At 59.4% G+C, this 57,671-nt stretch carries 51 protein-coding genes and 2 pseudogenes (2 of these 53 only partly in view); 22 read left to right on the plus strand and 31 right to left on the minus strand.

Features of this window, described 5'->3' with window-relative positions:
• The 14 genes from lpxB to rpsB form a co-directional block, all read right to left on the minus strand.
• Positions 1–761, minus strand: partial view of a lipid-A-disaccharide synthase gene (gene lpxB / locus FXO12_RS11350; RefSeq protein WP_034126836.1) — the 5' portion only. It extends 379 nt beyond the left edge of the window; the window shows 761 of its 1,140 coding nt (coding positions 1–761); its start codon is at positions 759–761; its stop codon lies off the left edge, out of view.
• Positions 762–763: 2 nt separating this feature from the next.
• Complete coding sequence (lpxA, locus tag FXO12_RS11355) at positions 764–1,540, minus strand: acyl-ACP--UDP-N-acetylglucosamine O-acyltransferase (RefSeq protein WP_032893181.1); 777 nt, start codon at positions 1,538–1,540, stop codon at positions 764–766.
• Positions 1,537–1,977, minus strand: a complete 441-nt coding sequence (fabZ, locus tag FXO12_RS11360) for a 3-hydroxyacyl-ACP dehydratase FabZ (protein ID WP_003172281.1) — start codon at positions 1,975–1,977, stop codon at positions 1,537–1,539. The genes lpxA and fabZ overlap by 4 nt, the downstream gene beginning before the upstream one ends.
• A gap of 111 nt (positions 1,978–2,088) precedes the next feature.
• Positions 2,089–3,144 carry a UDP-3-O-(3-hydroxymyristoyl)glucosamine N-acyltransferase gene (lpxD, locus tag FXO12_RS11365; protein WP_034126835.1) on the minus strand — a complete coding sequence of 352 codons (1,056 nt, stop codon included), beginning with the start codon at positions 3,142–3,144 and terminating at the stop codon, positions 2,089–2,091.
• 3 nt (positions 3,145–3,147) lie between these two features.
• A complete protein-coding gene (locus tag FXO12_RS11370) occupies positions 3,148–3,651 on the minus strand; it encodes an OmpH family outer membrane protein (RefSeq protein WP_003189173.1) in 504 nt (167 codons plus the stop codon).
• Positions 3,652–3,696: 45 nt separating this feature from the next.
• The gene (gene bamA / locus FXO12_RS11375) at positions 3,697–6,084 is read right to left on the minus strand and encodes an outer membrane protein assembly factor BamA (RefSeq protein ID WP_057975605.1); all 2,388 of its coding nucleotides are present in this window, start codon (positions 6,082–6,084) and stop codon (positions 3,697–3,699) included.
• A gap of 74 nt (positions 6,085–6,158) precedes the next feature.
• On the minus strand, positions 6,159–7,511 hold the full coding sequence (gene rseP, locus FXO12_RS11380) for a sigma E protease regulator RseP (RefSeq protein ID WP_054899099.1): 1,353 nt from the start codon (positions 7,509–7,511) through the stop codon (positions 6,159–6,161).
• Positions 7,512–7,564: 53 nt separating this feature from the next.
• Complete coding sequence (ispC, locus tag FXO12_RS11385) at positions 7,565–8,755, minus strand: 1-deoxy-D-xylulose-5-phosphate reductoisomerase (protein WP_057975604.1); 1,191 nt, start codon at positions 8,753–8,755, stop codon at positions 7,565–7,567.
• On the minus strand, positions 8,752–9,558 hold the full coding sequence (locus tag FXO12_RS11390) for a phosphatidate cytidylyltransferase (RefSeq protein WP_034126832.1): 807 nt from the start codon (positions 9,556–9,558) through the stop codon (positions 8,752–8,754). Before FXO12_RS11390 ends, ispC begins: the two co-directional genes overlap by 4 nt.
• Positions 9,559–10,314, minus strand: a complete 756-nt coding sequence (gene uppS, locus FXO12_RS11395; RefSeq protein ID WP_054899097.1) for a polyprenyl diphosphate synthase — start codon at positions 10,312–10,314, stop codon at positions 9,559–9,561. It abuts the gene before it with no gap.
• A gap of 17 nt (positions 10,315–10,331) precedes the next feature.
• Entirely contained in the window at positions 10,332–10,889 is a 558-nt protein-coding gene (gene frr, locus FXO12_RS11400) for a ribosome recycling factor (protein ID WP_003189163.1), read from the minus strand.
• Positions 10,886–11,629 (minus strand): UMP kinase, encoded by a 744-nt coding sequence (gene pyrH / locus FXO12_RS11405; RefSeq protein ID WP_003189161.1) that lies wholly within the window; start codon positions 11,627–11,629, stop codon positions 10,886–10,888. Before pyrH ends, frr begins: the two co-directional genes overlap by 4 nt.
• A 210-nt stretch (positions 11,630–11,839) precedes the next feature.
• Positions 11,840–12,703 (minus strand): translation elongation factor Ts, encoded by an 864-nt coding sequence (tsf, locus tag FXO12_RS11410; RefSeq protein WP_005785711.1) that lies wholly within the window; start codon positions 12,701–12,703, stop codon positions 11,840–11,842.
• A 191-nt stretch (positions 12,704–12,894) separates the two neighbouring features.
• On the minus strand, positions 12,895–13,632 hold the full coding sequence (gene rpsB / locus FXO12_RS11415; RefSeq protein ID WP_003189158.1) for a 30S ribosomal protein S2: 738 nt from the start codon (positions 13,630–13,632) through the stop codon (positions 12,895–12,897).
• 388 nt (positions 13,633–14,020) lie between these two features.
• Here rpsB and map point away from each other — a divergent pair, with 388 nt between their 5' ends.
• The 3 genes from map to dapC all read left to right on the plus strand — a co-directional run bounded on the left by map (position 14,021) and on the right by dapC (position 18,905).
• A complete protein-coding gene (gene map, locus FXO12_RS11420; protein WP_054917857.1) occupies positions 14,021–14,803 on the plus strand; it encodes a type I methionyl aminopeptidase in 783 nt (260 codons plus the stop codon).
• A 64-nt stretch (positions 14,804–14,867) separates the two neighbouring features.
• Entirely contained in the window at positions 14,868–17,570 is a 2,703-nt protein-coding gene (locus tag FXO12_RS11425; RefSeq protein ID WP_160049675.1) for a [protein-PII] uridylyltransferase, read from the plus strand.
• A gap of 135 nt (positions 17,571–17,705) precedes the next feature.
• Positions 17,706–18,905, plus strand: a complete 1,200-nt coding sequence (gene dapC / locus FXO12_RS11430) for a succinyldiaminopimelate transaminase (protein ID WP_034126829.1) — start codon at positions 17,706–17,708, stop codon at positions 18,903–18,905.
• Positions 18,906–18,916: 11 nt separating this feature from the next.
• Here dapC and FXO12_RS11435 read toward each other — a convergent pair whose 3' ends face one another.
• The gene (locus FXO12_RS11435) at positions 18,917–20,560 is read right to left on the minus strand and encodes a Na+/H+ antiporter (protein WP_057975603.1); all 1,644 of its coding nucleotides are present in this window, start codon (positions 20,558–20,560) and stop codon (positions 18,917–18,919) included.
• 279 nt (positions 20,561–20,839) lie between these two features.
• Here FXO12_RS11435 and FXO12_RS11440 point away from each other — a divergent pair, with 279 nt between their 5' ends.
• From FXO12_RS11440 to FXO12_RS11455, 4 genes are all read left to right on the plus strand, one after another.
• Positions 20,840–21,148 (plus strand): arsenate reductase, encoded by a 309-nt coding sequence (locus FXO12_RS11440; RefSeq protein WP_229999207.1) that lies wholly within the window; start codon positions 20,840–20,842, stop codon positions 21,146–21,148.
• 31 nt (positions 21,149–21,179) lie between these two features.
• Complete coding sequence (dapD, locus tag FXO12_RS11445) at positions 21,180–22,214, plus strand: 2,3,4,5-tetrahydropyridine-2,6-dicarboxylate N-succinyltransferase (RefSeq protein WP_034126827.1); 1,035 nt, start codon at positions 21,180–21,182, stop codon at positions 22,212–22,214.
• A gap of 68 nt (positions 22,215–22,282) precedes the next feature.
• Complete coding sequence (locus FXO12_RS11450; RefSeq protein ID WP_057975993.1) at positions 22,283–23,488, plus strand: aminotransferase class V-fold PLP-dependent enzyme; 1,206 nt, start codon at positions 22,283–22,285, stop codon at positions 23,486–23,488.
• Entirely contained in the window at positions 23,485–23,898 is a 414-nt protein-coding gene (locus FXO12_RS11455) for a SufE family protein (RefSeq protein WP_057975995.1), read from the plus strand. Before FXO12_RS11450 ends, FXO12_RS11455 begins: the two co-directional genes overlap by 4 nt.
• Before the next feature lie 630 nt (positions 23,899–24,528).
• Here FXO12_RS11455 and tcdA read toward each other — a convergent pair.
• On the minus strand, positions 24,529–25,338 hold the full coding sequence (tcdA, locus tag FXO12_RS11460; protein WP_371262607.1) for a tRNA cyclic N6-threonylcarbamoyladenosine(37) synthase TcdA: 810 nt from the start codon (positions 25,336–25,338) through the stop codon (positions 24,529–24,531).
• 217 nt (positions 25,339–25,555) lie between these two features.
• Here tcdA and FXO12_RS11465 point away from each other — a divergent pair, with 217 nt between their 5' ends.
• The 4 genes from FXO12_RS11465 (at position 25,556) to FXO12_RS11480 (ending at position 30,764) form a co-directional block, all read left to right on the plus strand.
• Entirely contained in the window at positions 25,556–28,147 is a 2,592-nt protein-coding gene (locus tag FXO12_RS11465) for a glycosyltransferase (protein WP_034126823.1), read from the plus strand.
• Between the two features lie 224 nt (positions 28,148–28,371).
• The gene (gene dapE / locus FXO12_RS11470) at positions 28,372–29,523 is read left to right on the plus strand and encodes a succinyl-diaminopimelate desuccinylase (RefSeq protein WP_057975997.1); all 1,152 of its coding nucleotides are present in this window, start codon (positions 28,372–28,374) and stop codon (positions 29,521–29,523) included.
• Complete coding sequence (locus FXO12_RS11475) at positions 29,523–30,332, plus strand: putative RNA methyltransferase (RefSeq protein WP_057975999.1); 810 nt, start codon at positions 29,523–29,525, stop codon at positions 30,330–30,332. The genes dapE and FXO12_RS11475 overlap by 1 nt, the downstream gene beginning before the upstream one ends.
• Before the next feature lie 54 nt (positions 30,333–30,386).
• Complete coding sequence (locus FXO12_RS11480; RefSeq protein WP_034126820.1) at positions 30,387–30,764, plus strand: hypothetical protein; 378 nt, start codon at positions 30,387–30,389, stop codon at positions 30,762–30,764.
• A 119-nt stretch (positions 30,765–30,883) separates the two neighbouring features.
• Here the strand turns inward: FXO12_RS11480 and FXO12_RS11485 are convergent, their stop codons facing one another.
• On the minus strand, positions 30,884–31,093 hold the full coding sequence (locus FXO12_RS11485; RefSeq protein WP_034126819.1) for a cold-shock protein: 210 nt from the start codon (positions 31,091–31,093) through the stop codon (positions 30,884–30,886).
• Positions 31,094–31,273: 180 nt separating this feature from the next.
• Here FXO12_RS11485 and plsB point away from each other — a divergent pair, with 180 nt between their 5' ends.
• The 3 genes from plsB to FXO12_RS11500 are packed head-to-tail and all read left to right on the plus strand — an operon-like array spanning position 31,274 to position 34,963.
• Positions 31,274–33,793 (plus strand): glycerol-3-phosphate 1-O-acyltransferase PlsB, encoded by a 2,520-nt coding sequence (gene plsB, locus FXO12_RS11490; protein WP_057976001.1) that lies wholly within the window; start codon positions 31,274–31,276, stop codon positions 33,791–33,793.
• Between the two features lie 51 nt (positions 33,794–33,844).
• Positions 33,845–34,246: a YbaY family lipoprotein gene (locus FXO12_RS11495; protein WP_054897125.1), complete on the plus strand. Its 402-nt coding sequence runs from the start codon at positions 33,845–33,847 to the stop codon at positions 34,244–34,246.
• 27 nt (positions 34,247–34,273) lie between these two features.
• Positions 34,274–34,963: a DUF4197 domain-containing protein gene (locus FXO12_RS11500; RefSeq protein WP_160049676.1), complete on the plus strand. Its 690-nt coding sequence runs from the start codon at positions 34,274–34,276 to the stop codon at positions 34,961–34,963.
• 615 nt (positions 34,964–35,578) lie between these two features.
• On the opposite strand, the gene FXO12_RS11510 is transcribed toward FXO12_RS11500, so the two are convergent.
• Positions 35,579–38,644, minus strand: a complete 3,066-nt coding sequence (locus FXO12_RS11510; RefSeq protein WP_054897123.1) for an efflux RND transporter permease subunit — start codon at positions 38,642–38,644, stop codon at positions 35,579–35,581.
• A gap of 5 nt (positions 38,645–38,649) precedes the next feature.
• On the minus strand, positions 38,650–39,750 hold the full coding sequence (locus FXO12_RS11515; RefSeq protein ID WP_057976003.1) for an efflux RND transporter periplasmic adaptor subunit: 1,101 nt from the start codon (positions 39,748–39,750) through the stop codon (positions 38,650–38,652).
• A 93-nt stretch (positions 39,751–39,843) separates the two neighbouring features.
• On the opposite strand from FXO12_RS11515, the gene FXO12_RS11520 reads away from it, so the two are divergent.
• From FXO12_RS11520 to FXO12_RS11530, 3 genes are all read left to right on the plus strand, one after another.
• Entirely contained in the window at positions 39,844–40,500 is a 657-nt protein-coding gene (locus FXO12_RS11520; protein WP_034126815.1) for a TetR/AcrR family transcriptional regulator, read from the plus strand.
• A gap of 1,058 nt (positions 40,501–41,558) precedes the next feature.
• Entirely contained in the window at positions 41,559–43,223 is a 1,665-nt protein-coding gene (locus FXO12_RS11525) for an S-type pyocin domain-containing protein (RefSeq protein ID WP_087715932.1), read from the plus strand.
• Position 43,224: 1 nt separating this feature from the next.
• A complete protein-coding gene (locus FXO12_RS11530; protein ID WP_034126525.1) occupies positions 43,225–43,494 on the plus strand; it encodes a hypothetical protein in 270 nt (89 codons plus the stop codon).
• Between the two features lie 76 nt (positions 43,495–43,570).
• Here FXO12_RS11530 and FXO12_RS11535 read toward each other — a convergent pair.
• Positions 43,571–44,278 (minus strand): annotated as a pseudogene (locus FXO12_RS11535) (IS66 family transposase); the annotation flags it as partial.
• 45 nt (positions 44,279–44,323) lie between these two features.
• On the opposite strand from FXO12_RS11535, the pseudogene FXO12_RS11540 reads away from it, so the two are divergent.
• Positions 44,324–44,893 (plus strand): annotated as a pseudogene (locus FXO12_RS11540) (transposase); the annotation flags it as partial.
• A gap of 56 nt (positions 44,894–44,949) precedes the next feature.
• Here FXO12_RS11540 and FXO12_RS11545 read toward each other — a convergent pair.
• Entirely contained in the window at positions 44,950–45,732 is a 783-nt protein-coding gene (locus FXO12_RS11545; protein ID WP_014717213.1) for a class I SAM-dependent methyltransferase, read from the minus strand.
• A 96-nt stretch (positions 45,733–45,828) separates the two neighbouring features.
• Between FXO12_RS11545 and FXO12_RS11550 the strand changes: the two genes are divergently transcribed.
• On the plus strand, positions 45,829–46,449 hold the full coding sequence (locus tag FXO12_RS11550; RefSeq protein ID WP_054897119.1) for a hypothetical protein: 621 nt from the start codon (positions 45,829–45,831) through the stop codon (positions 46,447–46,449).
• 3 nt (positions 46,450–46,452) lie between these two features.
• Here the strand turns inward: FXO12_RS11550 and FXO12_RS11555 are convergent, their stop codons facing one another.
• The 6 genes from FXO12_RS11555 to ppc form a co-directional block, all read right to left on the minus strand.
• Positions 46,453–47,151 carry an extensin family protein gene (locus FXO12_RS11555; RefSeq protein ID WP_057976010.1) on the minus strand — a complete coding sequence of 233 codons (699 nt, stop codon included), beginning with the start codon at positions 47,149–47,151 and terminating at the stop codon, positions 46,453–46,455.
• 10 nt (positions 47,152–47,161) lie between these two features.
• Positions 47,162–48,022 (minus strand): DUF72 domain-containing protein, encoded by an 861-nt coding sequence (locus FXO12_RS11560; protein ID WP_057976012.1) that lies wholly within the window; start codon positions 48,020–48,022, stop codon positions 47,162–47,164.
• Entirely contained in the window at positions 48,022–48,324 is a 303-nt protein-coding gene (locus tag FXO12_RS11565) for a hypothetical protein (RefSeq protein WP_034126521.1), read from the minus strand. Before FXO12_RS11565 ends, FXO12_RS11560 begins: the two co-directional genes overlap by 1 nt.
• A 160-nt stretch (positions 48,325–48,484) precedes the next feature.
• Positions 48,485–49,171: a tRNA (adenosine(37)-N6)-threonylcarbamoyltransferase complex dimerization subunit type 1 TsaB gene (gene tsaB / locus FXO12_RS11570; RefSeq protein ID WP_034126520.1), complete on the minus strand. Its 687-nt coding sequence runs from the start codon at positions 49,169–49,171 to the stop codon at positions 48,485–48,487.
• A 90-nt stretch (positions 49,172–49,261) separates the two neighbouring features.
• Complete coding sequence (adk, locus tag FXO12_RS11575) at positions 49,262–49,909, minus strand: adenylate kinase (protein WP_003189104.1); 648 nt, start codon at positions 49,907–49,909, stop codon at positions 49,262–49,264.
• Between the two features lie 280 nt (positions 49,910–50,189).
• The gene (gene ppc, locus FXO12_RS11580) at positions 50,190–52,835 is read right to left on the minus strand and encodes a phosphoenolpyruvate carboxylase (RefSeq protein ID WP_057976015.1); all 2,646 of its coding nucleotides are present in this window, start codon (positions 52,833–52,835) and stop codon (positions 50,190–50,192) included.
• Positions 52,836–53,032: 197 nt separating this feature from the next.
• Here ppc and FXO12_RS11585 point away from each other — a divergent pair, with 197 nt between their 5' ends.
• The 3 genes from FXO12_RS11585 (at position 53,033) to FXO12_RS11595 (ending at position 54,928) form a co-directional block, all read left to right on the plus strand.
• Positions 53,033–53,377: a hypothetical protein gene (locus tag FXO12_RS11585; RefSeq protein ID WP_034126518.1), complete on the plus strand. Its 345-nt coding sequence runs from the start codon at positions 53,033–53,035 to the stop codon at positions 53,375–53,377.
• Between the two features lie 283 nt (positions 53,378–53,660).
• A complete protein-coding gene (locus FXO12_RS11590) occupies positions 53,661–54,086 on the plus strand; it encodes a DUF4398 domain-containing protein (RefSeq protein WP_034126517.1) in 426 nt (141 codons plus the stop codon).
• Between the two features lie 56 nt (positions 54,087–54,142).
• A complete protein-coding gene (locus FXO12_RS11595; RefSeq protein ID WP_034126516.1) occupies positions 54,143–54,928 on the plus strand; it encodes an OmpA family protein in 786 nt (261 codons plus the stop codon).
• 292 nt (positions 54,929–55,220) lie between these two features.
• Here the strand turns inward: FXO12_RS11595 and FXO12_RS11600 are convergent, their stop codons facing one another.
• The 4 genes from FXO12_RS11600 to FXO12_RS11615 form a co-directional block, all read right to left on the minus strand.
• The gene (locus tag FXO12_RS11600; RefSeq protein WP_057976017.1) at positions 55,221–55,541 is read right to left on the minus strand and encodes a hypothetical protein; all 321 of its coding nucleotides are present in this window, start codon (positions 55,539–55,541) and stop codon (positions 55,221–55,223) included.
• Between the two features lie 109 nt (positions 55,542–55,650).
• Positions 55,651–55,977 (minus strand): hypothetical protein, encoded by a 327-nt coding sequence (locus tag FXO12_RS11605; protein ID WP_054917825.1) that lies wholly within the window; start codon positions 55,975–55,977, stop codon positions 55,651–55,653.
• On the minus strand, positions 55,974–56,879 hold the full coding sequence (locus tag FXO12_RS11610; RefSeq protein ID WP_034126512.1) for an alpha/beta hydrolase: 906 nt from the start codon (positions 56,877–56,879) through the stop codon (positions 55,974–55,976). Before FXO12_RS11610 ends, FXO12_RS11605 begins: the two co-directional genes overlap by 4 nt.
• A gap of 154 nt (positions 56,880–57,033) precedes the next feature.
• Positions 57,034–57,671, minus strand: the final stretch of a protein-coding gene (locus FXO12_RS11615) for a flavohemoglobin expression-modulating QEGLA motif protein (RefSeq protein WP_014717201.1). The gene runs 640 nt beyond the window's last position; the window shows 638 of its 1,278 coding nt (coding positions 641–1,278); the start codon falls outside the window, past its right edge; its stop codon occupies positions 57,034–57,036.

Here is a 57,671-nt window from a genome sequence, read left to right on the forward strand (position 1 = left end):
TGGCCATCGAGCAGGGTCAACGGCAGGTTGCGGCCTTCCAGCAGGGTTTCGATCTGTGCACGACGTTGTGGACTGGCGCAAGGCAGCACAAAGCGGATTCCCGGCTTTTGCGCCTGAAGACGTTCGGCAGCATCAAAAAACAACGCCCCCAAACGCCCCACCTCACCGCCACGACTGCCTGGCATCAACGCTACCAACGGGCCATCGGGCAAGCCCAGCTCGGCGCGCGCAGCCGCACGATCAGCCTGCAAGGGAATGGCGTCAGCCAGGGTGTGGCCGACAAACCGCACCGGCACGCCCTTCTCCTCGTAGAACCGGGCTTCGAATGGAAGCAAGGTCAACATCAGGTCGCAGCCTTCGCGGATTTTCAACACACGCTTCTGGCGCCACGCCCACACGGATGGGCTGACGTAGTGCACGGTCTTGATCCCGGCCTGGCGCAACTTGAGTTCGATATTGAGCGTGAAGTCCGGCGCATCGATGCCGATAAAGACGTCAGGTTTTTCTTCGATCAGCGTCTTGATCAGCAGCTTGCGACGAGCCAGCAGCTCACGCAGGCGCCCCAAGACTTCCACCAGTCCCATGACCGACAGGCGCTCCATGGGGAAATAGGAGGTCAGGCCTTCGGCCTGCATCAACGGGCCGCCGACCCCGATAAATTCCACCGCCGGATGCTGGGCCTTGAGCGCGCGCATCAAGCCAGCACCCAGGATATCGCCGGAAGCTTCACCGGCCACGAGCGCAATACGCAGAGTGGCCATGATCAGCGGGTGATGCCGCGAGTCGAGGTCTGGATAGAATCACGGAATACAGCGACTTCCGGGAACTGCGTGGCAGGCTCGGCCAACTCGGCCAGGGCCTGCTCCACGGTCAACCCTTGGCGGTAAACCGTCTTGTAGGCACGGCGCAGGGCGTGGATGGCTTCTTCGCTGAAACCACGACGACGCATGCCTTCAAAATTCATGCTGCGGGCTTCGGCAGGATTGCCGAACACCGTCACGAATGCCGGGACATCCTTGCCGATGGCGGTGCCCATACCGGAAAAGCTGTGGGCGCCGATATGGCAGTATTGATGTACCAGGGTGAAGCCGGAAAGGATCGCCCAGTCATCAACGTGCACATGGCCTGCCAACGCAGTGTTGTTGACCAGGATGCAATGATTGCCGATCACGCTGTCATGGCCGATGTGCGCATAGGCCATGACCAGGTTGTGATCACCCAAGGTGGTTTCGGCGCGATCCTGCACGGTGCCACGGTGAATGGTGACGCCTTCACGGATAATATTGTGGTCACCGATTACCAGGCGTGTTTCTTCACCCTTGTACTTCATGTCCGGGGTGTCTTCGCCTACCGAGGAAAACTGGTAGATGCGATTGTGTTTGCCAATGCGGGTCGGACCCTTGAGGATCACGTGCGGCCCGATGACAGTCCCCTCGCCGATTTCCACACCTGCGCCGACGATCGACCAAGGGCCGACCTCAACGTCGGCGGCCAGTACGGCCGACGGATCGATGATTGCGCGAGGGTCAATCAAACTCATAGTTTGCGTTCCGCACAGATGATCTCGGCAGAGCACACCGGCTTGCCATCTACCGAGGCCTGGCATTCGAACTTCCAGATCTGGCGTTTGCAACTGATGAACTTGGCTTCCAGGATCAACTGGTCACCCGGGGTGACCGGGTTGCGAAAACGCAGCTTGTCCGAACCCACGAAATAGTAAAGCGTGCCGTCAGCAGGCTTGAGGTCGAGCATTTTGAAACCAAGGATACCGGCAGCCTGGGCCATGGCTTCGATGATCAACACACCTGGCATGATTGGATGCGCAGGAAAGTGACCATTGAAGAATGGTTCGTTGATGCTGACATTCTTGTAGGCACGAATGCGCTTTTCCTCGACATTGAGGTCCACTACGCGGTCCACCAGCAGGAACGGGTAACGGTGAGGCAGGTATTCGCGAATCTCGTTGATGTCCATCATTTCGGGGGGAAGCCTGTAATAAAGATTGGGGGCGGGCGCACCAGGCGCACGCCCCGCTAGCAAATCAAGGAGGCCGTCTAGCGGCTGCGCACACTTGATATGGAAATGGTATCAGCCTTCTGATGAAGCATTACCGCCAGGGGTCACGTCCCCGACACGCTTTTCAAGCTGTTTGATACGTCGTGCCATGTCGTCGATCTTCCTCAAACGCGCGGCACTCTTGCGCCATTCGGCCGCAGGTTGCATCGCGGTACCGGACGAGTAGGCCCCTGGCTCTGTGATCGAGTGGGTCACCATAGTCATGCCGGTGATGAAGACGTTGTCGCAAATATCGATATGTCCCACCAGCCCAACGCCACCGGCGAGCATGCAATGCTTGCCGATCTTGGTGCTGCCGGAAATACCCACGCAGGCCGCCATGGCGGTGTGATCGCCAATCTGCACGTTGTGGGCGATCTGGATCTGGTTATCGAGCTTCACACCGTTGCCGATCACGGTATCAGCCAAGGCCCCGCGATCCACGGCGGTGTTCACGCCGATCTCCACATCATCGCCGATCAATACGCCACCGACCTGGGCGATCTTGTGCCAGACACCTTTGGAGTTGGCAAAGCCAAAGCCTTCGCCGCCGATAACAGCACCGGACTGAATGACCACACGCTGACCAATACGCACATCGTGGTAGAGGGTCACGCGGGGGGCCAGCCAACCATCGGCACCAATTTCACAGCGTGCACCGATAAAGCAGTGGGCACCCACGGTGACACCAGCACCAATACGCGCCCCGCTTTCGATCACGGCGAATGCACCGATGCTGGCGGCAGGATCAACCTGGGCATCATCGGCGATCACGGCAGACGGGTGAATACCGCCGGCCGCCTTCGGCTTGGGATCGAACAGGTGCGACGCCTTGGCGTACGACAGGTACGGATCGGCCACCACCAGCGCATCCCCGGTAAACCCTTCGGCGTCGGCGGCCTTCAGCAACACTGCTGCGGCCTGGCAGTCGACCAGGTATTTACGGTATTGAGGATTTGCGAGGAAGCTCAACTGAGCTGGGCCAGCCTCCTGCAAGGTGGCTAGCCCAGTGATTTCTTTCTCCTTGGAGCCACGCAAGGTGGCCCCCAGGAACTCGGCCAACTCGCCGAGCTTGATAGTCGCTGTCATGGTTTACTTCAGCTGGTTCATGCGCTCGATCACCTGGCGGGTGATGTCGTATTGAGGCTTGACGTCGATCACGGCGCCACGCTCGAACACCAGGTCAAAGGCACCCTTCTTGATGACTTCTTCCACAGCGCTGTCCAATTTCGGCTTGAGCTGCTTGAGCATTTCGCGGTCGGCCACAGCCTTGGCTTCGTTCAGCTCCTTGGATTGGAACTGGTAGTCACGGGCCTTTTGCTTGAATTCAAGCTCCAGACGCTCGCGCTCGCCTTGCTGCATCTTGTCGCCACCGGCTACCAGGCGGTCCTGGATACCCTTGGCGCTGCTTTCCAGTGTCTTGAGCTTGGTCAGCTGCGGACCGAATTTCTTCTCGGCATCCACGGCGTATCGCTTGGCCGCATCGGACTCCAGCAGGGCCATCTGATAGTTCAGGACCGCGATTTTCATTTCGGCGAAGGCCGGGGTGGTGACCAGCACAGTGGCCAGCAAGACCAATTGAGTCAACTTACGCACGATGTACTCCTACAGAATCCGTTGTCGTTATCTTAGGTCAGACGCTTAGAACGTCTGGCCGAGGGAGAATTGGAAAATCTGGGTTTCAGCGTTATCCGGTTTCTTGATCGGCATGGCCAGAGCAAAGCTCAACGGGCCCAGCGCAGTCACCCAGGTCACACCCACGCCCACGGAGCTCGCCAGGTTGCTGAGGCTCACGTCGTTGCATTGAGTATTGGACTTCAAGCCACTTGGGTTTTTGATCTGTTCGCACTTGGAGTCGAACACGTTACCCACGTCCCAGAAGACCGAAGTACGCAGGGAACGCTGGTCCTTGACGAACGGCAGCGGGAACAGAATCTCCGCACCACCCTGGATCAGCACGTTACCACCGAATGGCAGCGGGTCGTTGTCCGAGTCAGCGACAGTGCCCTGGTTACCGGTCCGGTCAAAACCGCGGCTCGGCGTACCACGCGGACCCAGAGTGCTGTCCTTGAAGCCACGTACCGAGTTGAAACCACCTGCATAGTAGTTTTCATAGAACGGCAAGCCATTGGTCGAACCATAACCGTCGCCATAGCCCAACTCTGTGTGCAGGCGCATGGTGTAGTTATCGCTCAACGGCTGGAACAACTGGCCGCGGTAGTCGAGCTTGAAGAACGACAGGTCGCTGCCCGGCGTAGTGACTTCCGCGGTCAGGCTCTGGGAGTGGCCGCGGGTTGCCAGTACGCCTTTGTTCAGGGTCGACTCGGACCAGCCGGCAGACGCCTTGAAGTTCAGGAACTTGTCGCCTTCACGACGGGTGAAGTCGAAGATTTCGTCCACGGTATAAATACCGGTCTTGATCTCATCCTGCTGGGCGGTAAGGCCGAAGGTCAGGCGCGAAGTCTCGCTGATCGGGTAACCCACGTTTACACCGGCACCCAGGCTGTCGATCGCATAGCTTGCAACGTCAACATCGAGGTCTTTGTAGTCGGTGGTGCGGTAGAAGGCGTTGTAGCCCAGGCTCACACCGTCTGCAGTCCAGTAGGGGTCGGTATAGCCGAAGTTGTATCGGCTCTGGTATTCGCTGCGGGTCAGGCCGATGGACACACGGTTACCGGTACCCAGGAAGTTGTTCTGCGTGATGGAACCACCCAGGATCAAACCGGCACTCTGGGCGAAACCGACGCTGGCGGTGATCGAACCCGAGGCTTGTTCTTCCACGGCGTAGTTCACGTCAACCTGGTCATCCACACCCGGTACGGCCGGGGTTTCGACGTTGACTTCCTTGAAGAAGCCCAGGCGCTCGAGACGGGTCTTGGACTGGTCGATCAGGTAGGTCGAAGCCCAGCCACCTTCCATCTGACGCATTTCACGACGCAGCACTTCGTCCGCGGACTTGGTGTTGCCGCGGAAGTTGATACGGTTGACGTAGGCACGCTTGCCCGGATCGACGACGAAGGTGATGTCCACGGTGTGGTCTTCATCATTCGGGGTCGGCACGCCGTTGACGTTGGCGAAGGTATAGCCTTCGTTACCCAGGCGGCGGGTGATCAGTTCTGAGGTGGTGGTCATCAGCTTGCGCGAGAACACCTGGTCCTTCTGCACGAGCAGCAGGGACTTGACCTGGTCTTCAGGCACTTTCAGGTCGCCGCTGAGCTTGACGTCACGAACCTTGTACTTCTCGCCTTCGTTGACGTTGACGGTGATATAGACGTGCTTCTTGTCCGGGGTGATGGACACCTGGGTCGAAGCGATGTCCATGTTGATGTAGCCACGGTCCAGGTAGTAGGAGCGCAGGCGTTCCAGGTCACCGGAGAGTTTTTCACGGGCGTACTTGTCATCGTTCTTGAAGAACGACAACCAGTTGGTGGTCTTGAGTTCGAACAGGTCGACCAGGTCTTCATCAGGGAACTTGGTGTTGCCCACGACGTTGATGTGCTGGATGGCGGCCACGGTGCCTTCGTTGATGTTGACCTTCAGGCCCACACGGTTACGAGGCTGGGGGATCACTTCGGTTTCCACGGTCGCGGAGTAGCGGCCCTGGGCAACGTACTGACGTTGCAACTCGTTACGCACACCCTCAAGGGTTGCGCGCTGGAAGATCTCGCCCTCGGCCAGGCCCGATTGCTTCAGGCCCTTCATCAGGTCTTCAGTGGAGATGGCCTTGTTACCTTCGATCGCGATACTGGCGACGGAAGGTCGCTCGACGACCGTGATGACCAGGACGTTGCCTTCGCGACCCAGTTGGATATCTTGAAAGAACCCGGTTTTGAACAGCGCACGAGTGGATTCCACCAGGCGACGATCATCCGCCTGTTCCCCGACGTTCAACGGCAAGGCACCAAAGACGCTACCCGCGGAGACCCGCTGGAGGCCATTGACGCGAATATCGGAGATGGTGAAGGACTCGGCGTGAACTTCGGCGATCATCAATACGGTGAGAACCGCAGTTAGCAGCAGACGTTTCATGAAGTCCTTTCTTATTCCAACTGGCAATAAACAAACTGCCGCAAAATGCGGCAGATTCGCAATTCAGCGAAGCGTTACAGACGTCCCAGATCGTTGACCAGGGCTAACAACATCACCCCGACCACCAAACTGATACCAATCTGTATCCCCCAACCCTGCACCCGATCCGACAAGGGGCGACCACGCACCCACTCGACCAGATAAAACAGCAGATGCCCCCCATCCAATACTGGAATGGGCAGCAAATTCAGAACCCCAAGGCTAATACTCAGATAAGCCAGGAAATTCAGGAAATCCGCGACACCCGACTGGGCAGAAGCGCCCGCCACTTTAGCAATGGTTATCGGTCCACTCAAGTTTTTTACCGAGAGCTCACCGAACAACATTTTCTTGAGGGATTCGAGGGTCAGCACGCTCATGGTCCAGGTGCGTTTCGCGCCCTCTGCAATCGCTGCCAAAGGCCCGTAGCTGACCTCTCGCACCATCGATGGCGGCCATTCGACACCTTTGACCCCTGCCCCCAGGTAGCCCCCGGCCGCCTTGGCTTCGCCTCGCACCGACAGGGTCACGGGGACGTCGATTTGAGCACCGTCGCGCTCAACTTTCAGCACAATTTTGGTATCAGGGCGCACACGCACCAGGTCGACCACCTGCTGCCAGTCATCCAGCGCCTGGCCATCAAGGGCCAACAGGCGATCACCGGTTTTCAGGCCAGCAGCCTGGGCCGGCCCTTTTGGATCCAGCTCGGCCAGCACCGGCGGCAAAGCCGGACGCCAAGGGCGGATCCCCAGGGATTTGATCGGATCGGGCTCATCGGCGCCCTTGAGCCAATGGTCCAGCGCCAATGCCCGCGGGGTTTCAGCGCTGGAGTCCTGGTTACGCACCACCACATTGACGGTGCCGCTTTCACCCAGGCGACGCACCAACTGCAAGTTGACCGCGCCCCAACCTGTGGTGGGTTCGCCATCAATGGATACAATTTCCTGCCCTGCCGTCAGGCCCGCCTTGGCCGCGATGCTGTCGGCTTCGACCGCGCCAATGACCGGGCGCACCTGCTGGCTGCCCAGCATGGCCAAGACCCAGAAGAACACCATCGCCAACAGGAAGTTGGCGATCGGTCCCGCCGCGACAATCGCAATACGCTGACGAACGGTCTTGCGATTGAAGGATTGGTCCAACTGGTCCGCAGGCACTTCGCCTTCGCGCTCATCGAGCATCTTGACGTAGCCGCCCAACGGGATAGCAGCAATGACAAACTCAGTGCCTCGGCGATCATGCCAGCGCAACAACGGCATGCCGAAACCGACGGAAAAGCGCAATACCTTGACGCCGCAACGACGCGCCACCCAGAAGTGGCCGAATTCGTGGAAGGTCACCAACACACCCAGAGCAACCAGGGTGCCGACAATCATGTAGAGCGCACTCATCTAATTTCTCCGCATTTCAATCCAATGCCTGAAGACTCAAACCTGCCCGCGGCCTAACCCGCATTGCGATCCAACCATTGCCCGGCCAGGGCTCGGGCCTTGGTGTCGGCCTCGAACACCGCCTCCAGGTCATTCACTGCCACTACCGGCTCAAGCGCCAGGACGTCCTCGATGATACTCGCGATCTGCGGAAAGCGGATGCGCCGCTCAAGAAACGCCGCCACGGCAACTTCGTTGGCCGCGTTAAGCATCGCCGGGGCACTGTTACCCGCCTCGGCCGCTTGCCGCGCCAGGCGCAAACAAGGGAAACGCTGCTCGTCCGGGGCTTCGAAGTCCAGGCGCGCGATTGCAAACAAGTCCAACGGTGCTACGCCGGAATCAATCCGCTCAGGCCACGCCAAGGCGTTGGCGATCGGTGTGCGCATGTCCGGGTTACCCAATTGCGCCAACACCGAACCATCCACGTAATCGACCAGGGAATGGATCACACTTTGTGGGTGAATGACCACCTCAACCTGGTCAGGCCGCGCATCGAACAGCCAGCATGCCTCGATCAACTCCAGGCCCTTGTTCATCATGCTCGCCGAATCCACGGAGATTTTGCGCCCCATGGACCAGTTCGGGTGAGCGCATGCCTGATCGGGAGACACATGGTCCAGCTCGGCCGACGGAGTCTGGCGGAATGGGCCACCCGATGCCGTCAGCAAAATTCGGCGCACGCCGACCTGGCTCAAGCCGCGGGCAAAATCACCGGGCATGCACTGGAAGATGGCGTTGTGCTCGCTGTCCAGAGGCAGCAGCACCGCTCCGCTCTTACGCACCGCTTGCATAAAGAGCGCGCCGGACATGACCAAGGCTTCTTTGTTGGCCAGCAGGATTTTCTTGCCAGCATCGACTGCCGCCAAGGTCGGACGCAAACCTGCCGCACCGACAATCGCCGCCACTACGGTATCCACGTCCGCATCGGCCGAGACCTGGCATAAGCCTGCCTCGCCAACCAATACATGAGTGGCCAGCCCGGCAGCCCGCAGATCATCCTGCAGACTGCGAGCCGCAGCAGCTTCCGGCACCACGGCAAAGCGCGGCGAGTGACGCACGCACAAGGCCAGCAACTCGCGCAAACGCGTGAAGCCGGTCAGGGCGAAAACCTGATAGCGATCGGGGTGACGCGCGATGACATCCAGGGTACTGAGCCCGACCGAGCCGGTCGCACCCAGCACCGTAACCTGCTGCAGGCCGCTCACGAAGCGATCATCCACAACAGCACGGCAAAAATAGGCAGCGCGGCGGTGAGGCTGTCGATACGGTCAAGCACACCGCCATGACCTGGCAGCAGGTTACTGCTGTCCTTGATGCCCGCCTGGCGTTTGAACATGCTCTCGGTAAGATCGCCCACCACCGAGATGAAGACGACGATAGCCGTCCCAAGCAAGGCCAGAAGCACTTCCTTTACCGACCAGTCACGCACCACACCGACCACCAGGGTGATCAGCAGCGTCAAGGCCAGACCGCCGTATACGCCTTCCCAGCTCTTGCCGGGGCTTACGGCCGGGGCCAGCTTGCGTTTGCCAAAGGCTCTCCCCGAGAAGTAGGCACCAATGTCGGCGCCCCATACCAACACCATCACAGCCAGGATCAATTCGTTGCCCAGCGGGTAACGCTTTATCTCCACCAGCCCTTGCCAGGCCGGCAAGAGGATCGCCAGGCCAATCACCAGCTTGCAGGCCACGCTGGACCACTGGCTACTGGTGCGCGGATAGGTGAGCACCAGGAAAGTCGCCAACGCCCACCACAACACTGCAGCCCCCAGCACCCAGGGCGCGATGTCCGGCAGGATGTACATGAAGAACAACAACAGCGCGACCAAGGCGGCATAGGCCATACGCGGCAACTGGTTGACAAAGCCTGCCAGGCGCGCCCACTCCCACGCACCAAGGGTCACAACCAGGCCGATGAACAGCGCAAAGCCGGAACCGTCGAGCAGGAAAAAACCGCACAAGGCAATCGGCAGCAGGATCAGCGCCGTGATGATTCGTTGTTTAAGCATTTAAACCCGGGCTCCAGCTTCGATCTGCTCGCTCGTTTTACCGAAGCGACGCTGACGGGAAGCGAAATCAGCCAGTGCATTACGCATGGCTTCGTGTTTGAAGTCCGGCCAGAACAGGTCGGAGAAGTACAGCTCGGTGTAGGCCAGCTGCCACAGCAGGAAATTGCTGATGCGATGCTCGCCACCGGTGCGAATGCACAAGTCCGGCAACGGCAGGTCGCCGGTCACCAGGCAGGTTTGCAACAGTTGGGGCGTGATGTCGTCCGGGCGCAGATGGCCGGCCTGCACTTCGCGGGCCAGCCGCTGCGCAGCCTGGGCAATATCCCACTGACCACCGTAGTTGGCTGCGATCTGCAACACAAAACGGTTACTACCGGCAGTGATGGCCTCGGCTTCGCGCATGGCAGCTTGCAGCTCCGGATGGAAACGCGAGCGATCACCGATGATACGCAGACTGATGTTGTTGTCGTTGAGGCGCTTGGCCTCACGACGCAGAGCCTTGAAGAACAGGTCCATCAAGGCACTGACTTCATCGGCGGGTCGCTGCCAGTTCTCACTTGAGAACGCGAACAAGGTCAATACTTCAACCTTTGCCTCGGCGCACACCTCAATCACCGCCCTTACCGCGTCAACACCCGCTTTATGCCCGGCAACACCCGGCATAAAGCGTTTTTTCGCCCAGCGATTATTCCCATCCATGATGATCGCGACATGGCGCGGCACCACGGAGGGCACAGTCTGCTTGGTCTTTTCCATGAAGGCGTCCTGACCCCTTATACGGCCATCAGGTCCTTTTCTTTTTCTTCGGTCGCCTTGGTGATCTGGGCTTCGGCGTCCTTGGTCAGCTTGTCGATATCAGCGACGGCACGGCGCTCTTCGTCTTCGCTGATTTCCTTGTCCTTGACCAGTTTCTTCAGGTCGCCCAGTGCATCGCGGCGGATGTTACGCACGGCAACGCGCGCATCTTCAGCAGCACTGCGCGCCTGCTTGGTGAAGCCCTTGCGGGTTTCTTCGGTCAGGGCTGGCATGGAGATCAGCAGCAACTCGCCCAGGTTGGTCGGGTTGAGGTTCAGGCCGGCACTCTGGATAGCCTTGTCGACGGCGGCGAGCATGTTGCGCTCGAAGGCAACAACTTGCAGGGTACGCGAATCCTTCACGGTCACGTTGGCCACGCCGCTCAGCGGGGTGTCGGAACCGTAGTAAGGCACCATCACGCTGCCCAGGATGCTTGGGTGCGCCTTGCCAGTACGGATCTGGCCAAAGGCGTGGCTCAAGGATTCCAGGGATTTCTGCATACGCGCCTGGGCGTCTTTCTTGATTTCGTTGATCATTGTTGGCCTTCCTCGATCAGAGTCCCTTCTGCGCCGCCGTGTACGATATTCAGCAGGGCGCCGGGCTTGTTCATGTTAAATACGCGCAGCGGCATCTTGTGGTCGCGGCACAGGCAGATAGCGGTCAGGTCCATGACACCCAGCTTGCGATCCAGTACTTCATCGTAGGTCAGATGATCGAACTTCTCGGCATGCGGGTCTTTGAATGGGTCTGCAGTGTATACGCCATCCACCTTGGTCGCCTTCAACACCACGTCAGCATCGATTTCGATAGCACGCAGGCATGCGGCCGAGTCGGTAGTGAAGAACGGGTTACCTGTGCCAGCAGCAAAGATCACCACTTCCTTGGAGTTCAGGTGGCGCATGGCTTTGCGGCGATCATAGTGATCGGTCACGCCAACCATGGAAATTGCCGACATCACGATGGCCGAGATGTTGGCGCGCTCCAGGGCGTCGCGCATGGCGAGGGCGTTCATCACAGTGGCCAGCATGCCCATGTGGTCGCCGGTAACCCGGTCCATACCGGCCGCACTCAGTGCCGCACCGCGGAACAGGTTGCCACCACCAATCACCAGGCCGACCTGCACGCCGATACCGACCAACTGGCCGACTTCCAGCGCCATGCGGTCAAGCACCTTGGGGTCGATCCCGAACTCTTCCGAGCCCATCAGGGCCTCGCCGCTGAGCTTGAGTAGAATGCGTTTATAGCGAGCCTGATAACCACTGCCCTGCTGAGCCATTGCGAATCTCTCCTGCGGCGTATTTTTTAAAAATTCTTGGCGAGCCGTTTACGGCTTGCGTTCACTCTAGCTGGACGCTGTCACAGCGCCATCGGAACACGGCTTTGTAAGCCAGTTCCGAGAGGAAACCAAATAAAATTGGCCTTCCCATTTGAAAAGAGGCTGCGCGCGTGAGCGGGCAGCCTCTTTCGGCGACAGTTTGGAACTGTCTTATTGCTTGGCGGCAGCCAGCTGGGCAGCAACTTCTTCAGCGAAGTTGTCGACCGGCTTCTCGATGCCTTCGCCTACTTTGAAGTAAGTGAAGGAAACGATTTCAGCACCGGCTTTCTTGGCCAGTTCGCCAACCTTGATCTCAGGGTTCTTGACGAACGCCTGCTCAACCAGGCTTGCTTCGGCCAGGAACTTGCTGATACGGCCTTTGACCATGTTCTCAACAATGTTTTCTGGCTTGCCTTTGATTTTTTCTTCGTTCAGCTGCAGGAACACAGCTTTTTCACGCTCGATCGCTTCGGCCGAAACTTCCGAAGGCAGCAGGAACTCAGGGTTGCTTGCAGCAACGTGCATCGCGATGTCTTTGGCCAGCTCAACGTCGCCGCCTTTCAGAACAACTGCAACACCGATTTTGTTGCCGTGCAGGTAGCCACCAACTACATCACCTTCAACGCGAACCAGGCGACGGATGTTGACGTTTTCGCCAACCTTGCCGACCAGTACCAGGCGAGCTGCTTCTTGAGCTTCGATCAGAGGCTCAACAGTGGTCAGCTTGTCAGCGAAAGCTTTTTCGACGCTGGCAGCAACGAATGCCTTGAAGTCATCCTGCAGAGCCAGGAAGTCGGTCTGGGAGTTCACTTCCAGCAGAACGGCGGATTTGCCGTCTTCTTTCAGAGCGATAGCGCCTTCAGCAGCCACGTTACCTGCTTTCTTGGCAGCCTTGATGGCGCCGGAAGCACGCATGTCATCAATGGCTTTTTCGATGTCGCCGCCGGCCTTGGTCAAGGCCTTTTTGCAATCCATCATGCCTTCGCCGGTACGCTCACGCAGTTCTTTAACCAACGCTGCAGTAATCTCTGCCATTTCAAAATCCTCTTGGATAGGTTTTCAACCATTCCACCCGATTAAACGGGCGATCAATTCTTCCCGAATTTCCGTTGTAGGCCGCTGCACGTTACAAATAATGTAGCTGCGCTGCCGACAAATGGTTTTCGAGGTGGCAAAAAGGGGGCCAAGCCCCCTTTTTGCTTACTGAGTCAACGCCAGGGCGTCAATTACTCAGCGGCAGCTACCGGAGCTTCTTCAACGAACTGCTCGGTACCACCAGCAACGTGGTTGCGACCACGGATTACAGCGTCAGCCATCGAACCCATGTACAGCTGGATAGCGCGGATTGCGTCATCGTTGCCTGGGATGATGTAGTCAACGCCTTCCGGGCTGCTGTTGGTATCGACTACGCCGATAACCGGGATGCCCAGCTTGTTGGCTTCGGTGATCGCGATGCGCTCGTGATCAACGTCGATAACGAACAGTGCGTCAGGCAGACCGCCCATGTCCTTGATACCACCCAGGGAACGATCGAGCTTTTCCAGGTCACGGGAGCGCATCAGCGCTTCTTTCTTGGTCAGCTTAGCGAAAGTACCGTCTTCGGCTTGTACTTCAAGGTCACGCAGACGCTTGATGGAAGCACGGATGGTTTTGAAGTTGGTCAGCATGCCGCCCAACCAGCGGTGATCCACGTACGGCGAACCGCAACGTGCTGCTTCTTCAGCAACGATCTTGCCAGCGGAACGCTTGGTGCCAACGAACAGGATCTTGTTTTTGCCCTGGGCCAGACGCTCTACGAAAGTCAGCGCTTCGTTGAACATTGGCAGGGTTTTTTCAAGGTTGATAATGTGAATCTTGTTACGCGCGCCGAAAATGTACTTACCCATTTTCGGGTTCCAGTAACGGGTCTGGTGACCGAAGTGCACACCGGCCTTCAGCATATCGCGCATGTTGACTTGGGACATGATAGTTCCTTAATAAGTCGGGTTTGGCCTCCACGTATCCCAATGACCAACCAGCGGCATCAAGGCCTCCGGCACCCAGGTCATCGTGTCGACACGTGTGTGGATTTAAGCTTTGCGGGGTATCCCCGGAAAGCGGCGCATTTTATACCACAGCATCGGCAAAAACGAAACCCGCAATCACACTTGCCGGTCGTCGTCTTTGCGTAACCCCTTGAATACAGCCAACATGCCTCTACCTCATAGAGAGAAGCGATCACCAGACGCGCATGATTTGCCAGCATCGTCTGTTAGAATCGCGTTTTTTGGGACTTGCGCGAATGCTGTACCCCTTTGTCGCGCTCCCCGTGAACCGTATTGATTTCAGCGCGTCGCGCTAGAGAGAGCCTGTATGACCGTTACCTTGAAAACCGCCGAAGACATCGCAGGCATGCGCGTTGCCGGCAAACTGGCTGCCGACGTGCTGGAAATGATCGCCGAACACGTCAAGCCCGGCGTCACCACCGAAACGCTGGACCGCATTTGCCACGACTATATAGTCGACGTGCAAAAAGCCATCCCTGCCCCGCTGAATTACAAAGGCTTCCCCAAGTCGATCTGCACCTCGATCAACCACGTGGTCTGCCACGGCATTCCCGGTGACAAGCCACTGAAAGACGGCGACACCCTGAACATCGACGTCACGGTGATCAAGGATGGTTACCACGGCGACACCAGCCGCATGTTCCACGTCGGTAATGTGCCGGTATGGGCCGAGCGTCTGTCCCAGGTCACCCAGGAATGCATGTACAAGGCCATCGAGATCGTCAAGCCCGGCTGCCGCCTGGGTGACATCGGTGAAGTGATCCAGAAGCACGCGGAAAAGAACGGCTTCTCGGTGGTGCGCGAGTTCTGCGGCCACGGTATCGGCAAGGTGTTCCACGAAGAGCCGCAGATTCTGCACTACGGCCGTGCCGGTACCGGTATGGAACTCAAGGCCGGCATGACCTTCACCATCGAACCGATGATCAACCAGGGCAAGGCCGACACCAAGGTGCTGGGCGACGGCTGGACCGCCATCACCAAGGACCGCAAGCTCTCGGCCCAGTGGGAACACACCCTGCTGGTCACCGACACCGGCTACGAGATCTTCACCCTGCGCGCTGACGACACCATCCCACGCGTTTCGGCCTGAAGGTCGCCCAGGTTTTCCCGCAACGTGTTGTGACTGACTGATAGATAGAAAGGAAAGCCGAACGATGCCCCAGGTGGATCCCGAACTCTTCGACCGTGGCCAATTCCAGGCCGAGCTGGCACTGAAGGCAAGCCCCATCGCCGCCTTCAAGAAGGCCATCCGCCAAGCCCGCGAGGTGCTCGATGCGCGCTTTCGCAGCGGCCGGGATATTCGCCGCCTGATCGAAGACCGCGCCTGGTTCGTCGATAACATCCTGCAAAAGGCCTGGGAGCAGTTCAATTGGAGTTTCGACGCCGATATCGCCCTGGTGGCGGTCGGCGGCTATGGTCGCGGCGAACTGCACCCCTACTCCGACATTGACCTGCTGATCCTGCTGGACCAGGCCGATCACGAGACCTTTCGCGATTCCATCGAGCGCTTTCTGACGTTGCTGTGGGACATCGGCCTGGAAGTCGGCCAGAGCGTACGCTCGGTGGACGAATGCGCCGAAGAAGCCCGTGCCGACCTGACGGTGGTCACCAACCTGATGGAAAGCCGCACCATCTGCGGCCCCGAGCGCCTGCGCCAGCGCATGCTCGAAGTCACCAGTACCGCACACATGTGGCCAAGCAAAGACTTTTTCCTGGCCAAGCGCGCCGAGCAAAAAGCCCGGCACCACAAGTACAACGACACCGAATACAACCTGGAACCCAACGTCAAAGGCTCACCCGGTGGGCTGCGGGATATCCAGACAATCTTGTGGGTGGCGCGCCGTCAATACGGCACGCTGAACCTGCGCGCCCTGGCCGGCGAAGGCTTTCTGGTGGAGAGCGAAAATTCCCTGCTGGCCTCGTCCCAGGAATTCCTGTGGAAGGTGCGCTACGCCCTGCACATGCTGGCCGGTCGTTCCGAAGACCGCCTGCTCTTCGATCACCAGCGCTCTATCGCCACCTTACTGGGCTTTGAAGGCGAAGATGCGAAGACCAGCATCGAGAGCTTCATGCAGCAGTATTACCGGGTAGTCATGAGCATTGCCCAGCTCAGCGACTTGATCATCCAGCACTTCGAAGAAGTGATCCTGGCCCCCGAAGACGAAGCGCCGCCGCAGCCGATCAATGCGCGTTTCCAGTTGCACGACGGCTATATCGAAGCACGCAACGACAACGTGTTCCGCCGCACCCCGTTCGCCATGCTGGAAATCTTCGTGTTGATGGCCCAGCAGCCGGAGATCAAAGGCGTGCGCGCCGATACCATCCGCTTGCTGCGGGAAAACCGTCACCTGATCGACGACGATTTTCGCAACGACATTCGCAATACCAGCCTGTTTATCGAGCTGTTCAAGTGCCGCATCGGCATCCATCGCAACCTGCGGCGCATGAACCGCTACGGCATTCTGGGGCGCTACCTGCCGGAGTTCGGCTTTATCGTCGGGCAGATGCAGCACGACCTGTTCCATATCTATACCGTCGATGCCCACACCCTGAACCTGATCAAGCATCTGCGTAAGTTGCAGTACACGCAGGTGTCAGAGAAATTCCCGCTGGCCAGTAAGCTGATGGCCAAGCTGCCCAAGCCCGAGTTGATTTACCTGGCCGGCTTGTACCACGACATCGGCAAGGGCCGGCATGGCGACCACTCGGAGATCGGCGCGGTGGATGCCGAAGCCTTCTGCCAGCGCCACCAGTTGCCGTTGTGGGACAGCCGCCTGATTGTCTGGCTGGTGCAGAACCACCTGGTGATGTCGACCACGGCCCAGCGCAAGGACTTGTCCGACCCACAGGTGATTCACGACTTTGCCGGCATCGTCGGCGATGAGACCCGTCTCGACTACCTCTATGTGCTGACCGTCTCCGATATCAACGCCACTAACCCGACGCTGTGGAACTCCTGGCGTGCCAGCCTGTTGCGCCAGCTGTACACCGAGACCAAGCGCGCCCTGCGCCGTGGCCTGGAGAATCCGGAGGACCGCGAAGAGCAGATCCGCCGCACCCAAAGCGCAGCCCTGGATATCCTGGTGCGCGGCGGTAACGACCCGGACGACGTCGAGCAACTCTGGTCGCAACTGGGTGACGATTACTTCCTGCGCCACACCGCCGGCGACGTGGCCTGGCACAGCGACGCGATCCTGCAGCAACCCGCCGATGGCGGCCCGTTGGTCTTGATCAAGGAAACCACCCAGCGCGAATTCGAAGGCGGCACGCAGATCTTCATCTACGCGCCCGACCAGCACGACTTCTTCGCCGTGACCGTGGCGGCCATGGACCAGCTCAACCTGAACATCCATGACGCCCGGGTCATCACCTCCAGCAGCCAGTTCACCCTCGACACCTACATCGTGCTCGACGCCGACGGCGACTCGATTGGCGACAACCCGGCGCGCGTGAAAAAGATCCGCGAGGGCCTCACCGAAGCCCTGCGCAACCCCGACGACTACCCCACCATCATCCAGCGCCGGGTGCCGCGCCAGCTCAAGCATTTTGCCTTTGCGCCTCAGGTGACCATTTCCAACGACGCACAGCGCCCGGTGACGGTGCTGGAGCTCAGCGCACCGGATCGCCCAGGCCTGCTGGCGCGTATCGGCGGGATTTTCCTGGAGTTCGACCTGTCATTGCAAAATGCCAAGATTGCGACCCTGGGCGAGCGGGTGGAAGACGTGTTCTTTATCACCGATGCCGACAACCAGCCACTGTCCGACCCGGAGCTGTGCCTGCGTTTACAGGCGGCAATCGTGGAGCAGTTGAGCGTGACCCAGGAACCCGGTGTCGAGCTGACCAGACTGACTATTTGAATTCTTAACTTTGTGAACACGAGTCATGTGGGAGCCGGCTTGCCTGCGATGCAGACACCTCGGCCCGTCCGATCGACCGCAGATCGCAGGCAGGCCAGCTCCCACAGATCCGCGCTCACCGTGATAGAGGCTTATATGAACAACGCCCTTAACCAGTTGCAGCCCTACCCCTTCGAGAAGCTGCGCGCCCTGCTCGGCAGCGTGACGCCGAACCCGGACAAACGCCCGATCGCACTGTCCATCGGCGAGCCCAAGCACACGTCACCGGCCTTCGTTGCCGAGGCCTTGAGCAATAACCTCGATCAAATGGCGGTGTACCCCACCACGTTGGGTATCCCGGCACTGCGTGAAGCCATCGGCGCCTGGTGCGAACGCCGCTTCAACGTGCCCAAGGGCTGGCTGGACCCGGCGCGCAACATCCTGCCGGTCAACGGTACGCGCGAGGCGCTGTTTGCCTTCACCCAGACCGTGGTCAACCGTGGCGACGATGCACTGGTTGTGAGCCCCAACCCGTTCTACCAGATCTACGAAGGCGCCGCGTTCCTGGCCGGGGCCAAGCCGCATTACCTGCCGTGCCTGGATAGCAACGGCTTCAATCCAGACTTCGATGCTGTCTCTGCGGATATCTGGAAACGTTGCCAGATCCTGTTCCTGTGCTCCCCCGGTAACCCGACCGGTGCGCTGATTCCAGTCGCCACGCTGAAAAAACTCATCGCCCTGGCCGATAAATACGATTTCGTCATCGCCGCCGACGAATGCTACAGCGAACTGTACTTCGACGAACAAACCCCACCCCCGGGCCTGCTCAGCGCCTGCGTCGAACTGGGCCGTCAGGACTTCAAGCGTTGTGTGGTATTCCACAGCCTATCCAAGCGCTCCAACCTGCCAGGCCTGCGTTCAGGCTTCGTGGCCGGCGACGCCGAGATCCTCAAGGCCTTTTTGCTGTACCGCACCTACCATGGCTGCGCGATGCCGGTGCAAACCCAGTTGGCCAGCATCGCCGCCTGGCAGGACGAGGCCCATGTACTGGCCAACCGTGACCTGTACCGCGAGAAGTTCGACGCAGTGCTGGCGATCCTCAAGCCGGTGCTGGACGTGCAAAGCCCGGACGGCGGCTTTTACCTGTGGCCGAATGTACAAGGCGATGACGCCGCCTTCTGCCGCGATTTGTTCGTGGAAGAACATGTGACGGTGGTGCCGGGCTCTTACCTGTCGCGGGAAGTGGACGGCTTTAACCCAGGTGCGGGGCGTGTGCGCCTGGCATTGGTTGCGCCGTTGGCCGAATGCGTGGAAGCGGCTGAGCGGATTCGCGACTTTATCCAGCGTCGCCGTTAAGGGCTTACGGGTCACTTCATGTGACCCAAATTCGCCTCGCTCATATCCAATTCCGCCAGCACCTCCCTCAATACGTCATCACCAATCTGGTGGTGACGGCTCAAGCTGTACAATTCCAACCGTTGCGCGCGCAGAGCCTTGAGCCGCAGCTTGCGCTCAAGCAGGTCCATTTGCTGCGCCAGCGCCTGAGCTTCAGCCGAATCGTTGAAGACTTCCAATTGATGGCGATATTCCGACATCAGCCGTGCCTTCAGTTCGGTAGCCAATGCCGCCTGGGCGGCGTCCGGCGTGTCGGCCTCGGCTGGCTCGTCGGCCTCCAGTGCATGAATCGCGGCCACGGCGGTCTTTTTCCAGGCTTCGCGCACTTCTTTGTGGCGTTTTTCATCCGGGCTATTCTCGACGCCGCGTAACAGCAGCGGCAGCGCGATACAGGCAGCGACCAGTGATAACAGGATCACACCGGCAGCGATAAAGATCAGCAGGTCACGCTCAGGGAAATCCTGGCCAGGCGCCAACAGCAAGGGCACCGACATGACGCCCGCCAGGGTCACCGCACCGCGTACACCGCCGACGGTCAACAACCAGCAGGAACGGGCCGTCGGCACCAGGGTCAGCGCGTTTTTGCCACGTAGCCTGCGCAGCAACCCCGACAGCCGCCAGATGCTTTGCACCCAGATGAAGCGCAATACCACCAGCACCAGGAAGATCGCCACCACATCCAGGCAGCGATACATCAAGGTGGGCCACAGCGTGGTTTCATGGCTGACCACGGCCTTGATGATGTCTGGCAGTTGCAGACCGAGCAGCAGGAAGATCAGGCCGTTAAAGGCAAACTCCAGCAACGACCACACGCTGCGGTTGAGCAGGCGCGTGCTGGTCTGGCGCGGCAGCAGGTCGAGCCAGCTTTGCATCATCCCCGCTGCCACCGCCGAGAGGATGCCGGAGGCGCCCAGGCGTTCAGCCAGTACGTACGCAGCAAAGGGCAGTAACAACATGAACACCACATGGGTCGCCGGGTCATCCCACCCGCGCGCGATCATCCAGGCGCGCAGGCGGCCGACCAACCAGCTCAACGCCACGCCGATCGCCAGCCCGCCCACCGCCACCAACACAAACGTCAGGCTGGCATCCGCCAGGGAAAAGACCCCGGTCAACGCAGCGGCCAGGGCGAACTTGAAAGTCACGAGGCCCGACGCGTCATTCATCAAGGCCTCGCCCTGGAGCATGTGCATCAGCGGCTTGGGCAAACGGTTCTGGGAAATGGCCGACACCGCCACAGCGTCCGTCGGCGAGAGCACCGCTGCCAGGGCAAAGGCCACCGGCAAGGGGATCGAGGGCAGCAACCAATGAATGAAGTAACCGGCGCCCACCACGGTGAACAGCACCAGCCCCACCGCCAATGTCAGGATCGGGCCACGCAGGTGCCACAACTCACGCTTGGGCATGCGCCAACCATCGGAAAACAACAGTGGCGGCAGGAACAGAAACAGGAACAGCTCAGGGTCCAGCGCCACATGCAGCCCCAACGTGGGCCAGGCCAGCAAGGCGCCGGCGGCGATCTGCACCAGGGGCAAGGGCAGTGGGATGATGCGCCCGATCAGGCGCGAAAAGCTGACCAGCATCAGCAGGATAAGAACGGTGTAGGCGGTTTGCATAACGCGGGTTTCCCGGACAATCGACTCGCAACGACACATCAGGCAACAACTGGCCGTTGAAGTGCCATATTACCCGGCTATGTTACCTGGCTATGTTACTCGCCTATGCTGCGCACTGGCACTTTGCACAAAAGTCGCACGCTGTTGACGAGCGGCGCCGAAACCCGCTGGTCGTGGCATAATCGGCGATCTTTCATTTTCATACGTCCAAAGGGGGGCAATTCCTTGAGTGCTTCAAGCAAAACCTTGCACCTTTTCGGCATCAAAGCCTGCGACACCATGAAAAAGGCGCGCACCTGGCTCGATGAGCACGGGGTGAGCTATGAGTTCCATGACTACAAAACGGCCGGTATCGACCGCGAACACTTGACCCAATGGTGCAACGAGCACGGTTGGCAGGTGGTTTTGAACCGTGCGGGCACCACCTTTCGCAAACTCGAAGACGAACGCAAAGCCGATCTCGATCAGTCGAAAGCCATTGAATTGATGCTCGCACAACCCTCGATGATCAAGCGCCCGGTGCTCGATCTCGGTGACAGAACCCTGATTGGCTTCAAGCCAGATAGTTATTCGGCGGCCCTCAAGTAGGCCAGCCTTCCATTTTTGTAGAGGTAACAGCATGTCCAATTCCCTGTTCAGCCTGGGCTTCGGCGTCGGCACTCAGAACCGCCAAGGTGCTTGGCTGGAAGTGTTTTACGCACAACCCTTGCTCAATCCATCGGCTGAAATCGTTGCCGCCATCGCACCGATCCTCGGTTACACCGAAGGCAACCAGGCGATCACCTTCACCGTGAGCCAGGCCCTGCAACTGGCCGACGCGCTCAAAGGCGTCGATGCTGCCCAGGCCGCCCTGCTCAGCCGCCTGGCTGAAAGCCACACGCCGCTGGTCGCGACCTTGCTGGCCGAAGACGCCGCACTGACCTCCACGCCTGAGGCCTACCTCAAGCTGCACCTGCTGTCCCATCGCCTGGTCAAGCCCCACGGCCTGAGCCTGGCCGGTGTGTTCCCGCAGTTGCCGAACGTGGCCTGGACCAGCCAGGGCGCTATCGACATCAATGAACTGGCCGAGCGCCAACTGGAAGCGCGCCTGCGTGGCGACCTGCTGGAAGTGTTCTCGGTGGACAAGTTCCCGAAAATGACCGACTACGTCGTACCGGCTGGCGTGCGTATCGCTGACGCTGCACGTATCCGTCTGGGCGCGTACGTGGGCGAAGGCACCACCGTGATGCACGAAGGCTTCGTCAACTTCAACGCGGGCACCGAAGGCCCGGGCATGATCGAAGGTCGCGTATCGGCGGGCGTATTCGTCGGCAAGGGCTCGGACCTGGGCGGCGGTTGCTCCACCATGGGCACCCTGTCGGGCGGCGGCAATATTGTGATCAAGGTGGGCGAAGGCTGCCTGATCGGCGCCAACGCCGGTACCGGTATCCCATTGGGCGACCGCAACACCGTGGAGTCGGGCCTCTACATCACCGCCGGCACCAAGGTTGCCCTGCTGGACGAGCAGAACCAACTGGTCAAGGTGGTCAAGGCACGCGAGTTGGCTGGCCAGCCGGACCTGCTGTTCCGTCGTAACTCCGAGACCGGTGCCGTGGAGTGCAAAACCCACAAATCGGCCATCGAACTGAACGAAGCGCTGCACGCTCACAACTAAGCAGCCACTCGATGCCACTAGCGGGCCGCACCCTCGGGGGCGGCCCGCTTATACGAGTCTTGATCACCATGCTTGTGCCCTCCCCCTGGCGCGCCGACTTCCCGGCCATCGCCACCCTGCAACGGCAAGACCAGACCTATCTGGACAGCGCCGCCACCACGCAAAAACCCCAAGCCCTGCTGGATGCCATCAGTCATTACTACGCCAATGGCGCAGCGAATGTGCACCGTGCCCAGCATTTGCCCGGGGCCCATGCTACCCAGGCCTTTGAAGACAGCCGCAGCAAGGTCGCGCAGTGGTTGAACGCAGGTGACAGCGGGCAGGTTGTGTTTACCCACGGCGCAACGTCTGCGCTGAACCTCCTGGCCTATGGCCTGGAACACTTATTCAATGCGGGCGATGAGATTGCCATCAGCGCCCTGGAACACCACGCCAACCTGTTGCCCTGGCAGCAATTGGCCAAACGCCGCGCGCTCACGCTGGTGGTATTACCCCTGGACGATGAAGGCGTAATCGACCTGGACGCCGCGGCCCGCTTGATTGGCCCGCGCACGCGCCTGCTGGCGGTGAGCCAGTTGTCCAACGTGCTCGGTGCCTGGCAGCCGCTGCAAGCCTTGCTGGCGCTGGCCCAGGCACACGGCGCCCTCACGGTGGTGGACGGCGCCCAAGGCATCGTCCATGGCCGCCACGACGTACAGGCCTTGGGCTGCGACTTCTACGTGTTCTCCAGCCACAAACTCTACGGCCCGGACGGCGTCGGCGTACTGTATGGCCGTAATGAGGCCCTGCACCACCTGCGCCACTGGCAGTTCGGCGGCGAGATGGTGCAACAGGCCGACTACCACAGCGCCAGCTTTCGCCCCGCGCCGCTGGGCTTTGAAGCCGGCACCCCACCGATTGCCAGTGTGATCGGCCTGGGCGCGAGCCTGGATTACCTGAGCTCGCTGGATCCCTCCGCGCTGATCGCCCACGAAGCCGCCCTGCATGACTACCTGCTGCGTGGGCTTAAGGCACGCAATGGTGTACGCGTGCTGGGATCGCCACAGGTGGCGCTGGTGAGTTTTGTGGTGGAGGGCGTGCACAACGCCGACCTCGCCCACCTGCTGACCGAGCAAGGCATTGCTGTGCGTGCCGGTCATCACTGCGCGATGCCATTATTGAAGGCAATGCATCTGTCAGGCGCAATCCGAGTGTCCCTGGCGCTCTACAACGATTCCGACGACCTGGAACGCTTTTTTGAAGCGTTGGACCAGGCGCTGGATATGTTGCGATGAGCTTGCCAGTGGACGCCATGGCCGCGCTGGAGGCCTTCCAGGCTGTGGGCAGCTGGGAGCAGCGCGCACGGATGCTGATGCAATGGGGTGAACGCTTGCCCGCCCTGGCTGATGACGAAAAGGTCGACGCTAACCTGGTGCAAGGTTGTGAAAGCCTGGTGTGGTTGGTGGGCCGCTTGCAGGACGGCCATTGGCAGTTTGCTGCGAGCAGCGAGGCACGGATGATTCGCGGGTTGGTGGCGTTGCTGCTGGCGCGGGTCAACGGCTTGTCGGCTGATCAATTGCAAGCGGTCGACCTGCCTGGCTGGTTCAATCAACTGGGCCTGTCGCGCCAACTATCGCCGTCGCGCAGCAATGGCTTGAATGCCGTACTGCAACGCATGCAAGACCTGACGCGTACACAGAAATAATGTGGGCTGGCTTGCCTGCGATAGCCATAGGTATCTACATAACTCTGTTAGCTCAACGGTAACCACGATGCGAAGCGAGCCGCTCTTGATCTGCTTTTGATCTTAGGCGCCCCGTTAAACCACGCTGGCCGGAATTCGACAGGGATTTGGGGGGTAAACCGGCAGGGATGCCGGTTTAGCCGCCCCGCGCCATGGATGGCGCGTGGCGGCGGCCCCCCAAATCACTGGCGGATTACGGGCACACCGAGCCTAAGCGAGGTGCCGAGTGGTGGGGCAAGAGCGTTTTGCTTACTTTTGCGCTTTTCAAAAGTGAGCCGCTGTAAAAGCGGAACCCTAAGTGGCCGCTACCGCAGGAATGGATATGTACACGGTCCAACTGAGTTGACTGTCAGGCCGTCTTCGCAGGCAAGCCAGCTCCCACATTGGATCGCGGGGCATCAGTTATATCTGTGTCGGCTGCCAGGCCGTCACGGGAGCAAGCTCCCTCGCCACAGATTTAGCGTCGTGCCGAAGTTGTGTAGATACCTATGCTGCGATAGCGGCGAATCAGTCAGTATTTTCAGTGGCTGACACACCGCTATCGCAGGCAAGCCAGCTCCCACAATCTGGATCTATGTTCGGCAATGAGATTTAGCTGGGTTTGATGCGCTCCGACGGCCTGCGCACTCCCGCCACAATCTTGTCCACCGCCTTGGTCGCCGCCACCATGCCGAACGTGGCGGTGACCATCATCACCGCGCCAAACCCTCCCGCGCAGTCAAGCTTGACCCCGTCGCCGACAAAACTCTTCTGCAAACAGATACTGCCATCGGGTTTGGGATAGCGCAGTTGTTCGGTGGAAAACACGCAGGGCACGCTGTAATGACGGGTCACCGTGCGCGAGAAGCCATAATCGCGGCGCAAGGTAGAGCGTACTTTCGACGCCAGCGGATCATTGAAGGTGCGGTTCAGGTCGCACACCTGGATCAGCGTGGGGTCAATCTGCCCGCCGGCACCGCCAGTAGTGATGATCTGGATCTTGCGACGCTTGCACCAGGCAATCAGCGCCGCCTTGGCGTTGACCGCGTCGATGCAGTCGATCACGCAGTCGATAGTCGGGGTGATGTACTCGGCCATGGTGTCGCGGGTGACGAAGTCTGCCACCGCGTGCACGGTGCACTCAGGATTAATACCGCGCAAACGCTCAGCCATCACTTCGACCTTGGGCTTGCCCACGGTGCTGTCCAAGGCATGCAACTGGCGGTTGCTGTTGCTGACGCAGACATCGTCCAGGTCAAACAGCGAAATCTCGCCCACCCCGCAGCGGGCAATCGCTTCCGCCGCCCAGGAACCCACGCCGCCGACGCCGACAATCGCCACATGGGCCGCTTTCAAGCGTTCCAGGCCCTCAAGCCCGTACAAGCGGGCGACGCCTGCAAACCGCGGATCTTCTGTACTCATCATCATTACCCCAAAAACCGGCGCGCATTATAGGGCTACGGAGCGGCAAGTTTTAAGCTACAAGTTACAAGTGAAGAACTTAGATGGAGTTTCGCAGACTAACGTCCGGCTTTTCTCTGTCTGCTGTACGCTCAGGGAAGCGCCAGTGTAGGATGCGCGCCGTTCGGCGCAGGCCGACACCTCTTTCGTTCCGCACCCTTTGGAACCCGACATAACCATGGCATCGCGTAAATTTGGACTCAACCTGGTGGTGGTGCTGGCAATTGCCGCGCTGTTCACCGGTTTCTGGGCGCTGATCAACCGCCCGGTCACCGCTCCCAACTGGCCCGATCAGATCTCCGGTTTTTCCTACTCGCCGTTCCAGCAAGGCCAGTACCCGCAGAAAGGCCAGTACCCTACCGACGAACAGATGCGTCAGGACCTTGCGATCATGAGCAAGCTGACGGACAACATCCGTACCTACTCGGTGGACGGCCCCCTGGGGGATATACCCAAGCTGGCCGAAGAGTTTGGCCTGCGCGTGACCCTGGGGATCTGGATCAGCCCGGACCTTGAGCGTAACGAGCGGGAGATCCAGCGCGCTATCGAGATCGCCAACACCTCGCGCAGCGTCGTGCGCGTAGTGGTGGGCAACGAAGCGTTGTTCCGTGAAGAAATCACCCCCGAAGCCCTGATCGTGCTGCTCGACCGCGTGCGCGCCGCCGTGAAAGTCCCGGTGACCACCTCCGAGCAATGGCACATCTGGGAAAAGAACCCGCAACTGGCCAAGCACGTCGACCTGATCGCCGCGCACATCCTGCCGTTCTGGGAATACATCCCAATGGACAAGGCCGGCCAGTACGTTCTCGACCGCGCCAAGGACCTGAAGAAAGCCTTCCCGAAAAAGCCACTGCTGCTATCGGAAGTGGGCTGGCCGAGCAACGGCCGTATGCGCGGTGGCAATGAGTCGTCGCCGGCCGACCAGGCGATTTACCTGCGTACGCTGGTCAACAAGCTCAACCGCCAGGGTTACAACTACTTTGTGATCGAGGCCTTCGACCAGCCGTGGAAGGTCAGCGACGAAGGGTCGGCGGGTGCGTATTGGGGTGTATTCAATGCCGCGCGCCAGCAGAAATTCAATTTTGACGGCCCGGTGGTGGCGATTCCGCAATGGCGGGTACTGGCCATCGGTTCGGTGGTGCTTGCGCTGCTGTCCCTGACCCTGTTGATGATCGACGGCTCGGCCCTGCGCCAGCGGGGCCGTACCTTCCTGACCTTCATTGCGTTCCTGTGCGGGTCGGTGCTGGTCTGGATCGGCTACGACTACAGCCAGCAATACAGCACGTGGTTCAGCGTGACGGTCGGTGTGTTGCTGGCACTCGGCGCCCTGGGCGTGTTCATTGTGTTGCTGACCGAAGCCCATGAGCTGGCAGAAGCGGTGTGGACCCACAAGCGTCGGCGTGAATTCCTGCCCGTGGAAGGCGACTCGGACTACCGCCCGAAAGTGTCGATCCACGTGCCGTGCTACAACGAGCCACCGGAAATGGTCAAGCAGACCCTCGACGCCCTGGCCGCCCTCGACTATCCGGATTATGAAGTCCTGATCATCGACAACAACACCAAGGACCCGGCGGTGTGGGAGCCGGTGCGCGACTACTGCGAAACCCTCGGCCCGCGCTTCAAGTTCTTCCACGTCGCGCCCCTGGCCGGTTTCAAGGGCGGCGCGCTGAACTACCTGATCCCGCACACCGCCAAGGATGCCGAAGTGATCGCAGTGATCGACTCGGACTACTGCGTATCGCCGAACTGGCTCAAGCACATGGTGCCGCACTTCGCCGACCCGAAAATCGCCGTGGTGCAGTCGCCCCAGGATTACCGCGACCAGAACGAAAGCACCTTCAAGAAGCTCTGCTACGCCGAATACAAAGGCTTCTTCCATATCGGCATGGTCACCCGTAACGACCGTGACGCGATCATCCAGCACGGCACCATGACCATGACCCGCCGCTCGGTGCTCGAAGAGCTGGGCTGGGCCGACTGGTGCATCTGTGAAGACGCCGAACTGGGCCTGCGCGTGTTCGAAAAAGGCTTGTCGGCGGCGTACTACCACGACAGCTACGGCAAGGGTTTGATGCCGGATACCTTTATCGACTTCAAGAAACAGCGTTTCCGCTGGGCCTATGGCGCGATCCAGATCATCAAGCGCCACACCGCCAGCCTGTTGCGCGGTAAAGACACCGAACTGACCCGTGGCCAGCGCTACCACTTCCTTGCGGGCTGGTTGCCGTGGGTGGCCGACGGCATGAACATCTTCTTTACCGTCGGCGCCCTGTTGTGGTCTGCGGCGATGATCATCGTGCCGACTCGGGTCGACCCGCCATTGCTGATTTTCGCGATCCCGCCGTTGGCGTTGTTTGTGTTCAAAGTCGGCAAGATCATCTTCCTCTATCGTCGTGCGGTAGGTGTGAACTTGAAAGATGCGTTCTGCGCGGCACTGGCCGGGTTGGCGCTGTCTCATACCATCGCCAAAGCGGTGTTGTACGGCTTCTTCACCAGCAGCATTCCGTTCTTTCGTACACCGAAAAACGCGGATAACCACGGCTTCTGGGTGGCGATTTCCGAAGCCCGCGAAGAAATGTTCATCATGCTGCTGCTATGGGGCGCGGCGCTGGGGATCTACCTGGTGCAAGGCCTGCCGAGCAATGACATTCGCTTCTGGGTGGTGATGTTGCTGGTGCAGTCGCTGCCGTATGTGGCGGCGCTGATCATGGCGTTCTTGTCGTCGCTGCCCAAACCTTCGACGGCGCCTGAGGCTGCGCCGGCGGCGTAAAAAGTCACGCGATGCACTAAACGGCGGCCCTTAGCCGCCGTTTTGCTATAAGATAACGGCCCTTTTGCGTGCCTTACACCCATCACTGTAGGAGCGAGCTTGCTCGCGAAAATCGTTAACGATAACGCGGGCATCCTGAATGCACGCGGTGCCCTTGAGTTTTTCGCGAGCGAGCTCGCTCCTACAGTTAGAACGTCGCCGCCTCGATTTCCGGAGTTCCCCCCATGACGGCCCATGCCGACCTTTCGCCGACCCTTCAACTTGCCATCGACCTGATCCGTCGCCCGTCGGTCACGCCGATCGATGCCGATTGCCAGAAGCTGATGATGCAGCGCCTGGGCGACGCCGGTTTTGCGCTTGAACCGATGCGCATCGAAGATGTGGACAACTTCTGGGCCACCCACGGCAAGCACGAAGGCCCGGTGCTGTGTTTTGCCGGTCACACCGACGTGGTGCCGACCGGCCCGGTACAGGCCTGGCAGAACGACCCGTTCGATGCGTTGATCGATGACAACGGCATGCTCTGCGGCCGTGGCGCGGCGGACATGAAAGGCAGCCTGGCGGCGATGCTGGTGGCGGCGGAACGTTTCGTCAGCGACTACCCGGACCACAAGGGTTCGGTCGCCTTCCTGATCACCAGCGATGAAGAAGGCCCGGCGCACCACGGCACCAAGGCCGTGATCGAACGCCTGGCCGCACGCAAGGAGCGCCTGGACTGGTGCATCGTCGGCGAACCGTCGAGCACCAGCCTGGTGGGCGACGTGGTCAAGAACGGCCGCCGAGGCTCCCTTGGCGCCACCTTGACCGTGCGCGGTGTACAGGGCCATGTGGCTTACCCGCACCTGGCAAAGAACCCGATCCACCTGGCCGCACCGGCGCTGGCCGAACTCGCTGCCGAGCATTGGGATGACGGCAACACGTTCTTCCCGCCAACCAGCTTCCAGATTTCCAACCTCAACTCCGGTACTGGCGCCACCAACGTGATCCCGGGTGACCTGACGGCGGTGTTCAACTTCCGTTTTTCCACCGAATCCACCGTCGAGGGCCTGCAACAACGCGTCGCGGCCATTCTCGACAAACATGGCCTGGACTGGCACGTGGAGTGGGCGCTGTCGGGCCTGCCGTTCCTCACCGAGCCAGGCGCTCTGTTGGATGCAGTGTCGGCCAGCATCCTGGCGATCACCGGGCGCGAGACCCAGGCGTCCACCAGTGGCGGTACCTCCGATGGGCGCTTCATTGCGACGTTGGGCACCCAGGTGGTCGAACTGGGCCCGGTGAACGCGACGATCCACCAGGTCAACGAACGCATCCTGGCCAGCGACCTCGACGTGCTGACCGAAATTTACTACCAGACCCTGATCAAGTTGCTCGCCTGATGCTTGCCTGCCCCATTTGCAGCGCACCGCTCAACACCGTGGACAATGGCGTGGCGTGCCCGGCCGGGCACCGCTTCGACCGCGCGCGCCAGGGTTACCTGAACCTGTTGCCGGTGCAGCACAAGAACAGCCGCGACCCGGGCGACAACCTGGCCATGGTCGAGGCGCGCCGCGACTTCCTCAACGCCGGGCACTACGCGCCAGTGGCCAAGCGCCTGGCCGAACTGGCCGCCGAGCGCGCACCGCAGCGCTGGGTCGACATTGGGTGTGGCGAGGGTTACTACACCGCGCAAATTGCCCAGGCCCTACCCCACGCCGATGGCTATGCCCTGGATATCTCCAAGGAAGCGGTCAAGCGCGCGTGCAAACGCAACCCGGCGCTGACCTGGTTGATCGCCAGCATGGCCCGCGTACCATTGGCCGATGCCAGCTGCCAGTTCCTCGCCAGCGTGTTCAGCCCGTTGGACTGGCAAGAGGCCAAGCGCCTGCTCAGTCCCGGCGGTGGTTTGATGAAGGTCGGCCCGACCAGCGGCCACTTGATGGAACTGCGCGAGCGTCTTTACGACGAGGTACGCGAGTACACCGACGACAAACACCTGGCCCTGGTGCCGGACGGTATGAGCCTTGCTCACAGTGAAACCCTGGAATTCACCCTGAGCCTGGCCGAAGCCCAGGACCGCGCCAACCTGCTGGCGATGACGCCCCACGGCTGGCGGGCCAGTGCCGAGCGCCGCCACGAGGTGATCGAGGCGGCCGAGCCGCTGCAGGTCACGGTGTCGATGCGTTACGATTATTTCGTGCTTCAATGACTGACGTTCACCCATCCGCGAATGGATTTTCGAATCCCGCAACGAGGAACATCCATGCGCCAACCCGATATTGAGATTTACCTGAAGGACGCCGACGTCGATCACAAGGCCATCGCTGCCTGGCTGGGCGCCGCACTCGGCCCGTGTACCGACTGGGTCCAGAAAGGCCAGACCTACAAGTGCAAGGCCGGCAGCGTGCCGGTGACCTGGCTGCCCAAGGCGGTGGGCAAATGGAACAGCCTGTACCTGGAAAGCGACCAGACCCCATGGGACGACGACATCGCCTGCGCCCGCGCCGCGTTTGCCGCGCTGAACGTCGAAGTGCGTTGCGCGCCGGGCACCTGGGTTGAGGAAGAAGGTGAGGAAAGTGCCGACACCTGGATTCGCATCAGCGAAGACGGTGAAGAGCAGATCACCTGGAAGACCGCCTGAAGATCGTTCCCACGCTCTGCGTGGGAAAGTAGCCTGGGACGCTCTGCGTCCCAAAGCGTGACGCGGAGCGTCACAAGAGGCGTTCCCACGCAGAGCGTGGGAACGATCAAACAACGTTGTTACAGGCCCACCACATCCTCCGCCTGCAAGCCCTTCTCGCCCGTCACCACGGCGTACTCCACCTGCTGGCCCTCGGCCAACGAACGGTGGCCTTCACCGCGAATAGCGCGATAATGCACAAACACATCCTTGCCATCCTCACGCTGGATAAAGCCGTAGCCCTTTGCATCGTTGAACCACTTCACATTCCCGGTTTCGCGCGTTGACATCTGTTCACTCCCACTGGTTTTTTATTGTTGAGTCGCTCGCATTGAACTGCCGAGTATAAGACAGGCTCAAAAACCATCAACTCAACTTTACATCGCTGCTTTTTTGCCGATTTTCGGCGAATACGGCACACTACCCGCCCGAGCGCCTGCTCGGTTTTTTCCACTTGAAGCAGCTCGCCTATGACCCGCTCCCCGTTCCGCCGTCTGGTGTTTGGCACCTTGCGCCGACTGTTGTACCTCTGGGTTCGCTCAGAGACGATCAACCAGTCGTCCCTAACCCTCAACCTGGACCGCAGCCGGCCGGTTTTCTACGTCCTGCAATCACCCTCCCTGACCGAGTTGGCGGTGGTCGATGCCGAGTGCACCAAGGCTGGCCTGCCACGTCCGGTGCTGCCGGTGTCGGTGGGGCCGTTGATGGAGCCTGCGGCGTTCTTCTACCTCACGCCGGATCCGGATTGGCTCGGCCGCCAGGACAAGCGCGGTGCGCCGCCCACCCTGACGCGCTTGGTCAACACCCTCACCGAACACGCCGAAGAGAATGCACAAATCATTCCGGTCAGTGTGTTCTGGGGCCAATCCCCCGAAAGCGAGTCCAGCCCGTGGAAGCTGTTGTTCGCCGACAGCTGGGCGGTCACCGGGCGTCTACGCCGGTTGTTGAGCATCCTGATCCTGGGGCGCAAGACTCGCGTGCAATTCTCCGCGCCTATCAACCTGCGTGAATTGATCGAGCACAATAAAGGTCACGAACGCACCGTACGCATGGCCCAGCGCATCCTGCGTGTGCACTTCCGTAACCTGAAGACGGCAGTGATCGGCCCCGACCTGTCCCACCGGCGTAATCTGGTCAAGGGCCTGGTCAATATGCCGCTGGTACGCCAAGCCATTGCGGATGAAGCCGAACGCGAAAAGATCGCCCCGGAAAAAGCCAAGGCCCTGGCCCTGCGCTATGGCAACGAGATTGCCTCGGATTACACCTACACCGCGATCCGCTTCCTGGAAGTGGTATTGAGCTGGTTCTGGAACAAGATCTACGACGGTATCAAGGTCAATAACATCGAGGGCGTGCAAAAGGTGGCCCAAGGCTACGAGGTGATCTACGTGCCTTGCCACCGCAGCCACATCGACTATCTGCTGCTGTCCTACCTGCTGTTCAAGAACGGCCTGACCCCGCCGCACATCGCCGCCGGCATCAACCTCAACATGCCGGTGATCGGCAGCCTGCTGCGCCGTGGCGGTGCGTTTTTCATGCGCCGCACCTTCAGGGGCAACCCTTTGTACACCTCGGTGTTCAACGAATACCTGCACACCCTGTTTACCAAGGGTTTCCCGGTGGAATACTTCGTCGAAGGCGGGCGCTCGCGCACCGGGCGCATGCTGCAACCGAAAACCGGCATGCTGGCGATCACCTTGCGCAGCTTCCTGCGTTCCTCGCGCATGCCCATCGTGTTCGTGCCGGTGTATATCGGCTATGAGCGCGTGCTCGAAGGCCGCACTTACCTGGGCGAACTGCGTGGCGCGAGCAAGAAGAAAGAGTCGATCTTCGATATTTTCAAAGTGGTCGGCGCGCTCAAGCAGCGCTTCGGCCAAGTGGCGGTCAACTTCGGTGAGCCGATCAAGCTGGCGGAGTTCCTCGACGCCGAGCAACCGGACTGGCGCGCCCAGGAACTGGGGCCGAACTACAAACCGGCGTGGCTCAACGAGACCACCAATCGCCTCGGCGAACAGGTGGCGCGCCACTTGAACGAAGCCGCTGCGGTGAACCCGGTGAACCTGGTCGCGCTGGCGCTACTGTCCACCACTCGCCTGGCGCTGGATGAACAGGCCATGGCCCGCCAACTGGACCTGTACCTGGCGTTGTTGCGTCGTGTGCCCTACTCGCCCCATACCACTTTGCCGGATGGCGATGGCCTGGCGCTGATCAAGCACGTCAAGGACATGAACCTGTTGTCCGAACAGAGCGACGCCTTGGGCAAAATCGTTTATCTGGATGAGCAGAATGCCGTCCTGATGACCTACTACCGCAACAATGTGCTGCACATCTTCGCCCTGCCAGCGTTGCTGGCGAGCTTCTTCCAGAGCAGTTCGCGCATGACCCGCGAACAGATCCTGCGCTACACCCACGCGCTCTACCCGTACCTGCAATCAGAGCTGTTTATCCGTTGGTCGCTGGAGGACCTGGACAGCGTGGTCGACCAGTGGCTGGACGCGTTTGTCGAACAAGGCCTGCTGCGTTTCGAAAACGCCGTATACCTGCGCCCGGCGCCGAGTTCGCGGCACTTTGTGCTGCTGACGCTGCTGTCCAAGAGCATCGCCCAGACCCTGCAACGTTTCTACATGGCGATCTCGTTACTGCTCAACAGCGGCCAGAACAGCATCAGCGCCGAAGAGCTGGAAGACCTGTGCACGATCATGGCCCAGCGCCTGTCGATCCTGCACGGCCTCAATGCCCCGGAATTCTTCGACAAGAGTCTTTTCCGACATTTTATCCAGACGTTGCTGGAGCAAGATGTGCTGCGCCGCGATGAAGCCGGCAAGCTGGGCTATCACGACCTGCTCGGCGAACTGGCCGAAGGCGCCGCCAAACGCGTACTGCCGGCGGATATTCGCCTGTCGATCCGCCAGGTTGCCTTGCACCGCGTGGACGGCGCAGCCGAGGCTGCGGCCGAACCGGTTGCCGTCAACCCTGAAGCACAGCGCTAGACTGAATGAGGCGCCGGGCGGATTCCGGCGCCGTTGAAAAGGAGCCGCACATTGAAAAAACTCATCCTCCTGGGCCTGACCGCCCTGCTCGGAGCCTGCCACTCGATGACCCCAACCCCGAAGGCCAGCCTCGACGGCGAAGTGTTCTACCTGCAACGCATCGCCCTGCCGCCAGCCGCCACCTTGAGTGTCAGCCTGCAGGACGTGTCCCTGATGGACGCCCCGGCCGTGCCCCTCGCCGAACAGAAAGGCCCGGTCAAAGGCCAGGTGCCGCTGCCGTTTCACCTGAGCTATGACCCGGCCCAGGTTAAGCCAGGCCACACATACTCGGTCAGCGCTCGCATCGAGCTGGACGGCAAGCTACTGTTTATCACCACCGAGCGGCACACCGTGCAGCTCAACGGCCAGGACCCACAACCGCTGCGCCTGCGCGTGGATGCGGCTGCACACTGATCATTCCCACTTCATAAGGAAGCGCCCATGCTCCGCAAATCTCTTCGCCTCACCGCCCTGTGTGCTGGCTTGCTATTCGGCGCCAGCGCCATGGCCCTGGATCTCGGCAGCCTGTCTCAGGGTGACGCCAGCGGCGGCCTCAAGGATGCCTTGACCCAAGGTGCACAGATTGCTGTGAAACAGCTCGGGACGCCCGGTGGTTTCAGCAACAACCCGGACGTGAAGATCGGCCTGCCGGGCAAACTCGGCAAAGTCGCCGACAAGTTGAAAATGTTCGGCATGGGTGACCAGGTCACGCAGCTGGAAACCAGCATGAACAAGGCAGCGGAAACCGCCGTGACTCAGGCCCAGCCGATCCTGGTCAACGCTGTGAAGAACATGAGCGTGACCGACGCCAAGGGCATTCTCAGCGGTGGCCAGAACTCCGCCACCCAGTACCTGAACAAAAGCAGCCGTGAAGAGATTCGCGCCAAGTTCCTGCCTATCGTCAAGGCCGCCACCGACAAAGTCGGCGTGGCCCAGCAGTACAACGCCCTCGCCGGCAAGGCCGCGGCCTTTGGCGCGGTGGACGCCAAGAGCGCCAACGTTGAGAACTACGTGACCGAGCAGGCCCTGGATGGTTTGTTCAAGATGATTGCGCAGCAGGAAGAAACGATTCGCAAGAATCCAGCGGCTGCGGCTACCAGCTTGGCCAAGAAGGTGTTTGGCGCGCTGTAAAACCTGCCGATCTGCCCTGCCCCCCACAAGCGCCTCGTATTCTCGAGGCGTTTGCGCAAAAAAGAGCCTCAAAGTCAGTAATTTATGGCCGCCTTCATGACAATCGTCAGCTCAACGGTTTTTATGTAGCAACACTTAGGAGGGGGCTCGGGATTGCACTCTTCAGGAGGTTTGGGCATGCAATACTCAGGGGGTTTGGGTTTGCATTCCTCAGGAGGCTTGGGTCTGCATTCCTCAGGAGGTTTGGGTCTGAAACTCTCAAGGGGCTTGGGTTTGCAATACCCGGGGCGCTTGGGCTTACAACGTTCAGGAGGGCTGGGTTTACACTTTTCAGGAGGTTTTGGCCTGCTGGGCGGACGCAGAAAAGCCTTCAAACTAGCTATACACATGGCGAACTCCTTAAATTCATTCCAATCACTACTGTTTCTGCCGACGAGCAAGAGCAGTAGGTACCTGCCAACCAGGTAACATTGAGTGGCAATCAATAAGGAAAGGTTCCTAGGCCCGTGTAGTGAGCTTCCTATCTCTAACATAGGAAAATTGCTCATTCTGCCGCATGCCCACGGTGACGGGGCGCGTACTCTCTACGCCCCGACAACCGAGATGACAGCCTGATTATCCAGCGTCCTTTTTGACGCGAAACCACGCGGCATAAAGCGCCGGGAGAAAGAGCAAGGTCAATGCCGTAGCCACGATCAACCCTCCCATGATCGCCACGGCCATCGGCCCGAAGAACACACTGCGCGACAGCGGAATCATCGCCAGCACCGCCGCCAGTGCCGTCAGAACAATCGGGCGAAAGCGTCGGACCGTAGCTTCGATAATCGCCTGCCAAGGTGCCAGGCCGGCCTTGATGTCTTGCTCGATCTGGTCCACCAAAATCACCGAGTTACGCATGATCATTCCCGACAGCGCGATGGTGCCAAGCATGGCGACGAAGCCGAAGGGTTGGTGGAATACCAGCAGGAACAGGGTCACGCCGATCAGCCCCAACGGTGCGGTGAGAAAGACCATCGCCGTGCGCGAAAAGCTGCGCAGTTGCAGCATCAGCAAGGTCAGCACCACCACGATAAACAGCGGCACGCCGGCCTTCACCGAGTTTTGCCCACGCGCTGAATCTTCAACCGTGCCGCCCACTTCCAGCAGGTAGCCATCCGGCAGTTCGGCACGTACATCGGCGAGCGTCGGCAAGATCTGCTGCACGAGGGTCGCCGGCTGTTCCTTGCCATAGATATCGGCCCGCACAGTCACCGTGGGCAAGCGGTTGCGATGCCAGATGATGCCCTCTTCGAAGCCATATTCGAGGGTGGCAATTTGCGACAGCGCCACGCTTTTACCATTGTCGGTGGGCACGGCAAGGCTCGGCAGGCGCGACAGTTCGCTACGCTCATGCACCGTGCCGCGCAGGAGGATCTCGATCAATTCGTTGTCCTCACGGTACTGGCTGACGCTGGAGCCGGTCAGGGAACTCTGCAGGAATTTCGCCAGGTTGGCAGTGCTCACACCGAGGGCGCGGGCACGGTCCTGGTCGATATTCAGGTACACGATTTTGCTTGGCTCTTCCCAGTCCAAGTGCACATTGACCACATGGGTATTTTCGCGAACCTTCGCCGCCACTTTGCGCGCCAGCGCGCGCACCTCTTCGATGTGCTCGCCGGTCACGCGAAACTGCACCGGGTAGCCTACGGGCGGGCCGTTCTCCAGCCGTGTGACACGCGAACGCAGGTCGGGAAATTGCTCGTTGAGGGTTTCGATCAGCCAGGTGCGCAGGCTTTCTCGCTCCTCGATGGTGTTAGCCAGCACCACAAACTGGGCGAAGCTGGCAGCGGGCAATTGCTGGTCCAGTGGCAGGTAAAACCGCGGCGAACCGGTGCCCGCGTAGGCGACATAGTTGTTGATGCCGGCATGCTCCTTGAGCAACGCCTCCAGGCGTTTGACCTGTTCGGCGGTGTTACTGAGCGAAGCGCCCTCGGCCAGTTTCAGGTCGACCATCAACTCCAGGCGACCGGAAGCCGGGAAGAACTGTTGCGGCACGAAGCGGAACAGTGCAACCGAGCCGATAAACAGCAGCAAGGTCAGCACGATCACGGTTTTACGCCGTTGCACGCACCACTCCACCAGACGTCTTACACGCTGATAGAAGGGTGTGCCGTAAGGGTCCGGGCCGTCGGTACCGTGTTTGGCGGCGTGAATCTTCGCCAGGTCGGGCAGGAGTTTTTCCCCCAGGTACGGCACAAACACCACGGCTGCCACCCAGGAGGCCAGCAGTGCGATGGTCACCACCTGGAAGATCGAGCGGGTGTATTCCCCGGTGCTCGATTGCGCGGTGGCAATTGGCAAGAAGCCCGCCGCCGTGATCAGGGTGCCGGTGAGCATAGGGAACGCGGTACTGGTCCAGGCGAAACTTGCAGCCTTGAGCCGGTCGTAGCCCTGCTCCATTTTGATCGCCATCATTTCCACGGCGATGATCGCGTCATCTACCAACAAGCCCAGGGCCAGGACCAAGGCGCCAAGGGAAATCTTGTGCAGGCCGATGCCCAGGTAATACATGCTGGCAAAGGTCATCGCCAGTACCAGCGGAATCGTCAGGGCAACGACCATGCCGGTGCGCACACCGAGGGAGAAAAAGCTCACCAGCAAAACAATCGCCAACGCTTCAGCCAGTACCTGGACAAACTCGCCGACGCTGGTCTTTACCGCTGCTGGTTGGTCCGACACTTTGCGCAGCTCCATCCCTGCCGGAAGGTTCTTTTGCAGGCGTGCGAATTGCGCTTCAAGGGCCTTGCCCAATACGAGGATGTCGCCACCGTCGCGCATGGCCACGGCCAAGCCGATGGCATCTGCGCCCATGTAGCGCATGCGCGGTGCCGGTGGGTCGTTGAAACCTCGATGGATGTCAGCCACGTCACCGATGCGGAAAGTGCGATCCCCCACGCGTATCGGAAAGTTGCGGATCTCTTCCACCGTCTTGAAGTTGCCAGAAACGCGAAGTTGCACGCGCTCGGTAGGGGTTTCAAAGAAGCCGGCGGTGGACACCGCATTTTGTTCCTGCAACGCCTGCTGTACCGCAGCCAAAGGCAAGCCGAGGGTGGCGAGCTTGAGATTGGACAGCTCGATCCAGATCTTCTCGTCCTGCAAGCCGAGCAGCTCGACCTTGCCCACATCCGGGACGCGTTGCAGTTGGATCTGGATACGGTCGGCGTAGTCCTTGAGCACGGCGTAGTCGAATCCGTCGCCGGTCAGGGCGTAGATATTGCCGAACGTGGTGCCGAACTCATCGTTGAAAAACGGCCCCTGGATATCCGGCGGCAAGGTGTGGCGGATGTCGCTGATTTTCTTGCGCACCTGATACCACAGCTCGGGAATCTGCGCCGAACGCATCGAATCACGGGCAATAAAGGTGACCTGGGATTCACCGGGGCGGGAGAACGACACGATGCGTTCGTACTCACCAGTCTCCATGAGTTTTTTCTCGATTCGCTCGGTGACCTGGCGCGATACCTCCTGGGCCGTGGCCCCGGGCCAGTTGGTCTTGATCACCATGGCCTTGAAGGTAAAGGGCGGGTCTTCGCTTTGCCCCAGCTTGGTGTAGGACAAGGTGCCAACCACGGCCAGCAGGATCATCAGGAACAGTACGATCTGGCGATTACGCAACGCCCATTCGGAAAGATTGAAACCCATGGGGACTACTCCTTGGCCGCCAGATTAACCACACGGTTGGAGCGATCCACCGGGCGCACTAATTGGCCTTCATGGAGTACATGCACGCCTGCGGCAACCACCCAATCGGTGGCGGCCAATCCTTCCAGTATCGGTACGGTGTTCTCGCCAAAGGCACCAATGCGCACGGGAGTGCGTTCAAGGGTGTTGTCCGGTTGTACACGCCAGACGTAGGACGCGCCGTTTTCGGCACTCAGGGCAGACAAGGGTACCGACAGCGCAATGACATCGTCGGTCTGGATGAAAACCCGCGCACTTTGACCCAGTTCGGCGGGCACTTTGCCGCCAGTGAAGGCCACACGCGCGGCGAAAGTGCGGGATTTGGGATCGGCCGCGGGAGACAGCTCACGAATGCGCCCGGCAAAGCGTTGCTCTGGCTGGCTCCATAACTCCACCGACACTGGCTGGCCGACCTTGAAGCGGCCAAAGCCCTGTTCAGGCAGGCTGATCAACACTTCACGCTCGCCATCGGTGGCCAGGGTGAACACGGTCTGGCCAGCGGAAACCACTTGCCCCACTTCGACCGCACGCTTGGCGACCACCCCGTCTTGAGGCGCACGCAGCACGGCGTAGCCGGCCTGGTTGCTCGACACATCGAACTCGGCCTTGATCTGCTTGAGGCGTGCTTCACCGGCTCGATAGAGGTTTTCGGAATTGTCGTACTGCGACCGACTGACCATCTGCCGGTCCATCAAGGTCTTGTAGCGATCTCGCTCCGCACGCACCAGGCTGAGATTGGCCTCTGCAGCGGCTACTTGAGCGCGGGTCGCTTCCAGTTGCAGGCGCACGTCCTGGGGGTCGAGTTCGGCCAGCGGCTGGTTGGCCTTGACCCGCTCGCCCTCCTCCACCAGGCGCTTGCTGACTTTACCGCCGATACGAAAGGCCAGGTCCGGCTCATAACGGGCACGCACCTCACCGGGGTAGCTGTCCATCGCCTGTGCCGAAGGCTGCGGTTGCACCACCATGGCCGGACGTACGGTGGTCTGGGCCGCTTCTTCATGGCCGCACGCGGCCAACAGGAAGACCAGGCTGACAGGCAAAGCAAGGGGCAGGAAAGCGCTGCGCATGCTGAAGGACCTTTCGCAAATAGAGCTTGGAATAATTATACTGGCCGGTATGTTATTAATACGAAACTCACCAGTCCAGTATTAAAGGTGAAAATGTCCGACAATCCTCTGAATACCGCAAGCCCCGGGCGTCCCAAGGACATGGCAAAACGCCAGGCAATCCTCGAATCGGCGAAATCGCTGTTCCTGGACAAGGGTTATGCGAACACCAGCATGGACGCCGTTGCCCTGGCGGCCGGCGTATCGAAGCTCACGGTCTACAGTCACTTCACCGACAAGGAGACGCTGTTCACCGCTGCGGTGGTGGCCAAATGTGAAGAGCAGTTGCCGGTGATGTACTTCGAGCTTCCTGAAGGCATGCCCGTCGAGACGGTGTTGCTCAACATCGCACGCGGCTTTCATCGGCTGATCAACAGCGAGGAGTCGGTAAACCTGCATCGCCTGATGATGACCACCGGCAATCAGGACGTGAAACTCTCCCAGATCTTCTTCAACGCCGGCCCCATGCGCATGCTGCAAGGCATGGAGCGCCTGCTCGGCAAGATTCACCAGGGCGGCGCCCTGAGCATCGACACACCGTTCAAAGCCGCGGAGCACTTCTTTTGCCTGCTCAAGGGCACGGCGAACTTCCGCTTGTTGTATGGCTGCGGCGGACAATTGAGCGCGCAAGAAGCCGAAGAGCATGTGCAGGACGTGGTGAAGTTGTTTATGCGGGCCTATCGCAGCACGGGGCTCGACAGCACTGCATAGGCGGTAGCAACCGACGGTAACCACGATGCGAAGCGAGTCGCTCTTGATCTGCTCTTGATCTGCTTTTGATTTTGATCTTAAGCGCCCCGTCAAACCACGCTGGCCGGAATTCGACAGGGATTTGGGGGGTAAACCGGCAGGGATGCCGGTTTAGCCGCCCCGCGCCATGGATGGCGCGTGGCGGCGGCCCCCCAAATCACTGGCGGATTACGGGCACACCGAGCCTAAGCGAGGTGCCGAGTGGTGGGGCAAGAGCGTTTTGCTTACTTTGGCCTGGGCCGGCATCCCGGCTTTTGCAAAGTGAGCCGCCGTCAGGGCGGAACCCTAAGTGTAGCGGCTCGCGTTTGAAAACACGCGGGCTCGCATTCAGCGGCATTTCTGGCTCACATTAACTGCAACCAGCCAAAGGCTCCGGCTCACATTAATTGCAAATGGGCTTGCATTCGACGCCGTAGACTCGCGTTCCATTGTGACGGGCTCACATTATCTGCAAATGACCGGCAGTGGTTGCGGTCACAGAGGTGTGCTCCCCCCACCGTCAAGCTCAGAGCCGTATCGTAAGGAACAGTGACCACTACCGTTTGTCGGTCGCGATATGCATAAGTGCATTTTTTGTTTCCCCTTGATACTGGATACCCATACAGTATTAATGCGATATGGTGAAAAGTGGAGAAGACGGGGATTCTCGTTCGTTGAGCTTCTCAAAAACTGACAACCCAAGAGGCGAAGCCGTTCATCAGAGAGTAGTAAGGCAACGAGAGAACCATCCGTCCATCCTACTGAGATGTACAAAGCTCTTATGCTGTACCTAGCGAAAAGGAGAATTCACTATGGCTAATGGCGATACGATTCATCTGCCAGAAATTGAAATCAATGCTATTAATAAATATGAACCTCAGACATTCGGAGGGGGTGGTGGTGACAGTGATTTTTCACATAGTCACACCGGACAGCTCATTAACGTTGCAACGCGTACTTATGTGCTTAACACATACCCTCCCATCATTTCCCAGAATGTTAAGGACCAGGAGGCAAGCTTTGCAGCGAATCTTCAGTCGATGCCTGAATCTATTGCACAAAGCATTACTGCAATAGAACAAAATGAAGGCAGTCCCGCGAGCGAAGTCGAGAAAATCGAACAGCATATTCGTTCGGTAGATACGCTAATTGCTCAAAAAGCACAGGCTGCTGCTGCTCAAAAAGTGATTGCTGATAAGTACTACTATGGAGACTTCTTTTATTATCCGACGATGCAGTTTATTAAAGATGCAATCAGCGGAAGCAAGACAAATTACCCTCCGGATAAAAATTATAAAGAATGGTACGCCTCACTTGAGGCTTCGTATGCTGCAAAATATAGCAACCGCGAGATCGACTATTTGAATGCCCTGAAGCAGAACCTTCAGGCACAGGCTAATCAAGCACGTGCAGACGCCGAGGCTAAACGTATTGCCGATGAGGCGGCAGCTGCGGAAGCCGCAAGGGTTGCCAAACGCGTGGCTGATGAGGCAGCCGCTGCTGAAGCGGCGCGAGTCGCGGCAGAGGCAGAAGCTAAGCGTATCGCTGATGAGGCCGCTGCAGAGGCAGCAAGAATTGCTGCTGAAGCTGCAGCACTTAAAGCCGCTAATACGTATAGGCTGCCCGCTGACGGTGCGAGTCAGTTAAGTACTGCGGCTGGCTCTATCGCCATTACTGCCGGTTCAGGTCTTACGCTGGATGCGGCTATTCAGGCTGCAAAGGTAGCCTTAGGCACTGTTGTAAGTGCTGCCACGGCAGTGGGCATTGGCGCGCTGGTCTATTCACCATCACTGGGTAATGGTGAGCTACCTTCGACCATGCTTAACACGCCGGCCAAGGATTTAGCGCCTAATCTTCCCGAAAATCTTGCCGAGATCGCCGCGGCGGGAGGAACTGTGGATGTGCCCTACCGAATTTATGGCGATCAGTCCAAATACTCGGTAGTGGCCACCCAGCCCACTGGAGGGTTAGCACCTACCGTCCCGGTAAGAGCGCTAGTGCTTGATCCTGTGGCCAATGCCTATACGTTCACTACAACTGACTCACCACCGATCACCCTGACGTTCCCAATCGCAGTACTAGGTAATAGCTCGACGGCGACGCCTGCGCAGCCTGTCGAAACCCCGGTGTATACCGGGATTACACTGACACCGATTGAGGTCAAAGCTGAGCCGTTTCCGGTAGTCGGCCAGTTGGATATTCGGGACGCTATTTACGTTTACCCCGCAGATTCGGGTTTACCGCCGATTTATGCGGTATTTAGTAGTCCGTACGAAGGGGCTACCACCAAAGGTGAGCACAGCGGTCGGATGTACAATCCTGATAAGGCGGGCGGACCCATTCAGAGTCTAGACTGGACAACCGCAGCGGTGACTCAGGAAGGTATTGACCTCGTTAAGCTGCATACGAGCAGATTCGACCCATCGGACGCAAATGTTGTGATGATTGACCGTCTGGAAAAAATCCTAACTGGCGAATTGGCCATTACCGATGTCGATAAGCGATTTTACACCCATGAGATTCGTGAGCTAGAGCGGTATAGGGCTCTAGGTATAGCGGATGGAGTGAAACCGAACGACGATGGCGCCACTTGGAATAATACTCATGCCGCGACTTTAGAGGATTTCAAGCTTAAAGATGCTGACGAATTACTCTATACGCCAGAAGCTATAGTCGCAGAAAACAAACAAATATACGGAGAATAACATGAGCAACATCAATGATATCGTAAACTCTGAATCCCCAAGAGATGTCGTTCTTTTTATAGTAAGAAATAAGTCAATTTCATATCCGATGCTGGATCGACTATATAACAGGAATGGCTGGGTAAATATTGGTAATAATCTTGAACTATTAAAGCTTGTTCATAACATGAGACTGGAAGGGCTGATTGATAATTCTGATGGGGGAATTAAAAAAGGTCCTAATTGGAAAGAGCCAGCCTTTATGGCTGAGAATAAGTATACGCTTGAGTGATATGTAGGTCTGCAAAAGAAAGCCCAGCTCAAGCTGGGCTTTCTTTGTAAGCGTACGGGCAAACCGTCTTGCACGACTAAGCCGGACGCCACCTATGCGGCAGCAACTCTGCAATCTCACTTGCCCGCTGCGTAGGCAGGCGCGTCAGCACATCCTTCAGGTAGGCATAGGGATCGTGCCCATTGTTCCGGGCCGACTGAATCAAACTCATGATCGCAGCGGCGCGTTTGCCGCTGCGTAGCGACCCAGCAAAGAGCCAGTTCTTGCGCCCCAGCGCCCAAGGCCGTATCTGGTTCTCACACCAGTTATTATCAATAGGCACGGCCCCGTCATCGAGGTAGCGCGACAGCGCCGTCCAGCGTTTCAAGCTGTAATCCAAGGCTTTGCCAATGGCCGAACCGTTATGCACGATGTCGCGCTGGGCAACCATCCAGGCATGCAACGCATCCATCACGGGTACCGCCTTTTCCTGCCGTATTCGGCGGCGTATGTCCGGTTCTAGATCCTCGATTTCCCCCTCGATCTCGTACAGCGCCTGCATGTAACGCAAGGCTTGCTCAGCCAGCGCGCTCTTGTGAGTCGCATGCAGTTCGAAGAACTTGCGCCGGGCATGAGCCATGCAGCCGATTTCAGTCACGCCGAGTTCGAAGCTGGCCTTGTAATCGCCGAAATAATCGCAGACCAGCTTGCCCTTCCAGTCTTGTAGGAAGTTACGCGCATGCTCGCCGGCCCGGCTGAGGCTGAAGTCGTAAACTACAGCCGAGGTTTCGCAAAACGGGCTGGTCCTTCGGCGGTTGCGTCAGGAAGGTGTGTTGGCCGGACGGATACGCTTCGCCGACGTGCCGCACTGGTGAAGATGCGTGTTGCTCTGAACCAGAGCTGGGCAGGTGAGCCTTTGCTCAAAGCCTCGTCCAAGAGCATTTCAGCTTGTCTTGATAGACATGAAGCGCTCATTGAAAAACGGATATTAGCTGCTGTCACTGAAGCGGGTGTCTTGAATCAAGTCAGGCGCTGCCAAGCCGTAGAGGGCATTGGTTTTCTTACGGCAGTTGCACTGACTATGGCCTTTCAACGAGGAGAGTTTGAAAGTGCTGACGCTTACATTGCTTTTCTGGGAATGGACTTGAGGGTGTCCGACTCAGGGCAAATGAACGGACGTCGTTCGTTAAGCAAGAAAGGAGACTCAGAGATCCGCAGGTTGCTGCATAACGCGGCGTCAGCCGGTATTAGGTCAGAAGCCTGGAAGCCTTTATACGAGGGCTATCTGGCCAGGGGACTGAAAACAACTCAAGTCCTGGTCATCATCGCCCGCAAGTTAGCGCGTATCGCCTTTTCGCTCATGAAAAACCAGAGCGAGTACCAATCAAAAGCGGGTTTGGGGGCTTCCCCCCAACCATAGAATCTCCCACATTTGGATTGCGGCGCACCTGGGAGATAAGTGCTGCTGTTTGCAGCTTACGGCTTGAGCGCTTTCTTGGGATAAATGTCGTAGCGGCTGGACTTGCCATCCAGCGCATGGCTTGGCTTCGGCCCCTCAATACAGGGTGCCTTGCGCGGCCGCTTGACCACCACACGATGGCTGGCCAGGGCCAGAGCCGCCGCGAGCAACGCCGGTGCATCCGGATCATCACCCACCAACGGCCGAAACAGGCGCATTTCCTTCTTCACCAGCGCAGTTTTCTCACGGTGCGGAAACATCGGGTCCAGGTAGATCACCTGAGGCGGCTCGCCCTGCCAATTGAGCATCACGTCGATGGAATTGCCCTTGAGCAGCTTCATGCGCGCCACAATCGGCGCCACGTCAAAATCCTCTGCAGCGCGGGCCAGGCCATCTTCGAGCAAGGCGCCGATCAACGGCTGGCGCTCGATCAGGCTCATCTCACACCCGAGGCTGGCCAGCACGAACGCGTCCTTGCCCAAGCCAGCCGTGGCGTCCAGCACTCGCGGGCGCACGCCCTGGGCGATGCCCACCGCCTTGGCGATCATCTGCCCGCTGCCACCACCATACAATCGCCGATGCGCCGCGCCGCCTTCGACAAAGTCGACCCGCACCGGCCCTGGCGCATCAGGCCCAAGCTGTTGCAACTGCAAGCCGTGCTCCCCCACTTGCAGGGAAAAATCCGCATCGGCCACCTGCAGAGGCAACCCCAGCAGCGAAGCCCACTGTTCAGCGCGGGCCTGGAAGCTGTCAGCCAAGGCTTGGACCTGGATGCGGCTGGCCGCTGGTTGTTCGTTCATCAATCGCCACGCTCAAAAATATTAAGGATCGGCAAACAACGGCCGATAAAAATCACAGTCAGGTATTTTGCCAGAGCTGAGCGTCGACCGAGAAAAATGTCAGACATTCTTCCCCTTTCCATCGGTGTACTGCCGACCCACAACCATTACGGCCTGCGCAATACCCAAGCGCTGGCCGGGGTGAGTCATGTGTGGCAGGACTTCTTTGCCCGCGCGTTGGCCGAGCAGCTCGGTGAAACGCCGGACGCGCTCGCCGCCAAGGCGCCCGCCCCGGCAGACCCGGCAGTTGAACCCCGCGAAGGCGCCGACCTGCTGGCGCAGATCCTCACCCAGCGTGAGTGCGATGTGAAAGACACCGAGATCACCCCGCCGGAGCCGCTCTTCCTGCCGATTGCCGAGTTCGAAACCGAGCTGCTGCCACCGGCCGCGACGCCGTTCCCGGAAGAAGAAGTCATCGCCCAGCAACGCCAACAAGCGTTTGAGAGCGAGTGGGTGCGCCCCATCGTGCTGAACGCCGGCCAACCGCTACCCGAGCCAGGCCCCGCGCCACAACCACGCCCACTGCACCTGCCGATTGCCGAATTCGAGCTGGACCTGCTGCCACCGGCCGCCACGCCGTACCCTGAAGAAGAACTGCTGGCGCAGCAAAAGGCCCTGGATTTCGATTACTACTGGGCACGCCCGCTGGTAACCCACAACCTGCGCCTGGCCGCCTGAACCCTAGCGACACACCCACCAACGCCCCATGTCCAGATGGAAATGGTTGCGATGAGCGGCGTTGTAGTCCGGGCTCAACACCACGTTGAAGTCATCACAGGCGCCATCGCGTACCAAACGCAGGAAACGCGCACTGTCGCCCTGCCCCGGCCAATCCTTGAGCACGCTGATGCTGCGCCCATCCGCCAGGCGAAAACCGGCGATATCCAGGGCATTGGCCGAGGCATGCTGGCTGAGTCGACCGTCAGCACGGTTGTAGATATTACGGCAGGCAAAACTGCCCAAATGCTCGACGCGGCTCACCGCCTGGCCAAACACGGCCTGGGCCGCCGGTTGCAGGCTATGGCGCTCGAACAAGGCGAACGCCACCGCCAGCGGGCAACTGGCGAGAAAGCTGCTGCTCAAGGCCACGTCAGCGCCCTGCACACGCAGAATATTGCGCAAGGGGCACGCCGTATCAGCCGGTGTATCGGCCTGGCGGCTCACGCGCAGACCAGAGGTGTTCAACACCTGGTCACACAGCGCCGGATCGTCCTGCAAACGACTGAGCTTGTAGCGCGTCAACAGGTTGGGGCTGGCCCGCACATCCAAGGGCGCCCAGGGGTTCCACTCGGCCGGCATCGGCACCCAACCCCGCCAGACGGCCAACGCAAATGCGCCCACCAGCACCAGCAACACACTCAATGTCTTGACCACACCCACGGCTCGACCCTCAAAGTAGCCCGAGCTGCTCCGCCACGGGTTCTCGATGCAAGGCAGGCAGCGGCGGTAGCCCTGGCAGACGCACCATCAGCTTGGCGTGGAAGCGCAGCGCCAGTTGCGCCGCGAGACGATTGTCCGAGGTGTGCAGGAACATATAGGGCGTGCGGCCCTCTTCGATCCAACTGGCGATCTTTTCCACCCATGGAATCAGGAACGGGTCATTGGCCTCAAGGTCCGGATGCCCGATGAAGCGCACCTGGGGAAACTGCGTGAGCGCCGCTGGGCGCGGTGGCACCCGGGGCTTTTTGGACTGGGCATGCAGCACCGCTTCCGAGGTAGAGGTACAACTGAACAGGGCACGTGGATCGAGGCAGATGCGCTCGACACCGCGATCGCGCAACAGGCGGTTGAGCATGCGCTCAGCATCACCCCTGGCGAAGAACTGTTCATGACGCACCTCCACGGCCAGCGGCCGATCAATGCCATCGAGAAATCCAGCCAGCTCCGCCAGGCGTGGCGGCGTAAAGCTCTTCGAGAGCTGCAGCCACAGCGGTGAAACGCGCTCACCCAAAGGGCTCATCAAGCCGACAAAACTTTCTGCCGCCGGCAGCTGTTCACGCAAATCGCCAGCATGGCTGATATCGCCGGGAAATTTGGCGGTGAAGCGAAAATCATCAGGCATGATTTCGGCCCAGCGCTGCACAGTGGCGGCCGAGGGGCGAGCATAAAAAGTGGTATTGCCCTCAACGGCGTTGAAGACCTGGGAATAGAGCCCGAGGTAATCGCTGGAACGTGCCTCAACGGGATACAGGTACTCGCGCCAGGCGTTTTCACTCCAGGACGGGCAGCCGATGTAATAAGGCAAACGCATCAGATATGGATATCGAGACCCAGCACTTCCATATCCCATTCGACAAAGCCGGCGGTGGTCAGGTAGCTGGCCAAGGCGGTGGCAACGCTTTTGCTCATGGAACGGGGAAAGACCATGTCTTGCTGACGGGCAGGAACGCCGCTTATGCGTGCGCTCGAGGCGCCTTGAGCTTTGGAAGGCGTATCGGTGTGTACTTCGATGAAGTCCGGTGAATCCTCGACGGACTCGTCTACCGTCACGCTCGCCTTGCGCGGCTTACGCTTGAGGGGGTACGACTGTGAGGAAAAACCGTCTATACGCATACATGCAGACTCGGTATCAATGATGGCAATTTAGCGGCACTTTCCATGGCGCGCAAATGCTCTGGTGATAACTAGAACACATAATTTGTAAAAGGTTTAAAAACCCAGGCAAATTCTGACGATTGGCGAAATTTGCCGCGTAACACCCACATTTTTGGCGTCAAATAATCCCGCGTTCGGCCTTGGTCTGCGCGACTTTATCGCGCAGGTACACCGGTGCTGCCTGGTCCGCCGCAATCGCCTCGCCGCGCTCGAATGCGAAACGTGCCAACGCCAGCAGGTCTTCGGCGTGTGGCAACATCGCTGCGTCCTGCTCGGCACAGGTCACCTTGATGCGTTCGCCATAACCCCAGCCCGTGCCGGCACCGAACCAATCGCCGCTGGCGTCAGCGGGCAACTGCGCCGCTTCGGGGGCCAGCACCGCTTCCGCACCGACCAGGCGCATTTCGCCTGCGGTCTCACGGTAGCAACCCCAGTAAACCTCATCCATGCGCGCATCAATTGCCGCTGCCACTTGCGACGCCCCGTGCTCACGCAACGCGCGCTGGGCCAGTACCGCCAGGTTGGACACCGGCAACACCGGGCGCTCCAGCGCAAAGGCCAGGCCCTGCACCACGCCGATGGCGATGCGCACGCCAGTGAATGCACCGGGGCCACGGCCGAACGCGATGGCATCCACCGCCGCTAGGGTGGTCCCGGCGTCTTCAAGCAATTGCTTGATCATCGGCAACAATTTCTGCGCGTGCAGGCGCGGGATCACCTCGTAGTGGCTCGTGACCTTGCCATCGTGCAGCAAGGCAACGGAGCAAGCTTCAGTCGCGGTGTCCAGGGCCAGCAGGGTACTCATCGGTGTGGGTGTCCAAGTCGGAAAAAAGTGCGCCAGTATAAACAACAACGACCCGCAAGCGGGCCGTTGTCTGTGCCGCTGATCAAGGGATCAGCTCAGTGCTTGCAGCACCTTGGCGGTGATGGCCTCTACCGAGCCCACACCAGGGATGTGGCTGTATTTCGGCTTGCCTTGGGCTGCGGACAGCTTCTGGTAGAAGTCCACCAGGGGCTTGGTCTGGGAATGGTAGACCGACAGGCGATGACGCACGGTTTCTTCGGTGTCGTCTTTACGCTGCACCAGGTCTTCGCCGGTGACATCGTCCTTGCCTTCCACTTTCGGCGGGTTGTAGACGATGTGGTACACGCGGCCAGAGCCTTCGTGAACACGACGGCCAGCGATACGCTGGACGATCTCTTCGTCTTCAACCGCGATTTCGACCACGGCGTCCAACTCCACGCCCGCCTTCACCAAGGCTTCAGCCTGGGGAATGGTGCGTGGGAAGCCGTCGAACAGGAAACCGTTCTTGCAGTCTTCCTGGCTGATGCGTTCCTTGACCAGGTTGATGATCAGGTCATCGGAGACCAGGCCGCCGCTGTCCATCACGCTCTTGGCGATCAGGCCCAGTTCGGTGCCAGCCTTGACGGCCGCACGCAGCATGTCGCCGGTGGAGATTTGTGGAATGCCGAATTTTTCAGTGATGAACTTTGCCTGAGTACCTTTACCGGCCCCGGGAGCTCCCAGCAGAATGACGCGCATCGATGTGCTCCTCAATTTTTTATAGAGATGACGCTCGGATTCGCCGCGTGGGGCCAATCTCGTAAAAATGTGGTTCTAGGCCGATCAAACGGCCAAAGGCTGATCAAGATACACAGCGGGCCCTCACCATACAAGCCGCCAAAAGTCGGAGAAACCCGCGCCGCACATGCGTCAGCGCCAGGGTGTGCCTGAGCGCAACCCACCCTCTCAAACGACGACCGCCCGTTTCCGGGCGGTCGTCGCGGTTTATCCGCAAGCCATTGAGTACACGCAAAAAACCTCAGCCGGTGTTGCGCAAACCGGCCGCGATACCGGCCACGGACACCAGCAGCGCCTGTTCCAGAGGGCTGTCTTGGGCAGCCTCCTGCTGACGGGAACGTGCCAGCAACTCGGCCTGCAACAGGTGCAAGGGGTCGAGGTAGGTGTTGCGCAGGCGGATGAACTCCAGGGTGTCGGGGCTATGGGCCAGCAGCTGCGACTGGCCGGTCAGGCCAAGCACCACGTCACACGCCTGCGACAATAGGTCGCGTAAGTGCGCACCCAATGCCAGCAGGTCCGGCTGCACCAGGCGCTCATCATAAAGACGGGCGATATCGGCATCGGCCTTGGCCAGGACCATTTCCAGCATGTCGATGCGCGTGCGAAAGAACGGCCATTGCTCGCGCATCTGCCCCAGCAATTGACCTTCACCGCGCTCCAGCGCCTTGCTCAGTGCCGCTTCCCAGCCGAGCCAGGCGGGCAGCATCAGGCGCGTCTGGGTCCAGCCAAAGATCCATGGGATGGCGCGCAAGCTCTCAATCCCGCCCGCACGACGCTTGGCCGGGCGACTGCCCAAAGGCAAACGGCCCAACTCCTGCTCCGGCGTGGACTGGCGGAAGTACTCGACGAACTGCGGATTTTCCCGCACCACGGCACGGTATGCGCTGACACCGTCTGCCGCCAGTTCGTCCATCAGATGACGCCAGGCAGGCTCGGGAGGCGGCGGCGGTAACAGGGTCGCTTCCAGTACCGCGGCCAGGTAAAGATTGAGGTTCTGCTCAGCGATATCCGGCAGGCCGAATTTGAAGCGAATCATCTCTCCCTGCTCAGTGGTGCGGAACCGCCCCGCTACCGAGCCCGGTGGCTGCGACAGGATGGCAGCGTGCGCCGGGCCACCGCCACGACCAACAGTGCCGCCGCGACCGTGGAACAACAACAGCTCCACCTGTTGCTCGCGGCAGATGTCCACCAGGCGCTCCTGGGCGCGGTACTGTGCCCAGGCGGCGGCCGTGGTGCCGGCGTCCTTGGCCGAGTCCGAGTAGCCAATCATCACTTCCTGCGGGCCCTGCAAGCGCGCGCGGTAACCCGGCAGTTGCAACAGGCGCTCCATCACCGGCCCGGCGTTGTCCAGGTCGGCCAGGGTCTCGAACAATGGCACTACGCGCATTGGCCGCTGTACGCCGGATTCCTTCAACAGCAGTTGCACCGCCAGCACATCCGACGCGGCGCCGGCCATGGAGATGACATACGAACCTAATGATGCGGCTGGTGCGGCGGCGATTTCCTTGCAGGTATTGAGCACCTCGGCAGTGTCCGCCGAGGGTTTGAAGTAACCCGGCAGCAATGGCCGCCGATTGGTCAGTTCCTGGGTGAGGAAGCTGATACGCGCATCCTCATCCCAGTCCTCATAACGCCCCAGGCCCAGGTAATCGGTGATTTCGGTCATGGCCCCCGAGTGACGGCTGGAGTCCTGGCGCACATCCAGGCGCACCAGGAACAGGCCGAACGTCACGGCACGGCGCAGGCAGTCGAGCAGCGGGCCATCGGCGATCACGCCCATGCCGCATTCGTGCAGGGACTGGTAGCACAGTTGTAGCGGGTCCAGCAGGTCGCGGTTGTTCTGCAACACCTCGGCCGGCGCCGGGGTGGTGCTGGTCAACGAGGTGTGGGCCCACTGGCGCGTGGCGCGCAGGCGTTCACGCAGTTGCTTTAGCAAGGCACGATAAGGTTCGACGCTGTCGCCGACTTTGGCTTGCAACGCCGGGCTGGCCTGTTGCATCGACAGCTCGGAGGCCAATTGATCAATGTCACGCAGATACAAATCCGCCGCCATCCAACGCGCCAGCAACAGCACTTCGCGCGTGACCGGCGCGGTGACGTTCGGGTTGCCGTCACGGTCGCCACCCATCCACGAAGCAAAGCGAATCGGCGCAGCCTCCAGGGGCAGGCGCAGGCCGGTGGCGGCGTGCAGGGCCTGGTCGGCCTTGCGCAGGTAATTGGGGATGGCGTGCCACAGCGAATGCTCGATCACCGCAAAGCCCCATTTGGCTTCGTCCACCGGGGTGGGCCGCACCCGACGGATTTCTTCGGTGTGCCAGGCTTCGGCAATCAAGCGTTGCAAGCGCTCGCGAATCTGCTCGCGCTCGGCGGTGGTGAGGTCGCGGTGATCCTGCAAGGCCAGTTGCGCAGCAATGGCATCGTATTTCTGGATCAGCGTGCGGCGGGCCACTTCGGTGGGGTGGGCGGTGAGCACCAGCTCGATGTCCAACCGCGCCAACTGCCGGGCCAGGGATTCATTGCTGTGACCTTCGCTTTGCAGACGGGCCAGCAACTCCGGCAACACCCGGGATTCGAACGGCGCGGGTTGCGATTCATCGCGCCGATGAATCAATTGATATTGTTCGGCAATGTTGGCCAGGTTGAGGAACTGGTTGAAGGCTCGGGCCACCGGCAGCAGTTCGTCCTCCTGCAACTGGTTGAGGCTGGCGCTCAACTCATCGCCAGCGGCTTTCTCTGAAACGGCTCCGCGACGGTCGGCCTTGGCGCCTTTGCGGATCTGCTCGATCTTCTCGAGGAAAGCCTCGCCGTACTGCTCTCGAATGGTGTTGCCCAACAGCTCACCCAGCAGGTGAACATCCTCACGCAAGCGTGCATCGATATCACTCATCAGCCAATCTCCAGCCAGAAATCCGGGACGCGCAGGTGCTTCAGAGTGCCGCCGACGTCGGTTTCTGACAAGGCCGAACGCAAACGACTTTAAACCTTGGCGCTTGCAGCTAGTCTCAACGGTGAGTCGCCGCGTCATCCGCGCAGGCGGCTGGTCGCTCATCACCGCCTGCCATCGCAGGCTTTATTGAGGTAGCCATGAAAATTCGAGAACTGGCCCAGCATTGGGAAGAAACCGCCAAGGGTCGTTTGACCAAGACTGAATACGCCATTCATCTGGATGTAGAAGCCGCTGCACGGCTGGCGGCCATTGCCGAGATGTACCCCAAGCGCCATGTCGAAGAACTGCTCGGCGAGTTGATCGGTGCCGCCCTTGAAGAGCTGGAAGCCAGCTTTCCCTACATCCAGGGCCAGCAGGTAATTGCCACCGACGAAGAGGGTGACCCGCTGTATGAAGACGTCGGCCCCACGCCACGCTTTCTTACTTTATCCCGTCGCCACTTACATGATTTGTCGGCCGGCGCTGACGAACAAAAACACTGATAAACATTTATTGACGTCAATTAAACCCACGTATTCCGGGCCTTTTACAGGCCCGGAGGTACCGCTGCGCACCGCGAAAGTTCCATTTTTCAAACACTGACCAATCAGTCAGATATTTTTTTAGGCAAATCGCCATATCCGCTGAACTTTTGAAAAAAGCCTCCGGTCACAGCCAGTAGCCATCACTTGTGGAACGGTCGTTTGAACGGACGCCATGTGCTTTACCGACGGGCCCGAAATCGATACGCCCCGATGGATTTTGATGTTTTTCAGGAGTTATCCAATGGAGTTGAAGACGATGAACACCAGCACTGCCAAATCCTCGTTTAACCACCTTCGCGGGCTCAAATTGGCCGCGCTGGCAATCGGCACCAGCTTCGTTCTGGCTGGCTGCGCCGGCAACCCTCCAACCGAGCAGTACGCCGTAACCCAATCGGCCGTCAACAGCGCAGTCAGCGCCGGCGGTACCGAGTATGCGGCGGTGGAAATGAAGTCGGCCCAGGACAAGCTCAAAGAAGCTGAGATTGCCATGCACGACAAGAACTACGACAAGGCTCGCCAATTGGCTGAACAAGCCGAGTGGGATGCTCGCGTCGCTGAGCGTAAAGCCCAGGCTGCCAAGGCTCAACAGGCTGTGAAGGATTCCCAGAAGGCTGTTGAAGAACTGCGTAAGGAAGGCATGCGCCCAGCTGCAATCATGCAGAAGTAAGCCGCAGCCCCTTGACTGCATCGCACCTGATATCGAATTGAAAGGACGACACGACTATGCGTAAACAATTGATGATCCCTGCCCTGCTGGCGATGAGCGTTGCCTTGGCGGCCTGCTCCACCCCGCCGAACGCGAACCTGGAAAATGCGCGGACCAATTTCTCGTCCCTGCAAACCAACCCGCAAGCCACCAAGCTGGCGGCGCTGGAAACCAAAGACGCCAGCGAATGGCTGGACAAGGCTGACAAGGCCTACCGCGACAAGGAAGACGAGAAGAAAGTCGACCAGTTGGCCTACCTGACCAACCAGCGCGTTGAAGTGGCCAAGGACACCATCGTCCTGCGCGAATCCGAGGCCAAGCTGAAAAACGCTGGTGACGAACGTGCCCGCGCCCTGCTGGACGCTCGTGACGCACAAATCAAGCAACTGCAAAACAGCTTGAACGCCAAACAAACCGATCGCGGCACCCTGGTGACTTTCGGTGACGTGCTGTTCGCCACCAACAAGTCCGATCTGAAATCCAGCGGCCTGGTGAACATCACCAAGCTGGCTCAGTTCCTGCGCGATAACCCAGACCGTAAAGTGATCGTCGAAGGCTATACCGACAGCACCGGTTCCGACTCGTACAACCAGAGCCTGTCTGAGCGTCGTGCCGCTTCTGTTCAGCGTGCACTGGCTCAACAAGGCGTGGATATCTCGCGTATCGTGACCCAGGGTTATGGCAAGGAATACCCGGTTGCCGATAACGGCAGCGTCTCCGGCCGCGCCATGAACCGTCGCGTGGAAGTGACCATTTCCAACGACAACCAGCCGGTCAAGCCACGGTCTTCCGTTGCTAACTGATTGATGCTGGATAAAAAACCCACCTTAAGGTGGGTTTTTTTTGGGTTCGTCGAACCCGACTGGACGATGTGTATCTTCGAGCGGCATTTCTATCTTCGCGCTCGATAGCTTGTCCATCAGTTGGCTAAGCTCATGCGTCTGGGCAACTTTGCGCTCCAGTTCTTCATGCCCTCTCGCCATGTTCAACATATTGCGTATCGCAGCAATAGTAATCGCCACTGTCGCGGCCCCAATCTTTATGAGTCATGACGCTTTTGTGGCTTCTGACGCAAGACGGTTCCCGTTATTCATGTTACTGCTGGAAATCAATGGAAATCTTTGCGCTACCTTCGCCACCAGGCTTGCTGCCTTCGCCATCAGCGCCTTTACCCTCTTGACCTTCCATAGCTTTAAGCTTTTCCTCGAGTTCTTTCAGCAGTTTTTTAAGGTCATCCATAGCGCCTCCCGAACCGCCGCTGCCCTCTGAACCACCGGCACCTTGAGATTGCATCTGACCTATTTGCTTCTTCAGATCCTCAATCTCTTTCTTGAGGCTGCCCACGTCACCGGATTGTTGACCTGCATCTTGAGCGCCAAAACCACCTTGGGAAGGACCAACTCCACTTATAGACATATGTGACTCCAAATCAAGTTAAAGAGTTAACCGAATCAGCGTTGCTGCTCGGTCCCAAATCAGTGGCAACTCACTCAAAATGGTTCCAGCTTTCCCCACACTGCCTGTCCTACTGCTCCAGTTTCGGCGTTTCTTGACCTATACAACGTACGGCCTGCTTCTTGTTGTTCACCAGCACGCCGCTCAAGCCTTTCTGCTCGGTATCAAACATCACCAACACGCCGTCAACACACTGCGCCACTTGCGCGGCCGGGGTCAGGGACACTTTGTAATCTTCGCCCGGTATGGTCTTGAGCATGGTGAAATCGCTGAGCAGCAACGCATCTTCGGGCTTGGCGAAGTGCAGGTAGCCGTAGTACCACAGGCAGCCAACGGTGCCGATGATGGTACCGATGCCGGTGAGGATCAGCGGGATCATGTTGCGTTCTTCGCTCATTGCGGGCTCTCTGATGAGTCAACTTTAGGAATAGGGTAATTCGGAATTTCCCCCAGGCGACGCAAGCCGTTGAAGTGCTGAGGGTCGTCCAGATAACGCAGCATGACGGTCTGCCAGGTTTTGTCGGCAAAGGTCTGCACATGGCCGCCACGGGTCAGTTGCAACACCCTGGGCGGTGGCGCCGCTTGATACAGGCGGATCCCATTGGCCACCGGCACGATCGGGTCATCCAGACTGTGGAACAGCAGCTTGGGCACACCGGTCAACCGGGGAATGGCATTGATCGCACTGTCGGCGTCGGGCACCAGCCACGACAGCGGCACCTGCAACGGCCAGGTTAACCAGGAAGTGCTCAGGGCGAATTGTCCTACGTCACGATAACTGGCTGGCACGCCGTCCAGTACCAAGGCTTTTAGCTGGGCTTGACGCTCCGGGTGGGCTGCCAGGTAATGCACCGCCAGTGCACCGCCCAGGCTTTGGCCGAGAATAACCAACGGTTGCCCCTGGGTTTCAGGCGCCTTGTCGATCCAGCCGAAGGCGGCGTCGATATCCTGGTAGATCGCCGGCAACGACGGCTTGCCTTCCGACAGCCCATAGCCGCGATAGTCCAGCAACAGCACTTGATAACCCTGCTCCGGCAACCACCAACTGCCCCCCAGGTGCCAGGCGAGGTTGCCGCCGTTGCCGTGCAAATGCAGGACTGTGCCCTTGAGCGGGACACCGGGTTTTGCCGGCAGCCACCAGGCGTGCAGTTTCACGCCATCTGCGGTGGTGAGCGTGACGTCGCGGTATTGCAGGTGGGCTTTTTCCGGGGTGAAGGGTAGGCCGGGCTCGGGGTAGAACAGCAAGGAGCTGCAGCCGTTCAATGTGAGTAGCAGGCATAAAATGCCGAGGATTCTCATCCGTTGAAACCTCGCGAAAGTTCTGAAGACCAGTAAAGATCAAACGTGGGAGCTGGCTTGCCTGCGATAGCGGTCTATCAGTGACTGAGTGCTGGCTGACCCAGCGCTATCGCAGGCAAGCCAGCTCCCACATTTTTTGATTCGGTTTCGTCAGTTAAAGGATATTGGAGTAATCCGCCTCGATCCGGTCCAGACTCAAGTGGTTGAGGAAGTTGGAGAAGCACATCCAGGCCGCCAGCGCGTTCATGTCACGAAACTGCTCCGGCAGGTACTTGGGCGGCACCACCAGGCCTTCGTCGACCAGCTGGCGCAGGGTACGCATGTCTTCAAGGGTGGTCTTGCCGCAGAACAGCAGCGGCACTTGCTCCAGCTTGCCTTTGCGCACGGCGAGCTGGATGTAGTTGTAGACCATGATAAAGCCCTTGAGGTAGGACAAATCCTTGGTAAATGGCAGGCCGGTGGGCACCGAACCACGAAATACCCGGCTGGCATTCCCATAGCTTTCGGCCATTTCAAAGCCTTGCTCACGGAAGAACTCGAACACCTGCAGGAAGTCAGCGCCCTCCTCCACCATATGGATGGCGCGGGTCCGGTTGGTGAGTTTGCGCAGGCGGCTGGGGTAGGAGGCAAACGTGATGATTTCCATCAGGATCGCCAGGCCTTCCTGGGTGACGGTGGACGACGGCGGGCCCTTGGACAGAAACGTGCAGATCGGCTGGTTCTGGCCGTTAAGGGTGGTGCCCACATGCACCAACCCTTCATGCACTTCGAGGGCGCGCACGTCGCGGTCAT

The organism is Pseudomonas sp. J380, assembly GCF_009827115.1.
Classification (GTDB): Bacteria; Pseudomonadota; Gammaproteobacteria; order Pseudomonadales; family Pseudomonadaceae; genus Aquipseudomonas; species Aquipseudomonas paracarnis.

What these genes read in the sequence shown, in the direction of transcription:
- tsf (WP_005785711.1), bottom strand. Translation starts at nt 12,703, where the DNA reads ATGGCAGAGATTACTGCAGCGTTGGTTAAAGAACTGCGTGAGCGTACC.
- FXO12_RS11585 (WP_034126518.1), top strand. Translation starts at nt 53,033, where the DNA reads ATGAAAATTCGAGAACTGGCCCAGCATTGGGAAGAAACCGCCAAGGGT.
- rseP (WP_054899099.1), bottom strand. Translation starts at nt 7,511, where the DNA reads ATGAGTGCGCTCTACATGATTGTCGGCACCCTGGTTGCTCTGGGTGTG.
- FXO12_RS11425 (WP_160049675.1), top strand. Translation starts at nt 14,868, where the DNA reads ATGCCCCAGGTGGATCCCGAACTCTTCGACCGTGGCCAATTCCAGGCC.
- FXO12_RS11475 (WP_057975999.1), top strand. Translation starts at nt 29,523, where the DNA reads ATGCTTGCCTGCCCCATTTGCAGCGCACCGCTCAACACCGTGGACAAT.
- FXO12_RS11435 (WP_057975603.1), bottom strand. Translation starts at nt 20,560, where the DNA reads ATGCAAACCGCCTACACCGTTCTTATCCTGCTGATGCTGGTCAGCTTT.
- frr (WP_003189163.1), bottom strand. Translation starts at nt 10,889, where the DNA reads ATGATCAACGAAATCAAGAAAGACGCCCAGGCGCGTATGCAGAAATCC.
- dapD (WP_034126827.1), top strand. Translation starts at nt 21,180, where the DNA reads ATGTCCAATTCCCTGTTCAGCCTGGGCTTCGGCGTCGGCACTCAGAAC.
- FXO12_RS11605 (WP_054917825.1), bottom strand. Translation starts at nt 55,977, where the DNA reads ATGAGCGAAGAACGCAACATGATCCCGCTGATCCTCACCGGCATCGGT.
- FXO12_RS11600 (WP_057976017.1), bottom strand. Translation starts at nt 55,541, where the DNA reads ATGTCTATAAGTGGAGTTGGTCCTTCCCAAGGTGGTTTTGGCGCTCAA.
- plsB (WP_057976001.1), top strand. Translation starts at nt 31,274, where the DNA reads ATGACCCGCTCCCCGTTCCGCCGTCTGGTGTTTGGCACCTTGCGCCGA.
- adk (WP_003189104.1), bottom strand. Translation starts at nt 49,909, where the DNA reads ATGCGCGTCATTCTGCTGGGAGCTCCCGGGGCCGGTAAAGGTACTCAG.
- FXO12_RS11550 (WP_054897119.1), top strand. Translation starts at nt 45,829, where the DNA reads ATGTCAGACATTCTTCCCCTTTCCATCGGTGTACTGCCGACCCACAAC.
- FXO12_RS11485 (WP_034126819.1), bottom strand. Translation starts at nt 31,093, where the DNA reads ATGTCAACGCGCGAAACCGGGAATGTGAAGTGGTTCAACGATGCAAAG.
- rpsB (WP_003189158.1), bottom strand. Translation starts at nt 13,632, where the DNA reads ATGTCCCAAGTCAACATGCGCGATATGCTGAAGGCCGGTGTGCACTTC.
- FXO12_RS11545 (WP_014717213.1), bottom strand. Translation starts at nt 45,732, where the DNA reads ATGAACGAACAACCAGCGGCCAGCCGCATCCAGGTCCAAGCCTTGGCT.
- FXO12_RS11510 (WP_054897123.1), bottom strand. Translation starts at nt 38,644, where the DNA reads ATGGGTTTCAATCTTTCCGAATGGGCGTTGCGTAATCGCCAGATCGTA.
- FXO12_RS11595 (WP_034126516.1), top strand. Translation starts at nt 54,143, where the DNA reads ATGCGTAAACAATTGATGATCCCTGCCCTGCTGGCGATGAGCGTTGCC.
- fabZ (WP_003172281.1), bottom strand. Translation starts at nt 1,977, where the DNA reads ATGATGGACATCAACGAGATTCGCGAATACCTGCCTCACCGTTACCCG.
- FXO12_RS11500 (WP_160049676.1), top strand. Translation starts at nt 34,274, where the DNA reads ATGCTCCGCAAATCTCTTCGCCTCACCGCCCTGTGTGCTGGCTTGCTA.
- tcdA (WP_371262607.1), bottom strand. Translation starts at nt 25,338, where the DNA reads ATGAGTACAGAAGATCCGCGGTTTGCAGGCGTCGCCCGCTTGTACGGG.
- ppc (WP_057976015.1), bottom strand. Translation starts at nt 52,835, where the DNA reads ATGAGTGATATCGATGCACGCTTGCGTGAGGATGTTCACCTGCTGGGT.
- FXO12_RS11520 (WP_034126815.1), top strand. Translation starts at nt 39,844, where the DNA reads ATGTCCGACAATCCTCTGAATACCGCAAGCCCCGGGCGTCCCAAGGAC.
- pyrH (WP_003189161.1), bottom strand. Translation starts at nt 11,629, where the DNA reads ATGGCTCAGCAGGGCAGTGGTTATCAGGCTCGCTATAAACGCATTCTA.
- map (WP_054917857.1), top strand. Translation starts at nt 14,021, where the DNA reads ATGACCGTTACCTTGAAAACCGCCGAAGACATCGCAGGCATGCGCGTT.
- dapE (WP_057975997.1), top strand. Translation starts at nt 28,372, where the DNA reads ATGACGGCCCATGCCGACCTTTCGCCGACCCTTCAACTTGCCATCGAC.
- uppS (WP_054899097.1), bottom strand. Translation starts at nt 10,314, where the DNA reads ATGGAAAAGACCAAGCAGACTGTGCCCTCCGTGGTGCCGCGCCATGTC.
- FXO12_RS11455 (WP_057975995.1), top strand. Translation starts at nt 23,485, where the DNA reads ATGAGCTTGCCAGTGGACGCCATGGCCGCGCTGGAGGCCTTCCAGGCT.
- FXO12_RS11440 (WP_229999207.1), top strand. Translation starts at nt 20,840, where the DNA reads ATGAAAAAGGCGCGCACCTGGCTCGATGAGCACGGGGTGAGCTATGAG.
- lpxD (WP_034126835.1), bottom strand. Translation starts at nt 3,144, where the DNA reads ATGACAGCGACTATCAAGCTCGGCGAGTTGGCCGAGTTCCTGGGGGCC.
- FXO12_RS11560 (WP_057976012.1), bottom strand. Translation starts at nt 48,022, where the DNA reads ATGCGTTTGCCTTATTACATCGGCTGCCCGTCCTGGAGTGAAAACGCC.
- bamA (WP_057975605.1), bottom strand. Translation starts at nt 6,084, where the DNA reads ATGAAACGTCTGCTGCTAACTGCGGTTCTCACCGTATTGATGATCGCC.
- FXO12_RS11610 (WP_034126512.1), bottom strand. Translation starts at nt 56,879, where the DNA reads ATGAGAATCCTCGGCATTTTATGCCTGCTACTCACATTGAACGGCTGC.
- FXO12_RS11515 (WP_057976003.1), bottom strand. Translation starts at nt 39,750, where the DNA reads ATGCGCAGCGCTTTCCTGCCCCTTGCTTTGCCTGTCAGCCTGGTCTTC.
- FXO12_RS11465 (WP_034126823.1), top strand. Translation starts at nt 25,556, where the DNA reads ATGGCATCGCGTAAATTTGGACTCAACCTGGTGGTGGTGCTGGCAATT.
- tsaB (WP_034126520.1), bottom strand. Translation starts at nt 49,171, where the DNA reads ATGAGTACCCTGCTGGCCCTGGACACCGCGACTGAAGCTTGCTCCGTT.
- FXO12_RS11525 (WP_087715932.1), top strand. Translation starts at nt 41,559, where the DNA reads ATGCCTGAATCTATTGCACAAAGCATTACTGCAATAGAACAAAATGAA.
- FXO12_RS11450 (WP_057975993.1), top strand. Translation starts at nt 22,283, where the DNA reads ATGCTTGTGCCCTCCCCCTGGCGCGCCGACTTCCCGGCCATCGCCACC.
- FXO12_RS11390 (WP_034126832.1), bottom strand. Translation starts at nt 9,558, where the DNA reads ATGCTTAAACAACGAATCATCACGGCGCTGATCCTGCTGCCGATTGCC.
- FXO12_RS11530 (WP_034126525.1), top strand. Translation starts at nt 43,225, where the DNA reads ATGAGCAACATCAATGATATCGTAAACTCTGAATCCCCAAGAGATGTC.
- FXO12_RS11565 (WP_034126521.1), bottom strand. Translation starts at nt 48,324, where the DNA reads ATGCGTATAGACGGTTTTTCCTCACAGTCGTACCCCCTCAAGCGTAAG.
- FXO12_RS11590 (WP_034126517.1), top strand. Translation starts at nt 53,661, where the DNA reads ATGGAGTTGAAGACGATGAACACCAGCACTGCCAAATCCTCGTTTAAC.
- dapC (WP_034126829.1), top strand. Translation starts at nt 17,706, where the DNA reads ATGAACAACGCCCTTAACCAGTTGCAGCCCTACCCCTTCGAGAAGCTG.
- lpxA (WP_032893181.1), bottom strand. Translation starts at nt 1,540, where the DNA reads ATGAGTTTGATTGACCCTCGCGCAATCATCGATCCGTCGGCCGTACTG.
- FXO12_RS11480 (WP_034126820.1), top strand. Translation starts at nt 30,387, where the DNA reads ATGCGCCAACCCGATATTGAGATTTACCTGAAGGACGCCGACGTCGAT.